The following is a 57,671-nucleotide window of genomic DNA, read 5'->3' as shown; positions in this document are numbered from 1 at the left end:
CGCATACGAACGTGCTCCATTCCTTCCAATGCCTGAATACTACTAGCTGTATATTGTTTCTGACTCATATTATTTTTTAGATTTGAGATTAAAAGATCTGGGATCTGAGACTTAATACTTGATTTTTAGTCTCTTATCACACACCTAAATGTCTCCTGTCTCATTTTTTGCAAAGACCTACAAATATCGTGATTTTTTTCGAAATATGAAAGTTAAAATATGTCAAAAAAAGACAGAGTTTTCAACAAAATGAAGCCTCTTTTTTTATTAAAAAAGAACAAAGTTATTATCTATTTCATGAATATGAACTGTTTTTAATCATGCGCTCTTCTATAATTAATGCTTAAATTTATTTACTCAAAAATTGATATTATGGACGATTTCATTGCCGCACGTGCACAGATGGCCATGTCCCTGGGCTTTCACATCATTTTCTCCTGTGTGGGAATGGTGATGCCTTTTTTAATGGCTTTTGCCCACTGGAAATACCTTAAAACAAAAAATGAGGTCTACAAAGGACTTACAAAGGCATGGAGCAAGGGAGTAGCCATTTTATTTGCTACGGGTGCCGTTTCAGGAACAATGCTTTCTTTTGAGCTTGGACTTCTCTGGCCACAGTTCATGAAACATGCAGGACCAATTTTTGGGATGCCATTTTCCCTTGAGGGAACGGCATTTTTTATAGAGGCTATTGCTATTGGTTTTTTCCTTTATGGATGGGATAAATTCAATAAATGGTTCCACTGGTTTTGTGGTTTCTTAGTTGGACTTAGCGGATTAGCTTCTGGAATTTTAGTGGTTGCGGCTAATGCATGGATGAATTCCCCGGCAGGCTTTGATTATATCAATGGACAATACGTAAATATAGACCCAATTAAAGCTATGTTTAATGAAGCATGGTTTCCACAGGCTTTACATATGACAGTAGCTGCTTTTTGTGCGACAGGATTTGCTGTAGCAGGTGTTCATGCTTTTTTAATTATGAGAAAGAGAAATGTAGAGTTCCATACCAAAGCTTTTAAAATTGCAGCTGGTTTTGCTCTGATTGGTGCATTTGGTGCTCCTTTAAGTGGTGATATTGCAGCTAAGTCTGTAGCCAAAAGACAGCCTATTAAATTAGCAGCAATGGAAGCACATTTTGAAACAGAAAAAGGCGCCTCTTTTGTCATCGGAGGAATTCCGGATGAAAAGAAAGGTGAAATAAAATATGCATTAAAAATTCCTAAAGTATTAAGCTTTTTAGTCAGTAATGACTTCAACGCAGAAGTAAAGGGACTAAAAGATTTTCCAAGAGATGAATGGCCACCTGTTGCTGTCGTTCATTATTCTTTCCAGATTATGATATTCTTCGGCGTGGTTATGATTTGTATTGGTATCTTGTATGTATACTCCTTTTTCTTCAGGAAAGAATGGCTTAGTAAAAACTGGTTATTAAAAACTTTCCTTATCGCTACTCCTTTCGGATATATTGCACTGGAAGCTGGCTGGACAGTTACTGAAGTTGGCAGACAACCCTGGATCATCTATGGAATCATGCGAACAGTCGATGCTGTTACACCAATGCCGGGAATCCAGTATTCCTTCTATTTCTTTACAGCTATTTTCGTTTCGTTATCATTGATTTTAATTTTCCTTTTAAAAAGGCAGATACAAATGGTTCCGAAACTTTATGACCCTACCGATATTCAGTTTAATTCTAAAAATACGAAATCATGATCTATGTTGTTATAGGTTTTCTATGGCTGTCAATTTGCCTGTATGTTATCTTAGGAGGAGCAGATTTCGGTGCCGGAATTGTTGAAATGTTCACCAATAAAAAATCCCGCCATAAAACAAAAGAAATCATGTATGAATCAATCGCTCCTGTTTGGGAGGCAAATCATATGTGGCTCATTATTGCAATTGTTATCTTATTTGTGGGGTTCCCTGAAATTTACACCACAATGTCCACCTATCTTCATATTCCTTTAGTATTGATGCTCGTAGGAATTATTGCAAGAGGTACAGCTTTTACATTCAGACATTACGATGCCGTAAAGGATGACTGGCAGTTTTTATATACTCATATTTTCTATTATGCAAGTCTTCTGACACCTTTTTTCTTAGGATTAATAGCTGCGGCCACGGTTTCCCAATCTATAAACCCTGATGCAACTACCTTTTTAGACCTGTATGTTTTTAGTTGGCTGAACTGGTTTGGAGTTGCTGTAGGATTATTTACGGTATCTCTTTGTGCCTATCTCGCTTCTATATTTTCATTAAGAGAAACAACGGATAGATTGGAATTAAATTTAATGATCAGAAAATCAAAGCAAACAATGCTCTTTGTGGTCATTACAGGTGCATTGGTTTTCCTTTCAGCTTATCTTTCGGGAATTCCTTTAGTAAAATGGGTGTTCTCAAAACCACTGGGGATTATGGCTATTGCTTTTGCTACCATTGCTTTATTATTAATTTTCCGTGCCATGAAACAGCGAAAATTATTACCTGTAAGGGCATTAGCTGGATTCCAGGTTATTATGATTTTAGTAGCGGCAACCTATCAGCATAATCCTAATATAATTTTATTAGGAAACGGTCAACATCTTTCATTATTGGAACATGTGGCTGCTCCGAAAACAATTTCGGCTTTAGGATGGGCACTGATGTTAGGGTCTTTGTTTATACTGCCGTTTTTATTTTATCTGATGGCCTCATTTAGTAAACTAAGAAAGTAAAAGATTATTTTTTAAGCAAAACAATTTCAACTCTCCTATTCTTGATCCGGTCCGCATCTGTTTGTTCGGGATAAGCAACCGGATTAAGATGTCCCTGCCCGCTTGCTTTTATACGGCTGGAGTCTATTCCTTGCATTTGGAGAAACTCCTTTATGGAATTAGCTCTCGTATGTGAAAGATTAAAAGTACCCAAATCAAGATCTTCACCATCAAAATTATCATAATCACAGCAGATATGTCCTTGCAACTCAACCTGCATGGTTGGATTATCTCTCAATATTTTAAGCAACTTAACGATAGTTTCATTACCTCCGGGAAGCCAGACATGACGACCACCAATAAAATTAACATTAGGAAGTGAATATGTATTTTGAATCTTCATCTCAGAAACACTCACATCTACAAAGCTTGGAGGAGTTTTTCCTGAAATTTTTTCACCTTTAGCCCATTCTCTATCGATAAAAATATCTACTCTCCTGTTTTTCCCCCGTAATTCTTCTGAGCTGTTATCATTGATTTGCTTTTCCTCACCCAAACCAACAACGTTTTCAAGAGTAATATTACTTTTAATTCTTGTCTGTAAATACCTGTTAACCACATTTGCTCTGTTTTCAGACAATACTTTATTATAATGCATACTTCCTATTGAGTCACAGTTTCCAAAAATCCTGAATCTTAAATTACCTTTTAATTGAGCTAAACTATCTAATTTCTTTTCGGATTGTTTATCAAGTTTGTACCTATCATGTGCAAAATAAACTGATTCAATCATTTGTGATTGAATAACAATGCATTGGAACAGAAAAAATAAAACGAAAATTTTCATCGAAATTGAGTTTTCTAAAGAACGGAAAATGTCAATTTATAGTTTGTAGCAAAAAAAATCCTGAAGATATTTCAGGATTTAATTTATGTGTTATTGTGAAATTTTTAAACCAATTTCATCAAAACGTTCTCATCAATTTTTTCAACTTTAACCAGATTATTTTTAGTTAAAGTCTTAGAAGCCTTATCCCATTTTTTTCCGGATAACTGACTTCTTTCTTTCACTTCAGCTAATGAGAATGGCTCTTCCTGAGAATTCAAAATCTCAAGAATTACTTTTTCATCTTCTCCTAACTCGATTTGAGGAACTGCTTTTTCAGGTCTCATCTGAGGGAAGAATAGTACTTCCTGGATAGATGCATTATCAGTTAAGAACATGATCAATCTGTCCATACCGATTCCTAGTCCTGAAGTTGGTGGCATACCATATTCCAAGGCTCTTAAGAAATCCTGATCGATAAACATTGCCTCATCATCTCCTCTTTCAGAAAGGGTCATTTGTGCTTCGAAGCGCTCTCTCTGATCAATTGGATCATTTAACTCAGAATAAGCATTAGCAATCTCTTTTCCACAAACCATTAGCTCAAAACGTTCTGTTAAACCTTCTTTGCTTCTGTGTTTTTTTGTCAGTGGAGACATTTCAATTGGATAATCGGTAATGAAAGTTGGCTGAATAAAGTTTCCTTCACATTTCTCACCAAATATTTCATCAATCAATTTTCCTTTACCCATCGTTTCATTAACATCAATTCCAATAGATTTAGCAAAATCAAACAATTCCTGTTCAGTTTTACCTGTAATATTGAAACCTGTATATTTTAGGATCGCTTCAGTCATAGAAACTCTTGGGTAAGGTGCTTTCCAGTTAATTTTATGCTCTCCAAAAGTAGATTCAGCATTTCCATTCACTTTCGTTGCACAGAATTCCAATAGTTTTTCTGTGAAATCCATCATCCAATTGTAGTCTTTGTAAGCTACATAGATCTCCATTGCCGTAAATTCAGGATTGTGCGTTCTGTCCATCCCTTCATTTCTGAAGTTTTTGGAAAACTCGTAAACTCCATCAAATCCACCAACGATCAATCTTTTAAGATAAAGCTCATTTGCAATTCTTAAATATAATGGAATATCTAAAGCATTATGATGCGTAATAAACGGCTTTGCAGCAGCTCCTCCAGGAATTGACTGAAGAATCGGGGTTTCTACTTCAAAATATCCGGCATCATTAAAGAATGTTCTCATGGCATTGAACAATTTTGTTCTCTTCACAAAAATTTCTTTAATATGTGGGTTTACCGTTAAATCGACATAACGCTGTCTGTATCTTAATTCAGGATCATTAAATCCGTCGTGTATCACTCCGTTCTCATCTGTTTTAGCCTGTGGAAGAGGGCGTAGCGCTTTGGTAAGAAGGGTAAAGTTTTTCACTAATACCGTTTTCTCCCCTACCTGTGTGGTAAATAACTCTCCTTCGATACCGATGATATCTCCGATATCTAAAAGATGTTTGTATACTTCGTTATATAACGTTTTATCTTCTCCGGTACAGATTTCGTCTCTGTTGAAATACACCTGAATTTTACCTGTAGAATCTTGCAATTCAGCAAAAGAAGCCTTCCCTTGAATTCTTCGGGACATTAATCTACCAGCAATCTTCACCTGTTTACTTTCAGAAAAATCCTGTTTTATAGATTCTGTTGTATCTGTAATTTTGTATTCATCTGCCGGGAACGCATTGATTCCCATTTCAACAAGCTTATTAAGCTTTTCTCTTCTAATGATTTCTTGTTCTGATAATTGCATTTCTTATTTTTCTAAAAGCGTACAAATTTAGGCATTTTTGAATTCATCATCAATGTGTTTTCTTAGAAATATAATTTATTTCACATCAAGTCGATTCTAAAACTTAATTCAAATAGAGCTTAGAAGAGAAGAATGTAAATATAGAGCACTTAGGCTGGGAGGGAAAGAAACTGGATGCTGGAAGTTATTAAATGACTGTTTTGACAGACTTATTTTTCTAAACTGTTAAGGGTTGATTAAGTTGTTAAGACAATTAAGAGATTTCTCACTACGTTCGAAATGACAAGGCAATATTATTGTAGTTAAAAGTAAAGAATCTAAAAAATTTTCAATAACAAGGTTAGAATGCAAGATATTTTTCTTCGAAAATGATACCGATTCAATGAATTTTCAGTTTTGCAAATTAACATTTTTTCAAATCAGCGATTTCGCCTTCATAAGTATAGGGCAAATTAAACAGATTCTCGTTTAAAATTTAAAACCAGGCTTTACGATCTTGCTGAGGAATAAATGTCCAGGCCAACATCCTGCTTATCTTTTGACCTTGAGCCATATCAATGATTTTTACGTCTATTGCTTTCACTTTTTGTAAAAGCGTGGTAAGCTTATGTAAATTATCTTTTTTGGAAACCAGGCATGTAAACCATAGAATTTGGGATGAATAGGATATACTTTCATTGATCATCTTTGTGATAAAAGCCAACTCTCCTCCCTCACACCATAATTCTGACTGTTGCCCACCAAAATTAAGTAAAGGCTTTTGAACCTTTGATTTATTGAGATTTTTCGTTTTCCTGATGTTTCCTTTTAACGCAGATTCTTCAGAATCATGAAAGGGCGGATTACACATAGAAAATGTAAATCTATCGCCATTATCAATGATATTTTTAAATATATGAGTGGAATCAGGTTGTTGCTTTAATTGAATAACGGTTGATAAATCCGGGTTCTGATCTAAAATCCGCTGTGCATTTTCTAAAGAAGCTTTATTGATATCGGTTCCCAACATCTTCCAGCCATAAGATCTATGAGCAATTAGAGGGTACACAAGATTCGCTCCTACTCCAATATCTACACCTTTTACAGCAATTCCTGTGGGAATATCATTTAGTTGGTCAGCTAATAAATCAGCAATATAATGTACGTAGTCAGCACGGCCAGGAATTGGAGGGCATAAATTCGTCTCTGGAATATCCCAATCCTTAATATTATAAAAATGTAATAACAGCGCTTTATTAAGTAGCTTGACCGCTTTAGGAATACTGAAATTAATGGTTACTGATTGATAAGCATTAACAAAGACATACTGTTTCAGTTCTGGCACACAGGAAATAAGCTGATCAAAATCATAAGGATTGCGATGCAGATTTCTTGTGTGCAGACTGGATTTTTCAGTAGACATATTTTATTTCTTCTGACTTAAGATATATTCTACCATTTTTTTTGCATCTTCTTTAGATACCTGAGGATGGGGCTGCATAGGAACACTTCCCCAAACCCCGCTTCCGCCTTCAATAATTTTGGAAGCCAGTATTTCAATATCTTTTTCTGAATATTTATTTGCTATTTCCTGATATGAAGGTCCTATCATTCTCTCATTAACCGTATGACACCCAGTACAATCTAGCGTTTCGATAATTTGATCTCCCGAAAGATTAGTTTTAGCAGGTTCAGAAACAACAGCGGTCTCTGAAGGTGTGGCATCAACAGGTGTATTTTCTTTTTTGGAACAGGAAAGAATTAAAAATCCTACACATCCTGTCAAAAATAATTTCTTCATTATTTTTTCGCCGTAGAGTCGGTTTTAGCAGCTGGTGCTGGTGTTGCAGCAACAGGTGCAGCAGCCGTAGCAGGTTTAGCTTTAGTAGAATCAACAACAGTAGTTGCTTCAGGCTCTTCAAGCATTGTGTTGCTATCTTGTAGTGAATGATCTGGTTTCTTTTTGCAGTTTACAACTAATAAACCTCCGATAAATGCAAGTGCTAATACTTTTTTCATTATTTTTTCTATAAAATTTAAGCAAAAGTATAAAAAATATATTTTTAAAGTGATGATAAATATCCCTTTTAATAATAATCTCTCTGGAATATTATCATTAAATCATCTTTCATTTAAATAAAAATTTTAATTTTAAAACATGATATCCATTTCTAAAATACTATTTTTCACGAGTCATCACGGTTTTTATACTGTGATACTTCTCCTTGTATTTTTCTGTTTGCTTTCATTTCTTACAAAAAAATGGTGGCTACTTCTTCCTATTATTCCTCTGGCAATTGCTAATGGAGTTACCGGACAATTTCTAAATGCATGGTTTCTCAATAGGTACGGCATTGAAAGTACAGCAATTATTACATCAGATGTTGAAACAAACTCTACTTTAAATGAACAATATATTCACGATTACGAAGCTATTGTAAAGAAGCAGGATGGCAAATATGTCTCAACTTATTTCTCAACAACCTCTGCAGCGATATACCCTATTGAAAATGCCATACGAATTCCTAATGTCAATCAATCTTTTCCGGTAAAATACATTCCAGGATATGAAAAGAATATCGTTATTCTTTACAATGAATCTGAAGAAGGTAAAAGGTTGCGACAATATGAAAAACAGGCTCCTGTAAATAGTGCAAAAATTAAATATGAAGCAGACCCAACCAATAAAGAGTTTATAAAAGAATACATCTCAGCATTAGAGGATTACGTACAGATATATGATGATAAAAACTATCAACTAAAAATAGAAGAACTGAAGAAAGAATTACAACAATTGAAATAGTTAATTTTATCTTAAGTTTTTTTAATTTTTATTTTTTATCGTTTTTATAATAAAAAATTTTCTACATTTGTCCCATGTTTAATACGAGCAATAATTTTTGGTGGTGGCTTTCAAACTCTTCGTCGGGTCTGAAGTTATTATCATGTTGCTAAATGTATAGCTACTCTTACAACAAAATAAGATAAAACAAAATATAAAGACTTTGACGGATTCCGTTGAAGTCTTTTTTTTATTATTTACTATCAAAACAAAATAAAACAGCAAATGTTTAACAAAAAAATAAAAGTAAAAACTGTTTCGAAAAAAACATTAGGAGATCTTCAAACTCCGATGAATATTTATCTGCAAATCCGTGATAAATTCAGAGATACAATCCTTTTGGAAAGTTCAGATTCTAAAAACATAGATAATAACTTCTCTTTTATTGCGGTGAATGCAATCGCAGGAATTGAGGTGAAAAACCTGAATGAATTTGAAATTAAGTTTCCCAATTCTGAACCGGTAAAGCAATTCATTATTGATCATAAAATAACGGATATTCTTCATGATTTCTCTTCAGTTTTCGATTGTGAAAAAACCAATGATCCTATTGAAGAAACTGCACAAAATCTATTTGGATATACCAGTTTTGAAGCTGTTCAGTTTTTTGAAAATGTCAATTTTAAAGCACAAAGTGAAGAAGTTGAAATTCCTTTGGTCAGATACAGATTATATCAATACGTAATCGCAATCAATCATTACAATGATGAGATGCACTTTATTGAAAATCAAATTGAGGGAGTTAAATCCGAACTTTATACGCTTGAGAATTTAATTAAAAATAAGAATTCGGTTGTTTATCCTTTTGAAAAAACAGGTGAGGAAACTTCTAATATTACAGATGAGGAATATTTAGGATTGGTAAAAACGGCGCAGAAACATTGTATGCGTGGAGATGTTTTCCAATTGGTATTAAGCAGAAGGTTCGAACAGAACTTTTTAGGGGATGAATTCAATGTGTACCGCGCTTTAAGAAATATCAACCCATCTCCTTATTTATTCTTCTTCGACTATGGAGATTACAAATTATTCGGTTCCAGCCCGGAGAGTCAGTTGATCATTAAAGATCATAAAGCGATCATCCACCCTATTGCCGGAACGTTTAAAAGAACGGGGAATTTTGATATCGACCTTCAATCTATAGAAGAGTTAAAAAACGATCCCAAAGAAAATGCAGAACATACCATGTTGGTGGATTTAGCAAGAAATGACTTGGGAAAAATGGGGAGAAATGTTACTGTTACAAAATTAAAAGAGATCCAACTCTTTTCTCACGTGATTCATATGGTAAGTGAAGTTACTGCAGAGTTACCGGAAAATACAAATCCTTTTGAAGTAGTTGCTACCACTTTTCCTCAGGGAACTTTAAGTGGAGCTCCAAAACACAAAGCCCTTCAATTGATCAATCAGTATGAAAAGGACTCTCGTGGCTATTATGGTGGTTGTATTGGTATGGTAGGCCTTAACGGAACATGCAATCAGGCTATTATGATCAGAACTTTTTTAAGTAAGAATAATACACTTTTTTATCAGGCAGGCGCAGGTCTGGTAGCCAAATCCAATCCTGAAAGTGAATTACAGGAAGTCAACAACAAGCTAAATGCTTTAAAAAAGGCAGTAGAAAAAGCAGATAAACTCACTTATTAGGTATTACGCTTATTATAAAGTAACAGAAAAAGGAATCAGCATACCCATAAAAAAATAAACAGATGAATAAAAATATAGAAGAACAATCAACAGCTAAAGTTTTGGTTTTTGATAATTACGATAGCTTTACTTATAATCTTGTACAGATCATTGAAAGGATTCTGGGGCAAAAAGTAGATGTTTTCCGAAACGATGAGATCACCCTGGAAGAAATCAATAAATATGATAAAATCATTTTATCACCGGGTCCGGGAATCCCTGAAGAGTCGGGTATCTTATTAGATGTGATTAAAGAATATGCACCAACAAAAAGCATTTTAGGTGTTTGTCTTGGACAGCAAGCCATAGCTGAGGCTTTTGGCGGAAAATTAATTAACCTATCTGAAATTTTCCATGGAGTAGCTACTACAACTGAATTGGTAAAAGATAAAACGAAGCTTTTTCAAAATCTATCTTCAGGATTGGAAGTGGGAAGATACCACAGCTGGGCTGTAGATCCGGATCATTTCCCTGAAGAACTGGAAGTCATTGCTGTAGATAAAGACGGAATGATCATGGCATTACAACATAAAACTTATGATGTACATGGCGTACAGTTCCATCCTGAAAGTATTTTAACTCCTGATGGAGAAGTAATCATTAAAAACTTCCTTTTACATTGAAAACATTAGAACCTTCATCAATTATAAAAACACCTCAAATGAAAGAAATTCTGCAATATTTATTTAATCATCATACCTTATCCAAATCTGAAGCTAAGGCGATCATGATTGAGATTGCCCAAAATAAGTTTAACACGACGGAGGTAACTGCTTTCATTAGTGTTTTTCTGATGCGTAATATTACGTTGAGAGAGCTGGAAGGCTTTAGAGAAGCTTTATTACAAATGGCTGTTCCGGTAAGTATAGATGCCAGTGATGCAATAGATATTGTAGGAACCGGAGGTGATGGAAAAAATACCATTAATATTTCAACATTGGCAAGTTTTGTTATTGCCGGTGCAGGACAGAGAGTAACTAAACATGGAAATTATGGGGCATCAGCGGTTACAGGTTCTTCAAATGTTCTGGAGGAACTGGGTTACCAGATGAATAATGATTCCGATCAATTAAACAAAGATCTGGAAAAAGCCAATATCTGCTTTTTACATGCACCCTACTTCCACCCGGCACTTCAATCTGTTGGAGCACTTCGAAAGTCATTAGGATTAAGAACTTTTTTCAATTTACTGGGGCCATTGGTAAATCCTGCAAAGCCAAAGTTTTCCGTGATTGGGGTATATAACCTGGAAATTGCAAGAATTTACCAATATCTTTTACAAAAAGAGCCACAAGAATTTATCCTTGTTCATGGTTTAGATGGGTATGACGAGATAAGCCTTACCCATGACAGTAAAATTATCACCAAAAAGGGTGAAAGCATTTATTCATCAGAAGACTTGGGATTTGATACAGTAAGTCCGGAAAGTATTCAGGCAGGTAAAACTATTAAGGAAACGGCTAAAATTTTCAGAAATATTCTGGAGGGTAAAGGAACAGAATCCCAAAATGCGGTAGTTTTAGCTAATGCTTCAGTTGCATTGTATCATACTGAAAAATTTGGTTCTTATGATGATTGTCTTCTATTAGCTCAGGAAAGTTTAGAAAGTGGGAAGGCTTTGAAGAGTCTGGAATTATTGTTGGAATAACTATACTTTGTTTTTCTGTCATTCAGAATGAAGCAAAGCGGAATGAAGAATCTAAAACCAGAAAAACAATATATCTAAGTATGTGAGTAACAAAGAGAGATTTCTCACTTCGTTCGAAATGACAAACAGCCGTAATTCGATGCATGGATTAGAGTCTTCGAATATAATTTAGAGGGAAATGAAAAGTTTTAAAATATCAATCTAGGGGTCAATTAAATGAAAACATTAGGAACACACAATTACTATGTTTACATTTTAACCAATGTAAATAAAACTGTCGTATATACAGGAGTTACTAATGATTTAAAGTCCAGATTATATTGGCATAAAAATCCAGAGGCTGGAAATACTCATTTTACAACTAAATATAAATGTTTTAATCTCATTTATTATGAACATTTTCAAGAGATAGAAGAAGCAATAGCAAGGGAAAAACAGATTAAAGGTTACTCAAGAATGAAAAAAGAAAATTTAATAAATAGTTTAAATCCCGAATGGAAATTTTTAAATGAGAGCATTGAGTAAAGATTTCTCACTTCATTACATTACATTCGAAATGACAGCACTTATACAGCTTTTAGTCATTCAGAATGAAACGAAGTGGAATGAAGAATCTAAATAAAAAAATATATCAAGTATATAAATAGAGATTTCTCACTGCGTTCGAAATGACAAAGAGAAACTTTAAGTTAAAATTAGAAATAAAAAACACACAATAAATGACCATATTAGATAAAATTATATCGAGAAAAAAAGAAGAAGTTCATTTTTCAAAAGCGAATATTTCTGTAGATCAATTGAAAAATTCTGCCTTTTTTGACAGAGAGACCCAATCTTTAAAGACTTCCATTCAAGAGAAAAGTGGAATTATAGCCGAATTTAAAAGACAATCCCCTTCAAAAGGTATTATCAATGATAATGTTTCTCCTTTAGAAGTTGTTTCTGCTTACGAAAATTTTGGAGCAAGTGGGATTTCTATTCTTACAGATGCTGATTTTTTTGGAGGAAGTCGTGAAGATATTCTAAATGTTCGGGATCAAATTACCACTCCCATTCTTAGAAAAGATTTTATGATCGATGAATATCAGTTCTATGAAGCAAAAAATATGGGTGCTGATGTTATTCTCCTGATTGCAGCCTGTCTTTCTCCCACTCAGGTTTTGGAATTTACTGACCTATCTCATGAACTTGGCTTGGAAGTTTTATTGGAAATTCATACAGAAGAAGAGCTTAAGCATTATCATTCTACAATTGATTTGGTAGGAATTAATAATAGAAATCTAAAAGATTTTAAGGTTGATCTTCAACACTCTGTTACTTTAAAAAATCAGCTTCCAAAAGAGACTCTTTCTATAGCTGAAAGTGGTATTTATAGCATCGAAGATTTCATTTATCTTAAAGAAAAAGGATTTGACGGATTTTTAATGGGTGAATATTTTATGAAAAATAAAAACCCTGCAAAAGCTTTTGAAGAATTCATTGAACATATAAACTCAAAGGCATGAACCAACGATTAAAATTAAAGGTTTGTGGTTTAACCCAACTGGATCAGATTCAAGAATTAATTTCTATGAATACAGACTTTTTAGGATTTATTTTCTACGAAAAATCTCTTCGATATGTGCTTAATCATTTAAGCATAGAAAAGATCTCAACAATTGATCATCAGGGAAAAACAGGTGTCTTTGTCAATGAAGCTCCAGACAGTATTTTAAAGATAGCTGAAAAGGCTGACCTTAATTTTATTCAGCTGCATGGCGATGAGGATATCCACTATATTTCAGATATCAGAAAAGGATTACATCCGAAAACTAAAATTATAAAAGTATTTCGAATTGGAGACACAACAAAAGAGCTGAAGACTGAAATTCAATTGTTTCAATCTTATGTTGACTTCATTCTTTTTGACACGGACAGTAAATCCTTTGGAGGAACCGGAAAGCAGTTTGATTGGTCGCTGCTTAATGGTTTGAAACTAGAAATTCCTTACTTTCTGAGTGGAGGCATTTCTCAAGAAAGTATTGAAGACATAAAAGCATTACAACAAAAACCTTTTGCTCTGGATATTAATTCAAAATTTGAAATCGAAGCTGGAGTTAAAGATTTGGAAAAAGTGAAATTATTTAAGTCTAATCTCTTAAGCCCAAACCTATGGATATAAAAACACTAAGAAAACAATTTTATAAGACATTATTTCCGCCGAGGTTTGACAATGCAAGAGTTAAAAGGTTATATAAATTTATCTCCGAAAATGATAGTACGACAGATTTTTGGGAAATGGGAGGATTATTATCCAAATTTATAGATATCATTAAAGATTTTAATGAGGACGATATCCAGTATTTTTTTACAACCATTCATTTATGGGATGGCTATCACTTGGTGATCATTGCAGATAAGTTGATGGAGAATACGGTAAGGGCCAACGTCAATTATGATTTAGGGAAAATATATTTTAAAATCTTTTTATCGTATGAAAAGCTGGATTCTTATTATTTATTGGATAACCTGGAGCTGATCTTCAAAATGTATCATTCAAAACTTGATATTGAAACCTGGATCAGCATTGCCAGTAAAATAAAATTCCTGTATCAGAATAAACAAATAACCCGACAGCAATTTGATCAAAGTTTGTCTTTTATCAATAATTTAAATCATGATTTATAGCATCAAAAAACCTGAAGAACTCACAGCGCAAGAAATTGAAACAATTATAGCACTTTGGGAAAATGAAGAATGGATGGGGATGGAAGTAAATGATTTCAAAATCTTATTCAAAGATTCTGAATTCCATCTATTATTGGATCTTGATGAAAAAATTGCATCTGTATTGCGTCTTAATTTTGATTTCAACTTAAAGATATCAGACCATGTATATTCTTTTGCTGAACTGGGTGGTTTTGCTTCTGTACAAAAGGGAAAAGGAAATGGCAGTCAATTATTGCAGCATTCTATGAATACGATTGTAACAAGAGACCTGCAAACAATAGGCTTCTGCTTATCAGATGTTCGTCCATTTTATGAAAAATGTAATGTTCCTATATTATATGATAAAGCCAAATATATTCAGGAAAAAGATGGCGGTGATTGGGTTCCTTCTGAAGATGATGACATCCTGATCATCCACCTATCTGAAGAAAACAACAATCTATTCCAGCAGCTCGATTTACAACAACCAGCCTATTTAATACAATAACAACGAAGAAATGAATTATAAAAACCCAGATAAAAATGGATACTATGGTGAATTTGGGGGTGCATTTATCCCTGAAATGCTGTATCCCAATGTAGAAGAACTCCAAAAGAATTATCTTGAAATCATAGAATCTGACGAATTTCAAAGAGAATATCAGGATTTGCTTAAAAACTATGTAGGACGGGCTACTCCACTTTATTTTGCAAAAAATCTAAGTAAAAAATACCGTACAAATATTTATTTAAAAAGAGAGGATCTTAATCACACCGGAGCTCATAAAATCAATAATGCACTTGGTCAGGTTTTATTAGCAAAACGTCTGGGAAAAACCAGAATTATTGCTGAAACCGGAGCTGGACAGCATGGTGTTGCAACAGCTACAGCCTGCGCTTTACTCGGTTTGGAATGTATTGTTTACATGGGCGAAGTGGACATCCAAAGACAGGCTCCCAATGTAGCAAGAATGAAAATGCTTGGTGCTGAAGTCGTTCCGGCTACTTCAGGATCAAAAACACTAAAAGATGCTGTAAATGAAGCTTTAAGAGATTGGATCAATAATCCGGTAACTACTCATTATGTGATAGGAAGCGTGGTAGGACCTCATCCTTTTCCAGATTTAGTGGCCAGATTTCAGAGTATTATATCCAAAGAAATAAGAGAGCAGCTTTACGAGCAAACCGGAACAGAAAATCCGGATTATGTGATTGCCTGTGTAGGTGGTGGAAGCAATGCTGCAGGCACTTTTTATCACTTTGTACAGGAAGAAAATGTAAAGATCATTGCTGCAGAAGCAGGAGGTCTTGGCGTGGAATCAGGAAAATCGGCTGCCACTACTTTCCTTGGAACATTAGGTGTTTTACATGGAAGTAAAAGTCTTGTTATGCAAACGAATGATGGACAGGTTATAGAACCCCATTCTATTTCTGCTGGCTTAGATTATCCGGGAATCGGACCTTTTCATGCTCATTTATTTAAAGAAAAACGTGCTGAGTTTTTTAGTATTAATGATGATGAAGCTTTAAAATGTGCTTTTGAACTCACTAAACTGGAAGGTATTATTCCGGCATTGGAAAGTTCTCATGCTCTGGCCGTTTTAGATAAAAAGAAATTTAATGAAAATGATATTGTTGTCATCTGCCTGAGTGGACGTGGTGATAAGGATATGGAAACGTATTTGAAAAATTTGTGAAATTTTTAATCTGTACAATGTAAAAAGTATTCATGTAAAATGATTTTGAAAGTTATCAAAGAAAACCATTTGTCCTTAATGAGATATCATAAATACATTTTACATAAATACATGAATACAATTCTTTTAAAAGATTTCTCACTACCCTTTGTTTCATTCGAAATGACAACAATGCCAAAGAAAAATACATGAATACATTTTACATAAATACATGAATACAATTTAAACCCTATGAAAAAACTTAATATATACTTTACAGCAGGGATTCCACAGTTGGAAGACACGGCTGATATTATAAAACTAATTCAGGATTCCGGAGCAGATATGATGGAGATTGGGATGCCTTATTCCGACCCTGTTGCAGATGGTCCTGTTATTCAACAAGCTCATGAAATAGCATTAAAAAATGGAATGACTATCGAAAAGCTTTTATCACAATTGAAATCTATCAAACATGAAATTAAAATTCCTGTTATTTTAATGGGATATATTAATCCGGTTTTAAGTTTTGGTTTTGAGAAATTCTGTAAGGAATGTTCTGAGAGTGGTGTTTCAGGTTTAATTATTCCTGACCTCCCTCCTATTGAATTTGAAAAGAATTATCAGCAAATTTTAAAGAAATATAATCTCAATTTTACATTTCTAATCACTCCTGAAACCTCGGATGAAAGGATTGTATATCTTGATTCTTTAAGCTCAGGCTTCTTGTATGCTGTAAGCTCGTCTTCGACAACAGGTAATAAAAATGCGGTATTAAAAAATGAAGACTACCTTTCCAGAATAGCATCTCTTCCTCTTACAAATCCGGTAATGATTGGTTTTGGAATCAAATCAAAAGAGGATTTTGAAAATGTAACCGAAAAAGCAGATGGTGGGATTATAGGAACTGCATTCGTCAATATTTTGTTGCAAAATAAAGATTGGAAGATCAATGCCATAGATTTTATTAATTCAATAAAGAATTAAAAATCACTAAATTTGTATGTCAAAAAAATGGCATGAAACTATAGCTTCATTTGTCCATTAAAAGAAATCGACCTCACACATGAATACAAATCAAAATAAAGTAGTAGAATTCGAAGATTTAGGTATTAAAGATTATCAATCCTCATGGGATTATCAGGAAAAACTGATGAAAGATATTATCGATACTAAAATTAAAAATCGTGATTTACCTACTGAACAGCATATTACTACTCCTAACCATTTACTTTTAGTAGAACATCCTCATGTCTACACTTTGGGGAAAAGCGGGCACGAAGAAAATATGTTGGCAGGAATTGATAAACTCAAAGAGATCGATGCCACTTTCGTAAAAGTAAATCGCGGCGGAGATATTACCTATCATGGATATGGTCAGGTCGTTGGTTATCCTATTTTAGATCTTGAAAACTTCTTTACAGATATTCATCTATATATGAGAAACCTTGAAGAAGTAATCATAAGAACCATTGCCGAATATGGACTTAAAGGAGAGCGTTCTCAGGGAGAAACGGGTGTTTGGCTCGATCCCGGGAAACCTTATGCCAGAAAGATCTGTGCAATGGGTGTGAAAGCTTCCCGTTGGGTGACATTACATGGTTTTGCCCTGAACGTGAATACGGACATGCGTTATTTTGAATATATTATTCCTTGTGGTATTAAAGATAAACAGGTGACTTCTTTGAAAAGAGAATTGGAAAGAGAACTTTCTGCACAAGAAATGGAAGATATAAAAACTAAGATTACTAAACACTTTGCAGATGTTTTTGGGGCAGAAGTGCTGAATAAATAATCCAATTTTTATGAATAAAATACTTATTCTCTTATTTACTCTTCTCTTAATTAGTTGTTCTGAAAAAGAAAAAAAATCGGATTCTAAAATTGTGGACAAAACAATAGGTTTTTCCATGATCGTTCCTGGTAGTTTTTCAAAATTAGATGAAGAGAGCAAAAAGGAGCAGATTCAAAAAGGTGTAAAAAGATTGGATAAATTACACGATTCAGCTTTTGCTTTAAGTGATATTAAAAATACGATCCTTTTCAAAAGTGATGATGAAAATCTATTTGTTTTAAATAATCAAGATTATGATGTCAAAACTCAAGGTGATTATAATGAAGCAATTAAAGGAATCAACGATCTTTCCTATCAAACCCAATCAATGAATTTTCCTAATGCCAATATTGACTCAGTTACATCAAAAGAAATGATAGATGGAGTTGAGTTTAGTAAATTTATTTTAAGTACTAAAATTTCTGAAACTAAAACCATGCATATGGTAAAATATAATAAGCTTTTTAAAGATAAAGATTTTACTGCTTCAGTCGTATTTACTAATGATGAATTGGGTAGAGAAGTAATAAAAGCTTTCAAAGATTCAAAATTTAAAAAATAATTTCATTTGTCTAATTTTAAGATTTATTTTTGAATATTGGTGCTACTATTTGGCAACCTATTTTAGATAAACTTTAATCTTAAAATTAAAATCCTGATGAAACCTGCTGCTCAACTCTTTTTTTACCTTCTATTATTCTTTTCGCATTCTAATATCTATGCACAGAAAGACGATTATACAAAAAAGATTGACAGTTTAATTGAGATTAAGAATCCCAGAACATTCAATGGGGTCATTTTAGTGACCCAAAATGGTAAGGTTAAGTATTCCAAAGCATATGGTGTTGCTAATATTAAAACGGGAGTTCCTCTAAAATTAGACGACCAGTTTGAAATCATGTCCAATTCAAAACAGGTTACTGCTGTTTTACTATTGAAAGAGGTAGAAAAAGGAAAGGTTAACTTACAGGATCCTATCAAAAAATACCTTCCCACTTTAACTCAGCCTTGGGCAGACTCTGTTACTGTCCATCAATTATTAAATCATACCCACGGAATTGTAGATGTTGAGAAACCTTTGGCTTTTAAGCCGGGTACAGATTTTAAATATGGTAATTTATCCAATATTCTTTTAGGAAAAATCATTGAAAATACAAGTCATAGAAAGTATTCCGAATTAGCCAATGATCTCTTCAGGGAACTCAAAATGAAAAATACATTTTGCTATACCCCAACCAACCTCCGAAATCTTGTTTCTGGTCATATGAGTAATGATAGCGGTTTCACAGTTGTAGAAAAATCTTTCATTGATGATGAGAACCTGCCTGCTGATGGGGTTATTTCAACAGTAAAAGATATGGCCATATGGAATAGTTCACTTCATAAAGGTAAAATTCTGAATCCGAAAACCTACGCATTGATGACAACAACCTCTGTAATGTCAGAGCATGATGTTTTTGGAAAAGGTAAAATGGGTTATGGATATGCCATCCGGATCGTCAAGGCTAATGGAATAAATTATTTCGGACATACTGGTTTAGGAGATGGTTTTGCTTCTTTAAATGTATATATTCCCCAATCTGATACAAGTATTATTATCCTGGAAAATCAAATGAGCGAGAAAAGTGATGCGTACTATTATTTTGAAACACTAATAAGAGATATTGTATTAAAAAGCAGTTTAGTTAAGAAATAAGAACAACAAATAATCTACAACTTCTCCCATTCTCCATTTTTGAATGAGCAATCTCAGTATGAAATATTTAAATTTCATATAGGCAATGAATGTATCAAAACTATTACTATCACATGATAAAATAACAGTTTTTAATATATAAAACAATGTAATAATTTCAAAAAATTCGTTTTTTTGTAAAAATAAGTTGTCTATATTGAATTTTTTGTTAATTTTATTTTCACCAAAATGTGAAGTAACTCACATAAAAAACAAATAACTTAAAAAAGACTTATTATTAAACCACAAATTACAATTACTATGAAAAACTTTTTTTTATCAATGATGGCCTTTGTGACCATCTTATCATTTAATGCCTGCTCGGATTCTAAAGACAGCCAGGAGGTAAACGGACAAGAAAAGACAACCTTAAAGAATGTTTCTTTAAAAGACTTTGGAAAGAGTGTTCCGGTAGGGATAGAGGAAGAAAACGGAATATTCAAAGTTTCATTTATCTTGAGTGCTCAGTTTTATGAAATAAAATCGGGTAAAGAAAATGCCGAATATATTGGTATGATCAGAGAGGCTGTAAAAAATGAAACGCCAATTCATATTTTCCTAAAAGGTAATACCAATGAGATTGGGAAAGTAGAATCTGTAAGCCTTGAAGATACAAGGTATTTCAAATCTATTTTAACAAAAGAAGTAAGAGGAGGACAAACTAATAAATTAGCAAGCGTAATTCCAGATGTTGCTACTTTAAATAGCTTATTTAACCAAATCAAGAATCAGTCTTGTGGAACTTCTACTGCTTCATCACCTTGTATCACGTTCAGATATCCGGTAGATGGATGCTATGCAAGAGCTCACAAAATGAGACAAATTCTGATGAATAATGGATACGATTGTGAAAAGCAGTTTGTATATGGTAACTTAAGAGCTACTACAGGTACTTGTTGTGTTTCATGGAATTACCATGTAGCTATATTAGTAAGCTATAAAAATGCGTCAGGAGTGACTGAAAAAAGAATTATCGACCCTTCATTATTCTCAAGTGGTCCGGTAACCGATACTGCATGGAGAAATGCATGTATCAATACTTCATGTGGAAGTGCATCAGTTTCTTCTTATACCAATACTGCAGGAAATGTGTATTATAGAAGTCCTAGTAATTCTTATCTATATGATAACAACTTAATCAACACCAATTGTGTACTGACTAAGTTCTCATCACTTTCTGGTTGCTCTCCTACCCCAGCACCAGATGTATCTAGCTGTGGATTCTAATTAAAAATTATAATTTCAAACAGCTCCTGTTATTATATAAATTGACAGGAGCTGTTTATTCAATCGTATACTTTTATGAAAGCATGGACCTTTATATTATTCCTTTTTATGATAACATCTTGCTCAGGTAGCTCAGGTACCCAAAATCTAACATGGTATAAAAATGCAACAATCAGTAATATTGCTGATGACCCCGACCACCCCAAAGACCTTCTGCGTGTATCCATTGGAATCAGTGCACAGGTTTTTTATGTATCAAAAAAAGACTCCGATTATAAATCCCTATTGGAAAAACTGAATCAAAGTTTTAAAAAAGGAAAAACATTTAACATCGGTATTGAGAACAATACCAATATGATTAAGCAGATTACAGATAGTAAATAATTCTTAGAATATCATTCACCTTGCTATTTATCTTATCACAGATATAGCTGCATCTACTTTTATTTCTGCTCCATGAATATAAGATGCTTCTTCTGATGCAAGGAAAAGTACCGTATTTGCTATTTCGGATGGCTCGCCTTGTCTTTTAAAAGGTATCGTTGGAATAATATTTTGGATAGCTTCCTCAATCTGTTCTTTGTTCAATCCAGTATTATTAAAAATATTGGTCTTGATATGTCCCGGACTCACCCCATTTACCCGAATTCCTCTTTCCAGTAATTCAGTTGCAAAGGTTTTAATAAAAGACTGCACCGCTGATTTTGCTGCTGAATAGATAGAAAAATTAGGCATTGTGATCTCAGTAGCCACTGAGGTGTTAAAAATAGCTGAACTCCCTTTTTTCATTAATGGTAAAATCTGCTGAACGGTAAAAAAGGGACCTCTTACCAATACATTGAAAAGTTCTTCAAAATCATTTTCGCCTACATTTTCAATAGGCATAAATTTCCCATACCCTGCATTGGCAAAAATCAGATCAATCGTATCTGTATATTTTCTCACTTGATTCTCCAGATTCATCAGATCCTTCATGCTTCCAGCATCAGAAACAATTCCAAAAGCCTTCTCACCTAAATTTTCTACCGCTCTATCTACGGTTTTCTTACTTCTTCCGGTAATAATTGCACTTCCACCTTCTTCAATAAACTGCTGAGCTACAGCATAACCCATTCCGTTAGTTCCGCCTGTGATCAAGGCGAATTTGTTTTTAAATCTTTGCATTATATTTTGTTTAAAATTCTAAAGCAAAGATTGAAATATCGTCTGTCTTTAGAAATCCGAAACTTGTGGAGTTTTGCTCATTTTATTTTTTTAAATTCATTAAAGAAGGAGTCATAAAGGAAACAATTCCTACCAGAAAAATAATCGATCCAAGAATAACAAAAGTCACATTTACACCTATCGAATCTGCAACAAATCCTGTACATATAAGGCCTACCACAGTCGGTAAAACTTCTATACTAAAATACATTGAAAATACACGCCCCAGAAGACTTGAATGCACCTCTTCCTGTACAATCGCTGTAAAACCGGCACTATAAAAAGAAGCAGCAATACCCCCTAGCCCTGTTAACAAAACAAAAAACACGAAACTTCCGGGGGATAGTAATCCAGACCAAAGAAATGCGATTCCAATTAAAATATGAGATAGATTAACAATAACTACTTTACGAATGGACGGTTTCCATATCCCCAGCATTCCACCACCCACTAATGCACCAATACCCCAGGTTGTTTCTACAATACTCATTTCGAATTTTCCTCCATGAAAGTGTTCAATTGTCATTAATGGAAATAAAACAGAAATAGGCATAATACAAAAACCGGCAATTATAGAATACAAAAAGAGATAAGTTAATCCCTTATTTTTGATTACTTCATGAAAACCTCCTTTCATGTCTTTCCATACCTGAAATACGTCCGATGTACGTGTATGCTCCTTTTGAGGAGAGGGAATTGATATGAAAAGTAATGAAGAAATAGCCAATGCAGCTCCTGCAATATCTAATAACAATACATTTCCGATAGATAGCAAACCTACAGCTAATGCTCCAAGTGCAGGACCAGCAATATTGGAAACTGATTTTATAATCTGGTTGATTCCGGCAATACGCAATAGCTCCGACCTTGGTGCCAAAAGAGGAATGGTAGCCTGCATTGCAGGCATATGAAATGCTGATCCAACAGAACGTAATCCAAGTATAATGTAAACCAATTGCAAGTTCTCATAGCCTAAGTAAAAACTAATGGACATAACCAATGTACAGAAGGCAACAAAACCATCAGCGAAAATCATCGTTTTCTTCCGATCCCACCTATCTACATAAACTCCTGCAAAAGGCCCGATTAAAGCCTGAGGAAGTAAACCAGCAATGGCCGCATAAGCCAATACCTCTGCTGATCCCGTTTGTAAACTTAGCCAAATGATGATTGCAAAGCCCACGGCAGAGCTGCTGATCAATGAAAAAAACTGTCCCGTCCATAAAAATATAAATCTTCTTTTCCAATGATTATCCATGGTTTTCTTTCTAAATGTAAGTGGTGCAAAGGTAAAGAAAAAAACAATAAAACAACTTTCTAGTTGTTTTATTGTTTATAGACACTCTCTATTAAATTATAAAATATAATCTTTTAAAATAATATTGTGCACAATTTAATTTACCCTATCTTTGTCAAGGTAAAAAGATGAAAAATTAATTATAGAAATTATTTCATTAAAAAAGTAGAACAATGTCATTAATAGAAAATTTAAACTGGAGACATGCGGTAAAAGCATATGATCCATCCAAAAAAGTATCTGAAAAAGATTTAAATACAATTTTAGAAGCAGCGAGATTAGCTCCCACTTCATCTGGTTTACAACCTTTCCGTATTATTGTTGTGGAGAATCAGGAACTGAAAGAAAAAATGGTTCAGGGAGCATTAAACCCTGAGGTAATGAGAGATTCTTCCCATGTTTTGGTATTTGCTGCATGGGATAGCTACTCCACCGAAAAAATAGATCAGGTTTATGATCTGCATACTGATGTAAGGGATCTGCCAAGAGGACGTTTCAATAGCTATACTGATCAATTGAAAACTATATACAATGCTCAAACTCCTGAAGAACATTTTCAACATACTGCACGTCAGACTTATATTTCTTTAGGATTGGCTCTGGCACAGGCTGCAGAATTAAAAATTGACAGTACTCCTGCAGAAGGATTTAGTAATGAAGTAGTAGATGAAATTCTTGGCTTGAAAGAATTAGGATTAAAAAGTGTTACTCTTTTGTATCTCGGATATCGGGATGAACAAAAAGACTGGTTATCTTCCATGAAAAAGGTACGTATCCCTATGGAAGAATTTATTATTAATAAATAAAAATTCCGAACTTCCCCATTTTAATTATCATGGAAAACTCAGAACCTTTAAAATTGGAAAATCAGATTTGCTTCCCACTGTATGCGATAGCAAAAGAGATTACAGGCCTATATCGCCCTTTTCTGGATGAACTGGATATTACCTATCCTCAATATCTTGTAATGATGGTGCTTTGGGAACAAGATGGTCTTCCCGTTACACATATAGGAGAAAGGCTTCTTCTCGATAGTGGTACGCTAACTCCTTTGCTGAAAAGGCTTGAAACTAAAGGATTTATTTCAAGAAACCGAAAAAAAGAGGATGAAAGAGTGGTACAGGTATTTCTGACAGAAAAAGGGAAAATGCTGAAGGAAAATGCATGTAGCGTTCCTGATAAAATTATGAAGAAAATAGATGTTCTACCAGAAGATCTATTGGAACTTAAAAACTCTATCAATAAAATTTTAAGTAAAATCGAAAAATAATATTGATAAATCAATAATAAAAATGGCTGTCTATAATAGGCAGCCATTTTTATTATTTTACTTTTTGAAAAGCATCTACTTTCAAATAAGAATTATTCTTTTCTTTTTCCTTTTTATCTGATATTAATATCCCAAATAAATGGTCAATTTCATGTTGGAAAATAACCGCTGTAAAACCCTCTACAATTTCTGAATACTTTTGACCTTTCAGATCTACATATTCTAATTGAATCACTTTACTTCTATAAAACTGATCCCGAAATTCAGGAATTGATAAATCGCCTTCAGGTCCGAGATTCTGTAATTCTGATCTCCATACAATCACCGGATTGATGAAATATTCCAAAGGATTATCTTTCTTATCAAAACGCTCCACCCAGATGATCTTCCTGTTAATTCCAACCTGTGGGGCGGCAATTCCTACTCCTCCATCTGTGGCCAGAAGTGACTCTTTCATTCTTTTAACCAATGTAATCGTATTGGGATCAACCGGATCAATTTCGGAAGAAAGGTTAAGTAATGTTTGATGTTGAGTTAAGTCTGTTGTCTGGTAAATGGGTAACGCAGAATCGATGTCCCCTTGATTGATTATAGCCAGCTCATTTGATGTCAGTTTTTGAGCATTTGTCCAAACAGCGAAACAAATTAACAGGAAAGATAGTTTTTTCATTTCTAAGTTATTAATGTATTCATGTATTAATGTAAAATGTATTCATGATTATCAAAGTTGTCTTTGTCATTACTGTCATTTCGAATGATACAAAGGGTGATGAGAAATCTTTTTAATAATTGTATTAATGTACAATGTATTCATGTATTTCTCTTTTGGTATTGTTGTCATTTCGAATGAAACAAAGTGTAGTGAGAAATCTTTTTACATAATTGTATTAATGTATAATATATAAAATTACAGATCCTTCATACATTTATTAAAAAAATAAAACTTCTCAGTTGACCTCCAAAATCATTGTACATGAATACTTTTTACATTGTACAACTCTTTTATCTTCAAAATTAAAAAGTTTTCGTCATATCTGCTGGAATAATCAGATTGAAATCAGTTGGAATGTATTCCTTTTCCGGAACCTTTAATGCCGGATCTTCGGATTCAAAAACAGAGATTACAGCCATTTTTAGTTTAGGGTTCTTTTGTTTGACATACCAATAGGTCCCACCAAATTCTTTACTGTGATAATTACCATTATAATGAATGAAAGTTTTTCCTGCCTGAATATTTTTCAGGATAGATTCCGCCATCGTTGCATCTTTGGTTGCCTGAGCGGAGATAAAGTTCATCACTTTTGTTCCTTCCGCATGATCACCCATCATTTTTTTCATTTCAGGATAACCTGGTGTATCCAGTGTTACTTTAATAGGCAGTTGAGCAATATAGGTTTTTTCCTTTGCTGTTAATTTATTTAAAGATTCCAGTCCTTCTTTTGCTGTTTGGGAAGCATATCGTCTTGGAATATTGGTCGCTATAAAATTCAACTTTTTAGCTTTGGCAAAATCCACTAATGGTTTGTAATCAGTTGCATAATTATTCCATAAGCGCGCTGAATCTTTCAGTGTCTTCGCATCAAAAGTTCCATTTAAATATTGATTTAATTGTGCCTGATTATCTCTTTCAAACATTTCAGCTCCTAAAATAATCTGTCCGTTTTTCTTTTCATATAAAGCTTCTGTCAGTTTTAACTGAAGCCAGTGATTGATCGAGCTATTATGATTTTCACCAAAGAAAACCACGTCATAATCAGCAAGTTCTTTTACTAATTTATCCGTCTCTATCTCATGTCCTTTTTTATCATAAAACTGATAAGCTTTTAAGTCTTGAGCGTTGGCTATACCAAAACTTATAAGCAGTATTGCAACTAGAATATTTCTCATTATAATTATTTTTTGTTAAGGCGAAAGGGCTGAAAGGCGAAATCGCAAAATCGCGGAATTGTTTAATCGCAAACGAGCCTTTTTGCTGTTCAGCTTTTTCGCATTTCAGCCCTTTTGCAATTTAGCCTTTTTGCGGATTTACAAATGAACAATTTTACCCCTAAAAAAAGACCGTTCTGATTTATAAAAAACAAAACGGCCTAAATCAAATCATCTAACTATTACTTTTCCAATTCTGCTACAAGGTCTTTCCACTCTTGTAATTCAGGAATTCCAGGTTTTCTTTTTCCGAAGAACTGAACAATGAAATCTCCTTCTTTATTAAAGATTTCAATAGCGGTCACTTCTCCATCTTCAGTTGGTTTTTTTACAATCCATGCTTCCTCAATTTTAGTTACATCTAAATGTAAATTGAAATCAGGATCCATTACATTGAACCACTGCTGATGCCAAAGCGTTTTCTTTACATTCCCTGTATGAATCTGAATAATTCCTCTGTTTCCTACGAAAACCATAATAGGAACATTTTTTTCAGAAGCATCTTCAAGAATGGTAACTACTTTAGCATTATCTATTTTCTTAGCATAACCTTCCGGAGCTAAACGCAAAGCCTGAGTTCTGCTCACTCCGAATTTTCTTGTCATCATGAAAAAATCATGAGTATCTTTTAATTCGATCCATGCTTTTTTGAAACCTTCAGCATCAATTTCAGAGTCTGGCTTTTCAGCTGGCTTCGGAGCAATAGCTTCAAAAGTGAACACTTCATTTTGATCTTCTGCTTTATATTTTCCAACAATTGCATCGAAAGCTTCTTCGTTGCTATCTTTCGTCAAATAGATCTTGTGAAGAGCCAATCCGTCCTTTCCAAAGAACTGTAAACTTTTCTTATCTCCTTCTACTACAGCAAAAGCAAACTTCCAGGAGTTAAGGAAAATCCTAAGATCAATATCTTCACCTACGAAAAGCTGTGCATGAGGGCTACTAAAGTCACCATTCAGGTAAGTTCCTTTTCTTTCGTGAACACATTCGTCATTACGCGTAAGAGCCATTACTTTACCTAATTGCTCAACTTCAGTTAAAATATTCTGAAATTCTGGTTTTAAAATGGTTACCCCTTCACCTATATTAGTCACTAATAAATCAGCTTCGCTTACACCTAATTGTAAAGCAGCATTTCTTATTCTTATATGTGGATTTTCTACTTTTAAAGCTTCCCACTTTTCTCTTAATTCGTTAACTAATGTGCTCATCTTATTTTTTTATTTTTTTATGGTTAAAACTGTATAAATTCTATGTATTGTTTCGTTTCCGGATTTACTTTGTATGTCTTCTTCCTTTTCAGAGATTTTCATTCTTTTAAAATGACTCTTGGAAATTACCTCTTCCATTTCTTCATTGCTGTATAACGTAAAATTGTATTGGGTGAATGGTAATTTTTCCATGAAATCCCTTTGTCCAAAGGTCAGAACAAATGTTCCGTTATCTTTTAAAACTCTATAAATTTCATTTAAAAATTCAACGGGCTGTTCCCAAAAATATACGGTATTGACCGTAAATATTTTATCAAATATTTTATCCTTAAATGGAAGTTTTTTCCCTTCATACAAGACAAATTCCGCTTCGTTTGCGAATTCTTTATTTAATCTTTTAGCTTCTTCATGCATGGTTTCGGAAATATCGATCCCTGTATACCTGATATTTTTAGCTTTATCAAAAATACTTTTCAGGTGACCTGCGTTTCCGTGTCCTATTTCAAGGATATATTCATCATCTTCTATCAGTAGTGTTTTAATACTTTCCGATGTCATGCTGATGTTGGTGGCATTCATCATTTCACCAATCTCAATTCCTTTTTCTCCCTGAGGATTAGCCAGGTTCTGAGCAAGAATTTTTAGTTCATCTTTTTCCATGGTTATCCAAAAATGATCATTGGGTTATTAGTAATCGGGTGATCACAAATGGTGCAAGGGAAATTGTAGGCTTTGCTAATATTTTCAGCGGTAAAAACTTCCTGTGGTGTACCATAAGATGAAACCCGTCCTGATTTCATTAATAATATTTTGTCGGCGTACTGAGCCGCTAAATTCAAATCGTGTAAAACCACAATAGCACTGTTTGCCTTTTTTGTAAAATTCTTTATTATTTCCAGTGCTTTATACTGATGTTTAATGTCGAGATTATTCAAAGGTTCATCCAGAAACAGTAGCTTATGAGCAATATCATTTTGTAATTGTGCCAAAACTCTTGAAAGATGTACCCGTTGTTTTTCACCACCCGATAAAGTGTTGTATTCTCTATCTTTTAAATGATAAACATCCGTTTCATACATCATATTATTCATCGCCTCCAGATCTTTTTTTCCCGGTTGCGCATCGAAATAGGGATATCTTCCCATCATAACGACATCTTTTACATCTAAAGGAATATCGTTGCTGTTGTGTTGAGAAAACTTGGCTTTGTGCTTAGAAAGTTCTAACACATTCCATTCTTCAATAGATTTATTTTTAAATAAAACTTTCTGTTTTCCAGACTTCACTTCATTGGCTAAAACACTCAGTAAACTAGATTTTCCCGCTCCATTTGGGCCTACAATAGCTAAAAACTCACCGTATTCCAATGAAACATCTACTCCATCCAGAATATGAAATTCTTTATGCTTATAGCTGATCTGATGTGCCTTTATCATTAGAGTGATTTTTTAAATTTAACTAAAATAGCGATGAAAATAGGTCCACCCATTAATGCTGTCAATATACCAATCGGCAATTCTGAAGGTTGTACAATACTTCTGCTGAAGGTATCGGCAGTTAGCAGCAATATACTTCCACACACTGCTGATAAGGGTAAAATAAAAGCATAATTGGACTTGAACAAAAGTCTTAAAATATAAGGTACAATAAGGCCTACAAAGCCTATCGTTCCTGAAAATCCAACTGAAGTTCCCACCATTAATGCTACAATAATGATAATCTGCTTCTTTAATCTTTCCACATTAATCCCTAAATGCTGGGCATCTTTCTCACCTAACATCATTGCATTCAATGCTTTTCCTTTGGGAATTAAAATTACATAAGAAATGATTAAAACAATTACCAAAACAATATTTTTCGTCCACGTAGCGGCAGCTAAACTTCCTAAATTCCAAAACGTTAAATCTCGCAGCTGCTCATCTTTTGAAATATAGATCAAAAAACCAGTGATTGAAAACCCAATCGCCGTGATTGCAACACCAGTCAATAACATCATCACCACATTTGTTTTTCCACCACTCGTAGAAATCCTATATACCAACATCATGGATAAAAAGGCTCCAATAAAAGCAGCAATACCTACCAATGAAAATTGTATTACCTCAGGAAGATATTGTTTGAAATGTCCTCCTAAAACAATTGCAATAGCCGCAAGTAATGTTGCTCCCGAAGTTAATCCTATCAAATCTCCTGTTGCCAGGGGATTTTTAAAAAGTCCTTGTAATCCTGTCCCTGAAACTGCGAGCATACTACCAATCAAGATAGCCATAATGATTCTTGCAGCACGTACATCCCATATCACATATTTATCGCTAAGCGATACATTTTCATTTCCTTTTATAACCTCCCACAAAACTTTATATGAAGAAACTCCATTAAAGTTATAAACCCCTGTATTAAGTGACCATACTGCTATAATAACAAGCAGTATGGTACTTATAGTTAAATAAAAGTATAGTTTACTTTGTGTTTTCAATTAATAGTTTGTTTAATCCTACTGCAGCCTCTCCTAATCTTGGTCCGAACCCTGAAATAAGGCCTCCATCCATAGCAATGATTTTCTTATTTTTACCCGCGTTGGTTTGAGAAACACCTGGCATTTTCAAAGCACCTTCATTTCCTCCTGCACCCTCTAGTCCTGATGAGAAGAAGAACAATACATCCGGATTAGCTTTTACAACAGCCTCAGGAGTCAATGGTTTGAAATCTTCAAATTCAGTAACTGCATTTTGTCCTCCTGCAAGACCGATCAAAGCATCCATTGGTGTTTTTGTCCCGGAAACCATCAGCATATTTCCTCTTGCGTAGATGAATAATACTTTAGGCTTTTTAGCAATAGGTTGAACTTGCTTCAGATCAGCGTCAATTTTATCATTTAATTTTTGATAGTCTGTATTACCAATTGCTTTTGCAACCTGCTCGATTAATTTTTTAGTTCCGTCAACTGAATATTCTTGTTTGAAAACCTCAGCTTTTATTCCTGAAGATTTGATTTTTCCCATTAATTCAGGATTGATATCTTTATCTGATGCCAATATTAATGTAGGATTTACAGCCATAATAGGCTCGATCGTTATTGATCTTACATGTCCTAAATTTTTAGCTGTTGTCTTCAATGTCTCAGGATAGGTACTGGTAACATCAGTTCCTACAATTTCTTTTTCGTGTCCTAAAGCACTTACAATTTCTGTGATCCCACCACTTAAGGTTACAATTTTATTGTTGCTTTTTGGTGTTTCAGATGAAGTTGCTTCTGTAGAATTTTCTTGTTTAGCCTCCTCTGCCTTTTTGCATGAATACACTGCTACAAGCACAGATGCCACTAAAATTATTTTTTTCATGATATACTATTATTTGATTTATTATAAGGGTTCAAATTCAAAACTGGCATGTCCACGATTTCCTTGAGGATCTTTCATTTTATTAAACCTAAGCTTAAAATAAAACCCTTCTGCATCTTTTAAAACAAAGAAACGGTCAGCATAAACAAAAGCACCGGGAACCTCATTAGTTCCTGTAGTTGTTCTCCATTTATCTCCAATTGCTCTTTGGTCATTAGATACAAGCTTGGTAGGATCTACGTTACTTAGCTTAAATGAGTTATAAGCCTGATCTAAACTACCTGTAGCTGTTACCTGATACGCACTTACGCCACTGGTTGTGTTTGTAATAATAAAATCCGCATAAAAATAGCTTCCTGCACTATTTCCAGGACTCGTAAAAACTTCATTTGTAAAAGTCGTAAAAGCTAAATCCCAACTTTTTTTCTTTGGCTGAATATTAGCAGGTGTTCCAGTTTTAAGATTGAAAAAATTAAAATTATACTCAGTATCTTTTGTTATAATATATTCTTGGTAATTCGTAGCATTTAGATCTGCATATCTGATTTTATATCCATTGGGAGCTCGTAAAATTTGAATTTTTTTCCACCCTCTTGGATCAGATGATAACGAAACTGAACCTGCAGCAATGTTTGAGTTTGGATCTGCCAAGTTTCTACCTAAATTAACCAGATAAATAGGGTTGTCTGCGTCATTCTCTTTTATGGTACCAATCCCTGAAGATTGAGTCAAAAAATTACCATTTGGATTATCAACATATTGCATATTAGCTGCATTAAATGTTCCCACCTGAACAGTTTCCTTAAGACTCGCCACATCGGATTCTTTTACACTATTGATATCAGTCGCATTAGGGATTTTTGCAACCGCCATTGCTATGGAACCATTTAAAATTACCCTATAATCATCTCCCGTATAAAACCCAAGATCCCAGTCTGTTCTTTTATTGGTAACAAGCTTTTTGGAATCACTTAAATCAATCCAGACCTGATTAGCTTCAGTTGGGCCACCAACATCAGCATTAATTACTGAACCTGTCATTGGTGGTACCTTAACCGGATCTTCATCTGCTGAAAGACATGATTGTACAGCAGTTATGATAAACAGAAATGAAAATATATTTAAAAACTTCATGATATATTTATTTTTAGAATTGATACATTAATCTTGCAAAATAGCTTCTTCCATAATATAGATTCAAACGATCAGAACCCGTGGTATGTGCATTTCCGCCATTAGCAGTACTATTAATTGATGTTACATCAAAGATATTTTTAACTCCCACAGAAAGTTCAAGCTGATTTTTCCAAAATGGTTGGCTTACAATAAAATCCATCATATGAAACCCATCATTTCGACCTAAACGGAAAGCATTATCTTCCAGTACATACAATCTTGAAGGACCCGTATATTTATAATAAAGGTTAAATCCAGTTCCTATATCTTTCAATTTATAAGAAACATTGGCTCCGGCCTGGAAATTATATTGAAAATCAGTAGGTGAAGTGATATCCATATCCTGTTTTGAAACGGAAATACCATTTAATGAAGTCCTAACTCCCAAAGTGAACTGATCTTTAACAATATTGGCATTGGCTGCAAATAAAAGACTACGATAAGTATCAATATTCATGTACTTATAAGTAGAAGGTCTTTTTATCATTACCATTTCAATTTTATCCTTAAGATCAACATACAAAGCTTCGAGATTGTAATTGAATTTCCATCCATCTCCTATAGTGAAACCTTGGTCCCAAAATGCTCCAATGGAATACCCTTTTTCAGGGGCAAGATCAGGATTTCCCTGGATGTCGTGATTTACATTGACAAAATAAGTGAATAGTTCGTCATAGGTAGGATAACGATTAGCAGTTCCAAAAACACCTCTAAGATTAGAGTTTTCAGATGTTTTAAGCCTTGCTGATAGAGAATAGTTAAACTGATTATCAAATTTGTTGCTTAATGATAACCTAGCCCCTGGTCGTAGTGAAAATTTATCTGATATATTCCACTCACCTGAAATGAAATTACCATAAGTGAAAATTTTTCTTCGGATATTCTCCCCGTTAAATTCACCTGCTATGAGCGCTGCAGAACCATTAGTATGATCTAACTCATAACCTAATTGGAAATCAAATTTCTTGCTATCTAAAAAATTACTGAACATCCCTCTTGAATAGATCACGTCAGTTTTGTAATAGGATCTTTCATCATAATTAGTGTCCTTCGCTCTATTTGGTATATCATAAACATAATCAAAATACTTTCTATCTTGATTTTGATATGAGAAATCACCAGTATAACGAATTCTACCTAAAGTAGTCTGAACATTTAACTGATGTAACCAACGTTCTGTGTTGTATTCTCTGTCGGTACTAGTATAGGTTACTCCACCCTGCCCATCGTTAAGTGATATTCTATCAACTTTAGGATTATAGAAATTAAATTTCTCACTTAGATAAGATACCTTATAAAAAATTGAAGTCTTATTCTTGGTATATTTGATTAAGCCTGTTGCCTCATATTGATCTTTAGGATTCCATTCCAGACCTCTTTTATTATCTTGTCCAAAATATTTATAGCCTTCACTATTTCCCTGATATCCCATAAACTGATTATGGTTAAAACTGATATTCGTGAACCAATGATCATTAAAATTATAACCCACGTTTACGTTCTGAATATGTCTTCCTTTTCCTCTTTTTCTTAAGTCATAACCATCTCTTACTGTTTCTTCTTGTAAAGCTGCTCTTATGCTTAATTTTTTACTACTACTTTTCTTGGTTATAATATTAATAACACCTGCTAATGCGCCGTTACCATATTCAACACCCATACTTCCCTTTACAACTTCAATTCGCTCAATATTGCTTAAACTGATCTTTGTAAGATCTATATTACTTCCCAGTCCAGTATCTCCTACTACGGGAATATTATCGATCAAAATTTTGACATAATTTCCTCCTAATCCCATAATATTGGCAGTGGAGTTTCCTGAATTGGTATCAGGTGTAATTTGTATGTTGAGGGTTTGATTAAGAACATCAGCAGCATTGGTTGCAGCCATATTTTTAATTTGTTCTGCATCAATTACCTCAACTTTATAAATGGATTTATTAATAGATTGCTGCATATATTGTCCTGTAATGACAACTTCTTCTATTTTTTTTTGATTAAGAGAATCTTTTTCCTGTGCATTCATCCAAAAGATAGAGGACAATGATAGTATAGAAAGCACTTTCTTCTTCATAGACGCAAATTTTCGACAAATATAACGCTTTATTTAGAATCATTAAAAATAAATTACTATTTTTGTGGAATAATTCTAAATAAAGATAATGTTATGAACTTAAAACTACTTTTTGGAGCTTTAGTGTTTTCTACTATTACAGCTAATGCTCAGCTAGCAACAATAAATGAAAATTTTAATGCTTTTGCAGAAGGTCAGGGACAGACTGTTTTTCCACAAAATCAGTGGAATAATGTTTTTCCAGCAGCAGTGGGTAATCCTCCTCCAATGATGAACGTGGTAGCTAGTGGTAGTAATAAATTTGTTCAGTCATATTCTGGTGCTAATCAGAATAGCCCTCAATATTTAATTTCACCGCAGATTGTTACTCCAACGGGAGATAAAACGTTAAGTTTTAAAGCAAGAAGAAATACAGGCTCTGCGCCTGGAACAATACAGGTTGGCCTAGTTTCCAGCCCAAGCGATATGACCACATTTGTAGCGTTAGGAAATCCTACAATGTTAACAAGTGATGTATTTCAAACTTATAGTTTTCCTGTCCCTGCCTCTACTTCATCATATATTGCCTTCAAGTTTGTGGGTGCTATTGCTCCCCACACTGTATTAGAACTCGATGATGTAACCTATGTAGGTGCTTTAAGTACTTCAAATGTGGCTGTAGCATCTAAAGAAAATATCAAATTCGCTGTCAACACAGAGAACACAGCATTACAATTTATAGCTAAAAAAGATCCTAAAAATATTCAGGTTTATTCTGCAGCTGGACAAAAAGTAGCTGAGGGAAAACTAAACAATCAGAGATTTGATATCAGCAAACTTCAGACTGGTATTTACTATATTGCTATTGAAACAGCTGAAGGTTCAGTGACACAATCAAAATTTATTAAAAAGTAAGATTTATTAGATATTAACTTACGTTTTATTTAAGGTTGGCTTTTATTAAGTCAACCTTTTTTATTTTAAAAATCCTTTGAAATATGGATTAAATCTCAGAAAGTGACAAAAAATTAATACACAAACACGATAAAAATCATGTTTTTATTTAGACTCATTAAAAATAAAAACATACTTTTGTAGAATAATTCTAAATAACAACAATAAGGAGATGAGAACAAAACTACTTTTGGCTTCAATGTTTGCGTTGACCGTTCAACAAACAGTATTGGCACAAACAGATGTGAATGGGTATACTACAGTGAATTTAACAACTGGTGCAAATTACCAAAATCGAGTATTTTTTGATTTTAGTACAAATAACGTTGTATCTCAACCTGCTGATACATGGGACATCGCTTTCTTTAGAAATTCTAGTATGAGTTTTGGAACAAGGGTTAATGATGCACAAAATATAGAAGTATATCAAGCTTCAGCAGTTCCAACAGCATGGGATAACATCAATATTGCCAACATTGGTTCATGGGGATCTCCACTATACAACCCTGATCAGACCACTTCTCTTCAGGAGGGGGCTTTTGAACAAGGATCCGCAATGTACGGATGGGGTGATTACAATGGGGGAACTCACCACATAGATGGAAAAGTAATTTTTGTTTTAAAGTATCTGAACACTAATACTTATGTAAAGTTTATGATTACTGACTATTTTGGTGGATATACTTTCAAATATTCAAAATGGAATGGATCATCTTGGGATGCTACACAAACTAAGACTATAGCTAATGGGACAGATGATGCTTACTTCAATTATTTCTCATTTACAACAGGAGATAAAGTAGCTAATCTTGAACCACCCAAAGCAAATTGGGATTTAATGTTTACAAGATACTGGACATTCTATATGAATATTATGATGTACAGAATGTCAGGAGTTATTCAAAGTCCAACAACAACTGTCGCAAAAATACAACCTGAAACTCAGGAAATTGCAACATCGAATCTTCCTGCATCTACCGCTTTTTCTGGTAAAATTACATCAATTGGTCATTCTTGGAAGCCTACTTCAGGGATTTATAATGATGTTGTGTATTATGTAAAACAAGGCTCAGAATACTACAGAATGTACTTTACATCTAACGGCGGCGCTTCTACAGGGAATATGTATTTCAAGTACAAAAATATCACTGCAACTTTAGGTGTTAAGGAAATTGGCACAAAAGCATCTTTTGGAATTTATCCAAACCCTACAGGAGCTGATAAAAAAGTAACAGTTCTATTTGATGTAAAAGAAAAAGCAAACAACAAAGGAAATATTGAAGTATATGACCTTTCAGGTAAGCAAGTTTATAAAACTGAATTGACAAACCAAACCGGATTCTATAAACAAGATCTGAATTTATCTACATTAACTTCCGGAACTTATCTTGTAAAAATAACTTATGGTGGAAATACTGAGACCAAAAAGTTAATTGTAAAATAATTTCAATTTTAAATTTTAATACTTTCTATTTTTTCTAAAAAAGGCTGTTTACAATAGTAAGCAGCCTTTTATTATGTTTCTTTTAGTAGATTTTAAATCCTTTGTATACTTCTGTAGAACTTTCCATCATTCTTGAAGTGTCTCTACGGAAATTAAGAAGATGATCCTGTCCCATGTGATTATTATGATGCTCTACTGTTTCCCATAATTCAATCATAAAGAAGGTTCCCTTATTATCTTTATCCTCAATAAGGTCATATTGCAGACAACCTTCTTCTTTTCTGGTTTCTCTTACCAAATTCTGAAATAATTCTACCGCTTCCATTAAATAGTTTTCATTAAACTTGAAAAGCGCAATGATATGTAAATTCATTTTCTGTTTATTATCATGTAAAAGTAAAATATTTTCAAAACCGACTGCATCTTTACGACTTTTATTTTTCCACAATAATCATTTGCCTACTTGAAAACAGATTTATAAATCGTAATCAAACTCATGATAATAACTAATGATCCAATGAATAGAAACATCCTTTTCACAGGTAACCTTGCTGTAAGCATCGCAGAGAACGGTGCAGTAACAATTCCACCCATTAGAAGTCCAACGATAATATTCCAGTGTTGAATCCCCAACGTAAAGAAGAAAGTAATCGCTGCCGTTATGGTTAGGATAAACTTAGCAACCGTTGAACTTCCTACTGCAAATCTGGGTGTAAAGGCATTCTTTATCAATGTTCCTGTTACCAGTGGGCCCCATCCTCCCCCTGCAAAGGAATCTATAAATCCTCCGATTACCCCTAACCTTGTCAGGTTGGTTTTTCTTTTTAATGCTTTATTCTGCTTGGGTTTAAAAGCATTGGACAAGATTTGAATACCGAGGTATAATGTATAAAATGCAATAATAGTTTTGGTAATTTTCGAATAATATTCTCCAAGGTAGGTAAGAGATAGAGCACCGATGATGGCCCCAATCACTGCCGGAATAGCTAATTTCTTAACTAATGTTTTGCTTACATTCTTCAGCTTAATATGACTGATACTTCCTGCTGCAGTGGTAAAACTTTCTGCTGAATGTATACTCGCACTTACAATATGAGGAGGAATATTCAGGAATAGTAATGTGGTTGTGCAGATCACCCCATACCCCATTCCCATTGATCCGGCCACAATTTCTGCAAAAACCCCTACTAAAATCATCCAGTAAAAAATGTAATTATCTTTAGCCAGAATATTGAAAAGCTCATCAAGATACCCTAAACTGTACATCGAAAAGACTGTAATCAACAATACTGCAATTGTAACCAGCAGCACATTTAATCTAATTTGTATTTTTCTTGAAATCACCATCCTACATCATCATTTATTGGAAAACTACTATTAATGATTGATTTAGAAAAATTGTCTTGGTACCTTCATCGTCTTTTAAAATCATAGTTTGTCATTTGGAATCCTGCAAATATCAAACAAAATAATTATCCTACCAAAAAAGTAGACTATTAATTCAAAAAAAAGGATCAGATCAGTCGATCAAATCCATTAATGTTTTTTCTTCCAGAATCCTAAGAGAGGCATCCCGAACTTCAATTAATACATCGTGCAAGCCACAGTGATCTTCGTTGCAATCGTCACATTTTTCATAAAAATTAAGACTGACACAAGGAAGCATCGCAATGGGACCATTTACTAAACGAATGATCTTCGCCAGTTTTACATCAGCAGGATTTTCTTTAAAGAAATATCCTCCACCCTTCCCCTTCTTACTATCGAGGATGTTTGATTTTTTCAGTTCAAGAAGAATATTCTCCAAAAACTTGAGCGGAATTTTCTTGTGTTCTGCAATTTCGGAAATGAGCGTAGGTCCTTCATTTCTTTTTTCTACAAGATATGAAAGTGCCTTAAAAGCATATTGAGATTTTTTTGACAGCATTACAGCAAATTTAAGAAAATAGTTTCATATGTAGCGAAAGGCTGATTTGCTGATTTGCTGAAAGGCGAAATCGCCTAATTGTAAAGTAGTTAGAATGGAAAATAGCGAAATGGCTGATTCGCAAAATTGCTTTTAAATAGCTCTTAATTACTTTCTCAAACTCCAGGATTTCAATCTTTGGCAAATTCTTCTCTAGCATTTTAACGATTTCGCGATTTTGCAATTTTGCAATTTTACAAGTCGCCTTTTCGCTCTCCCCCCTTCCCCTTTCCTCATAATTCATTAAATTTGCAGTATGTTCAGTAAACAAGAAGCACAGCAATTAAAGAAAGAGTTTTGGACCGCTTTTGGGAAGTCATTTCCAAGAAAGTGGATGTTATATGATACTAAAGTAAAAGACTTTTCTTTTAAGTTTCACGCTGACAACAAAAAGGCCGAGGTCTCTCTGGATATTGAAATGAAGGATGAAATTTTCAGAAATGCTTATTATGAAAAAATCTGGTCATTAGAAGATATTTTAAAGGATTACATCGGTGATTTTAATAAAGATGAATACTTTACGTTGGATAATGGAAAGGTAATCAGCAAGATTTGGATCGAAAAACATCATGTCTCCATATTTAATAAAAATACATGGAGTGAAATTTTTGAATTTTTTGTTGAGAAAATGGATGGTTTCGAAAGGTTCTATTATGAGTATGAGGACTTTATAAAAGACGTTTAAATAATGCCTTTCCTACTTGAACTATTGGTCAGATTAATGCTGGGAATATTTTATATTCTCTCAGAACTATTCTTCGAAGCAATAGTTTCAAATGGCTTTACATATCTTTATAAAAAGATTAAAAAAACGGTGAGAATCTTCTTTTTGAAACCTAGCTAAACACACAACAATCATATTATTTTGAAATTTCCACCAAGGATAATTTAGTTTTCGACTTCTGTTTGTAAGCTTCTCTTTTTGCTTTTCTCCATTCCCAGGGTGAAACGGTTTGAGATCCTGACCAAAGTCCAAGTTTACGTGATCTTGCTTTTGATTCTAAAATTCCCAGATTTTGGTTATTGGAATATTGATAGTACCACCATCCAAAACCTTTTTTGATAATTTCCTCAGACAAATATTGATCATTATCAAAATATACTTTGGCAATTATTCTTCGATATCTATCAGAGCTTGTTTTGTAGTATGTAATTTGTTTACCATAGACAAGATCACTTGTAAATTGTTTTGCATTTTTACCAAATGGCTGCCCCTTTTCAGGACAATCTACTTCTGCAAGGCGTAGTGTAGTCTGGTTATTATTTTCATCAAGAACCAAAATGGTGTCACCATCTTTGATACCAATTACTTTCGCATTTGTTTGCGACAGTATTAAATTTGAAACACCTACCAACATGATTAAAAGTATCTTCCTCAACCTTCTCATTTATTACCTTTTCTTTAATTTTAAAAATTCCAAAACTTCAGGATGCAATTTTACTTATTTTTCTGGTTATGTTCGATAATCTTTCCCTCTTTTTATCAATAAAATCCCTAATAATTATCTGTCAATAATCTTTATAACCTCCATTCACGATTTGATTACATCATTCATTGATTGAGATACATTTTCTCCTGAGCATCTTTCCATCTTTGTATCATCATTTAAACAAATAAAAAATGGAAACAAAAAAAGTATGGTTCATTACAGGGGCCTCAAAAGGATTAGGATTAGCGTTAGCTAAAAAATTATTAGAAAAGAATTATTACGTGGTTGCTACCAGTAGAAATGCACAATCATTAATTTCCGAAATAGGAGAAACATCTGAGAAATTTCTACCCCTAGAAGTCAATTTAACTGATAATGAAGATGTAAAAGCAGCAATTTCAAAAAGTATTGATCACTTCGGACAACTTGATGTTATTGTCAACAATGCAGGATATGGACAGATCGGTACTTTAGAAGAGCTTTCAGATAAGGAAGCTAGAGCCAATTTTGACATTAATGTTTTTGGGACTTTAAATGTCATCAGAAATGCAATGCCTCATCTTCGCCAACAGAGATCAGGACATATTTTCAATATCTCTTCGATTGGTGGTTATGCCGGAAATTTTCCTGGTTGGGGAATTTATTGTTCTACAAAATTTGCAGTAGCAGGGCTTACAGAGTCTCTTGCAGAAGAAATTAAAGATTTTGGTGTAAAAGCTACAGTGGTTTATCCCGGATATTTCCGAACAGATTTCTTAAGTAAAGATTCTATAAAAACACCGGAAAATGTTATTCAGGAGTATGAAACGGCAAGAAATTCTGAACAATCTCACCTTGATGAAATTAACGGAAATCAACCCAACGATCCTGAAAAAGGAGCAGAAGCATTGATCTCTATAAGTGAAGAGCAAAATCCACCTGTTCATTTTCTATTAGGAAGCGGTGCAGATGAGTTTTTAGATAATAAAATTAATACGATCAAAGGTGATGCAGAAAAATGGGAAAGTCTAACTTTATCAACTGTAATTTAATTTTTCAAGAGCAATAAAGATCTTTTCGACAGGCTTATGATGGCATTAGTAATACTATAGTTAATATGCGAAATTTTACAGTGTCATTCTGAGTGAAATCGAAAGGTTTTAAGCAAAATCAATTTTAAAATAATTAAATAACTTAGCATTATGAAAAAGACATTTCGTTTTAATTCAATTTCCGAATTTCATTCTTTTTGTAATCTTCCGAATCCTGAGCATCCGTTGATCAGCCTCATAGATTACAGTAAAGTCAATTATCCTACAGACGACACTGAGCTCAAATGGATACAAAATTTTTATTCTATTGGCTTAAAACGAAATATCAATGCTAAGTTCAATTATGGTCAACAAGAATATGATTTTGATTCGGGGGTTTTATGTTTTGTTTCTCCGCTTCAGTTTCTGAAACTGGAAATCAATCCGGATGTTGAAGTGGAACCTACGGGTTGGTTATTGGTGATCCATCCTGACTTCTTATGGAACACTTCACTAGTAAGCAAATTAAAATCCTATGATTTTTTTAGCTACCAGACTAAGGAAGCTCTTTTTCTTTCCGATAAAGAAGAGCAGGTTATTATAGATATTTTCAAAAATATAGAAAAGGAATATCAGTCGAATATCGATAAATTCACCCAGGAGTTGATTGTTGCGCAAGTTGAATTACTACTTATTTATTCTGAACGGTTTTATGAGCGTCAATTTTTTACCCGAAAAAAATCCAGTCACGAACTTCTTGAAAGATTTGAGCAGGTACTTTCGCAATATTTTGAAAATGGAAATCTTCTGGAAAATGGGATTCCTTCAGTAAAAAGCATTGCTGAAAAAATGAATATTTCTCCTAATTATCTGGGAACACTATTGCGTATCCACACCCAGCAAAATACCCAGCAACACATTCAAAATAAATTAATTGATTCTGCAAAAGAGCGTTTAAGCACCACATCTTTGTCCGTAAGTGAAATTGCTTATGAATTAGGATTTGAACATCCACAGTCCTTCAGTAAGTTATTCAAGCAAAAGACCAATCAATCGCCGTTGGAATTCAGGAAATTATTTAATTGAAACAAATCGTTTTTGTTAAGCTCAATTAAAACTATCCCTTATGTATCTTTAATTTTTAACCACAGATAGCGCAGATTTACACAGATGCTTGCTGTTTTTTGTCAAATGGCAAATACTTAACCATTATCTTTGATTAAATTTCGGGCATGAAAGAATTATTTGATTTTATTTTAAGATTTGGAAACCTTAACCAACAGCAAATTGATTTTATCACAAGTAAAGCAACAGAGCTTCACCTTCCGAAAGATGCCTATTTTTCGGAGGCCGGGAAAATTGCTCGTCAGGTAGGATTCGTTGTAGATGGGATTTTAAGGGTTTGCTATTACGACAATAAAGGAGAAGAGATCACCAAATATTTTATTGAAGAAAACAATATGGTGGTGGATCTGGAAAGTTTTGATAACGAAATCTGTTCAAGTACCTATGTTCAGGCAGTGACGGATTGTACAATGATCGTATTCTCAAGAAAAGACTGGCTCGAACTTTTACAGACTATTGTTGGATGGGAAGCCATCGTCCATAAAATTATTTCAAGAGCACTGATCCAAAAAGTAGAAAGAAGAAGTCCTTTGGTTTCAGAAGATGCTACCACCCGTTATGTAAAATTTCTGGAAATTTATCCTAGTGTGGTTAATCGCATTCCGCTTTCTTATATTGCATCCTATCTCGGTATTACACAGTCGTCACTGAGCAGGATAAGAAAAAATATACGTTAAGATCGCTTTTTGCCAAATGGCAAAAGATTTCATTTTTAAATGTTTGACCTTTACATCATTAAATAAAACAAGAAAATGAAATCAGTATTAATAACAGGAGCCAACAGAAGCATTGGCCTGGAAATAACAAAACAACTTTCAGCAAAAGGATTATTCGTTTATTTAGGAAGTCGCGATCTCGAAAAAGGGGAAGCCGTAGTACGGGAACTTAATCAAAATGGATATCAGAATATTAAAGCAATCGAAATAGATGTTACCAACCCAGATTCGATTGCAGAAGCAAGGAATATTGTTGAAAAAGAACAGGAAAAACTGGATATCTTGGTCAACAATGCTGGTATTCTGGGAATCAATCCCCAACCTGCATCAGACACTTCAATTAAAGACATTCAACATGTATTTGATACCAATTTCTTCGGGGTGATCAGCGTTACACAGGCCTTTTTAGATTTACTTAAGAAATCTGACAGTCCAAGAATCAGCAACATCACTTCAGGGCTTGGTTCTTTGACATTGCACAGTGACCCAACCTGGAAATATTATAACTTTAAAACAGCAGGATACGGAACTTCTAAAGCGGCTTTAAATGCATACACTATTGCATTAGCTTATGAATTGAAAGATCTCCCTTTTAAAGTCAATGTCATCGATCCTGGTTATACCGCAACAGACTTCAATGCTCACAACGGTCCCGGGACGGTAGAAAGTGCTGCATCGTTCATTATTAAACACACTTTGACTGATGATAGTGCACCTACAGGACAGTTTTATAGTAATGACATTGAGGATGAGATTGGAATTAGTCCGTGGTAGGTTTAATCTTTTTTGTACAAATGTAAAAAGTAAAATGTATTAATGATTTGAGAGAAACCTTAAGGTTTCTCTTTTTTGTTGTAAACAACTGTTTCTTAATTGTTATATATTTGGAAATTCCCTATAAACTAAAACTATGAAATGTAAATCTTTACTTATTGGCTTGTTCTTGATCAGCTTCTTTTCATTCGGTCAGGTCAAAGAACTGGAAAACTTTAGAAAAGAAATAGAGTTTTTCATCAATTATGACCACTCCAAAACTGCTTCAACGCCAGAATCAGAGGCTAATACTCTAAAATTTAAACAAAATCTAGAAAAGGCTTTTATTGAGTTCGTAATGAATAAAGACAGCAAAAATTTAGATCAATTAAAAAATAACAGTATTAATAATAAAACAAGTTATGTTATTGGCAATCACAATTATTTTTTCGATACACCGAGAATAGATCCTTATAAGAAATCCTTAGAAAACAATTCTTATTATAAAATAGTACTCTATCCAATATACGACTATGAATTGTCTCAATTTGTTTCATTTTATATGCAGCCCTTTAACCTCAATGAAAAACAATATGTCATCTATTATTATAAATTGAATGGAGAAGGTACTTATTATATAAAGGACATTGCAAAGAACATTATCGTTTTTAAAGGCCAAGCTTTGACATCCAATGCAGCTATATCAAAATTTGATCAGATAGATGATAGCCACTTTTTAGTGGTAGAGGATATGGGATATGATGGACAAAGGGCATTCGTAATAAAAAATGAAAACAATCTGTGGCAACCGATCAATGCATTTAAAGGGAAATCATTCAAGCCAAATTCTGTAAAATATGATATTAAAAATGAGGGAAATTCAAGAAAATACCTAAGATTTGCCAACAGTAAAAATATTAAAAATACTTACCCTATCTTTTATTTTAAGAATTATGAAATTAACTTCGATCCAAAGTCTAAAATGATTTCCTATAAAAAAGCTGATAGACAATCAGAGAACGGAAAAAAAATTGAATCAAAATGGGAGAATAACTCCTTCACTATTGATGATTATTATTTAGGTGAAGATCTTAATGATCAGCCTGTACCAATGCCTTAACAGTTATTACTTTTGTAAAGACTTATTTTGTCACTTCGAGTACGAAACAAAGTGGAGTGTATCGAGAAGTGGTTTATCCTGCTTTATTTGTAATGGTTCTCGATACAAAATTATTCTCCATTTCATTTCGTATAATTTTACTCGAACTGACGGTGTATACAACTATTGAAGCCTCGTCGTATCGAGAAGCTTTTGAATACATTTACAAATATTTTTAAACACTTTAGCTATATTTAGCAAATTTCTTAATGTATAATTAGAACACTTAAGCCTTCTGAAAATCTTTGATTTTCAATTCTTACGTGAACTTCTAAGACAGCATCATTTAAACTTATATAAGCTAAAGTGTCTAAAACTTTTATGACTTTTATGGTTAATTTTAAACGCAAAGTTTTAGCAACAAACCGCTATATAATAAGTTGCCAAAGAGTTGTGACTTCGTCACTAATTAAGCTTGCTTCTGATAAATCAATTTCATTGATTTAAAGCCTTAACTAGTCTTATTCGCAAAAAATATATCTTTGCTTTACATTAAAAAAAGTTACTTTTTCATTCATAAAAAAACTAAATACTCTATGACCACAGAAGAACAAATCACCCATTATATTTCCACTCAAGCAGAGTCTAAACGTCGTGATATGGAAGCGCTGCATCAGTACATTCTGCAAGTAATGCCTAAATGTCAATTATGGTTTCTGGATGGGAAAAATGATGAGGGAAAAACCGTTTCCAATCCTAATATTGGATATGGTTTTCGAACCATGAAGTATGCTGACGGAAGTACCAGGGATTTTTATCAAGTAGGTCTCAGCGCTAATACAACAGGGATTTCTGTTTATATCCTTGGTATTGATGATAAAACTTATTTGCCTCAAACCTATGGAGAAAAAATAGGAAAAGCAAGTGTGACTGGATATTGTATTAAGTTCAAAACCTTAAAGGATATTAATATTGAAGTGCTTGGAGAAGCGATACGGGATAGAGGGCAAATAAAGTAAAAAGATAATTTTAAAAAGCCGAGGTTTAAATAAAAGACGACCTTACATCAGAATAGTTTCAACACAAATTTAAGTCTGGAACAAAACTGAAATAAAAACCAACTAATTTTAGCATATGAAAATAACAATTGCTAAAGAAATAATTAAAGATAACACACAAATAGTTGATTCATTAATAAATCTTAGTACCGAACAGTATGAAGAACTTATTTCAAATATAAATTCGATTTATCGATTTGAGTTAATTGACAACTATTTTCAAATTTTATATGGCAACTATAATGATTTTATAGAAACTATTAATAAAAATTCTCTAGAACTACTAGATAATTCAAAATCTCCATTAATATTAAACAGATCATACCTAAATAGATTTAAAATTGAATCTAACAGAAAGTTTATAAATTATTTAAGTTCGTTTAGAACTCTTGTTGATCATGTCCCTAGAATGTTAAATATAAAAGAGAAAGAAGACTTTAAAGGATACCTAAATTTCCTTTATGATAAAGAATTTTCTTATAGATTTATATATAAACTGCGAAATTACACCCAACATTGTGGATTACCAATAACTCAATATGAATCTAATTTTAATAGTTCTCTAGTCAAAATATTTTTAATGATGAATGTCGATTTTCTTTTAAATAATTATGATTCATGGGGAGAAGTGGTTAAAAATGATTTAAAAAAATATAGATGCATCGATTCTAAGACTATCATTGATGAGCATTTTAGCTTAGTAAGAAAAATTTACGATAAAACCTTAATCTTATTAAAAGATGAGACTTTGACAAAAATTGATTTAATTGAAAAAACTATTGAAGGATATAAGGGTAATCATAAATTACTTGTTTTGTTAGAAGAAGATAATGGAGATTTGAATTCAATAACTTATATACCACTTGATGAAATTAAAAAGTTAAAAAGAATATATTTAGGTTAATTAAAAAATATAGCAAAAGTTGAAAAGTTATAACTTTTCTTTTTGTTTGTTATTTATATATTTGTTCAAACTATAAATAATAATCAAAAATGAAAGCTCAATTTAGGGGCTATTATCCATTAACTGAAGATGAAATAAAAGTAATATGGAAAGATGGCTTTATTACATTAGATACTAATGTACTTTTCAATTTATATAGATATTCTGATGAAACCAGAAAAGAATTATTGAAAATAATAAGAAAGTATTCTAAACAAATCTTTTTAACACATCAGTCAGCGTTTGAATTTCACAAAAATAGAATAACTGTAATTTCAGAACAAATAACAATATACGATGAAACTATTAAGTCTTTTCTCAAATTAGAAAATGATATTGTTAAAAATTTAAAAACTCCGCATCTAAGTAAAAAAGTATTAGAAAATTTTAAAAAATCATTATCCGAAACAATCAAAGATTTAGAATTCAAGAAATTATTCTTTTTAGAATTGTTAAAAAAAGATACAATTCTTGACTCCATATCAAACATATTTATAGATAAAAAAATTGGGGTTCCGTTCAACAAAAAAGAAATTGGGGAAATAGAAAAAGAAGGAAATGAACGTTACTTAAATAAAATACCTCCTGGCTATAAAGACAATGATAAAAAAACGAATAAATTTGGTGATTTGATAATTTGGAAGGAATTATTAAAAGAATCTAAAAATAAATCCAAACCATTTATATTCATTATAGATGATGTTAAAGAAGATTGGTGGCTAAGAACTAATGGACAAACTTTATCTCCAAGACCTGAACTTCTACAAGAATCCTATCAAGAAAGTAATCAATTATTCCACTTATATACAACTGATCGGTTTCTAGAATTTGCTAGCCAATCTGAAGAAATTCAACAAGAAACTATAGATGAAGTTAAAGAAATTAACCATTGGCAAAATAGCAATATTAATTACTTGTCTGCAATTAATTTTAATGAATCATTAAATAAGAATTTACACCACATAAAACTATTTGAAAGCCTCAAAAACCTAAACGAATTCAATGAAAACCTTTCGTTTTTTTCTAAAAATAGCTATGATCTTGATATCTTAAAAAAATACATAAAGATAAGGAATTTTGATAAAGATAATGATGACAGTAAGGTTAATGGCGATGGCGATGAGATAAAAGATAAAGAATAAATATAAAAAGAGAAACCTCACGGTTTCTCTTTTTATATATCATTTAATTAAATTTTCTTTTTCTCAACCAGAAGAACAACCCTCCCAGCAATCCAATGATCGCTAATGGAAGCAATAAATTAAGCCACTGCCAATTCGTTTTTTCTTCGGTGATTCTCTGTCTATCCAATAACCTCTCTTCGATATTTCTGTTTCTCAACTCCATCAGGTTACTGTCATCCAAAAGAAAATCTAAAGCATTTTTCAAAAACTGTTCATTTCCAAATTGCTCATTGGTCATCAAATCTACTCCTAGTGGAAGAGGCTGTCCTTTAATTACTTTGTTTCTTCCCACGTCACCATCTGCAATGACAATCATTTTATTATTTGGGCTTTCACTCTTGAAACCTGGATATGATTTTCTTTCAATTCTTGATGCATATGCGGAAGTAAATTTCCCTTCCAGTGCAACAGCAAAGATTTTCGGAGTACTAGGTTTTTCCATTTGTCCAAGACTGTCAACACTTGAGATTTCTTTCAGGTCAACATAATTAGGAACCTGCTTTAATAAAGTTCTTTCACTGGACTCAAAGAGAACTTTGGTTTTAATATTCTTTCTGCCTAATGTATCAATCGATGTCGGAAATTCAAATTTTACCGGATTGATATTTTTAGTGATCGGATCATTCTTTTCAGCAATTCCCAATGGGAAATAGGGCCAAGGAAGGCTTGTATATTGCGGGTTACCACTCACCTCTCCTGTTACTAATCTTAACAAGGCAAATTTCTTTACATCTTTTACCAAGGCAGGATTGATTCTGATTCCGTAATTGAAGAAGAAATCTGTCATATTGATGTCAACAGGGAAAGGCATTACTTTTTTAGATCGGGTTAACGTATCCATTTCAGCATTCACAGCATCGATCATCCACAATGTCTTTCCGCCATTCATGATGTACTGATCGAGAATCACTTTTTCCCCATCTGTAAATGCTTTTCTTGGTTTTGCAATCACCAAAGCGCTCATCTGTTTTAATAATGGAACATCTGCAACGCTGAGTTCAACCTGATTTTTAGGAATGACAGGCCCTGCATCGTAGTTTTCTAAAGCCAAATGCATGAAACCCTGGAACTCATCCGGACTTAATTCATCCTGATTCACTAACACTCCTATCTTCTTTCTCTTATCAGTTGCAATATTCTTGATATTGGAAACAAGATTATATTCTAAGTTTTCAATAGATTTTGTCAGCTGTTCATCCGCATTGATATTTGCCTGCTGTACCACCAATGGAATAGAAACTCCCCCTTTGTTGTATTTCAGCACAGCATATGGAAACAATACGATCTGTGAAACCTTACCATCTTTCACATCAGGTAGGATTGAAGGCTGCATTCCCATAGCCATCAAAGTGTCCTGAGACATTTTGGTTTTGATAGGATCGATGAATTTAAAATCTATTTTTGGATTGATCTTTCTGAACTCTTCCAGCATAAACTTTGTTTCACTCTGTAATTGCTTGAAACTTGCCGGAAAATCGCCTTCTAAATAAACCTCAACAGTTAAAGGCTTTTTTACAGATTCCAACACTTTAATGGTGTTATCGGAAAGGGTATATCTTTTTTCTTTCGTTAAATCCAATCTGATTCCTGAAATGGCCAAAATAATAACCAATGGCAGGATCACAAACAGTAAAATTCCTAATGGAGATTTAAAGGATATCTTCTTCATAATTCTACTTCTTTTTATTGATAAAATGATTGGACAATACTAATGAAACTCCTATGATCAGAACAAAATAGGCCACATCTTTAAAATCGATCAATCCTCTTGTAAATCCAAGAAAATGCTGATAAAAGCCTATATTCTGTAGAATAAAATCTGCTCCACCTAATAATTTATAACTCGCTAGCTGCTCGATTCCAAAATACATGATGAAACACATAAAAACGCCTAACAGATAAGCCATGATCTGGTTCTGAGAAAGTGAAGATGCTAAAATTCCAACTCCCGAAAATGCTGCAATAAGCATGATCAATCCAATATAGCTCCCCAAAGTCATTCCCAAATCAATATTTCCTGTAGGAACTCCTAAAACATAAACCGTATATAAATAGATCAGTGAAGGGATCAGGCATAAAATTCCAACCACCCAAACGGAAAGGAATTTCCCTAATACCAAGTCAGAAACTTTTAAAGGCTGGGAAAACAACCAGTTTAAGGTTCCGGTCTGTTGTTCTTCTGCAAATGTTTTCATGGAAAGTGCAGGAATGATAAACATCAATAACCACGGGACCAAAACAAAATAGCTCTGTAAAGAGGCCATTCCGATCTCAAAGATATTAGAATCATTATCGAAAAAAAACAAAAAAAGAGTCGCTATCAGACTGAAGGCTGCGATGATGATCCATGCACTCCAGTTTCCGAAGTAACTCCAAAGTTCTTTTTTAAAAATTGCAATCATAGTTTTTTTGTAAAATGTAAAATGTAAAATGTATTCATGTAAATACAGTTCCTTTTACTATTGTTTCTTTTTTTTGTTTTTATTGACAAGTTTTACGGTCATCATGATTAAAAATACAAGAACGAAAAATCCTGCAATTAATTGCCACCAGTATTCAATAACCATAGATTTTAAAATAACAGTAAAGACCACCAGAAATAAAATGAATGTGGCAATTTCATTGGCCTGTCTTAATTTTATATTCGCTGTTTCCAGTGTATTCCCATTCAAAGCCTTTAATTGAAGAACTTTTTTCCAACACCAATAGTGGTAGATCGCCAGACCTACAAGGAATGTCAGCTTTAAATGAAACCAGGGCATTTTCATCAATCCGGTATTCAGGAAGATCATTACCAAGCCACAAACAGCCATAATAACTCCCGCCGGAACGGTAATAATATTCCATAGCCTTCTGGCCATGAAAGTATATTGCTCTCTTAGGATACTCTTCTTTTCTTCAGAGAATTCATCGGTATCTTTATAGTAAACAAATATTCTTACGAGATAAAAGATCCCCGCAAAATAACTGACCATAAAAATAATGTGCAGTGCTTTGATTATTGTGTAAAGCATTTTAAAAACTTTCTATTTTTTATAAAATGATATGATAGCCGTACTTACATCTGTCACTCCAGTCTTTGAAATAACTTTGGGATCATCAGCTATAGAAATAGCTGAACAATCCCAAAGCTTCAGTTCTAATTTTTTAAATATTTTTAAGAAATTACATTCAGTTCTTTCCCCACTTTTTCAAAAGCAGCAATTGCTTTATCCAAATGTGCTCTTGTGTGAGCTGCAGAAAGCTGAACTCTTATCCTTGCTTTTCCTTTCGGAACTACCGGATAGAAGAAACCAATTACATAAATTCCTTCGTCCATTAGTTTTTCTGCCATCTTCTGAGCTAATGGTGCATCATAAAGCATTACCGGAACGATTGCAGCATCTCCATCAGGAATATCAAAACCTTTCGCTTTCATTTCTGTTCTGAAATATTCTGCATTTTCCATTACCTGATCACGAAGTGAAGTATCATCAGAGATCATATCTAAAACTTTCAAAGCAGCACCTACAATTCCGGGAGCTAATGAATTGGAAAATAAGTATGGACGCGAACGTTGTCTCAACATATCGATGATCTCTTTTTTACCGGAAGTAAATCCTCCTAATGCACCTCCCAATGCTTTTCCTAAAGTAGAAGTAATAATATCTACTCTACCCATAACCTCATTGGCTTCATGCGTCCCGCGGCCTGTTTTTCCAATGAAACCAGTAGCATGAGAATCATCCACCATTACCAAAGCACCATATTTATCGGCAAGGTCACAAACACCTTTCAGATCCGCAACAATACCATCCATTGAGAAAACCCCATCAGTAACGATGATCGTGAAACGGTGATTCTTTTCAGAAGCTGCCTTTAACTGAGCTTCCAGATCCTCCATATTGTTATTTTTATAACGGTATCTCGCTGCTTTACAAAGACGAACACCATCAATGATAGAAGCATGATTCAATTCATCAGAAATAATAGCATCTTCTTCTGTAAATAATGGTTCGAAAACACCTCCATTAGCATCAAAACAAGCTGCATATAAGATTGTGTCTTCCAATCCTAAAAACTGAGCAATCTTTTCTTCTAATTGTTTATGGATATCCTGAGTTCCGCAGATAAAACGAACAGATGACATTCCATATCCGTGAGAGGCAATCATATCCTGAGAAGCTTTCATTACTTCAGGATTATTCGATAATCCCAGATAATTGTTTGCACAGAAGTTTAACAGCTTTTTACCGTTAGCTTCTATTTCAGCACTTTGTTGAGAAGTGATAATTCTTTCTCTTTTATAAAGTCCGTCGTTTTCGATATTTTTAAGCTCGTTTTGTAAATTTTGAAGGTATTTTTCAGAGATCATTTTTAGTAATTTTTTAGATGCGCTAATTTAGTAAAAAGGCGGTAAAGTATAGTCTTTTATGATTGGTATTCTAAAAAATTGAGTTAAAACGTTCATTTTAACAATTAGTCTACTAATTTAGTAGGATAATAATTTTATATTTGTCCTTTAAATTCTAAAAATGAAGTTATCAACCGTACAAAAAGTTAGAAAAATATCATCCAGGACCTTTCTGAATCAATATATGAAACCTCGCCTCCCTATTATATTAGAAGATTTCGTTGATTCTGAAAGCCCTGCCTTTACAAAATGGAGTTATGACTATTTTAAAGAGATTGCAGGTAATCATCTGGTGAATATTTATGGAAGTGATTTAGAATCTTTAGACAGAGTCGCCAGCAAACCAATCTCTCAAACTCATTTTTCCGAATATCTGGACCTCATCAGCTCTCAGCCTACAGAGCAAAGGCTTTTCCTTTTCAATCTGCTCACGATAAAACCGGAAATGAAAAGTGATATTCATTACAATGATGTCACCAATGGAAAAATTTTAAAATGGCTTCCTTTCATGTTCTTTGGAGGCGAGGGATCTATCACAAGAAATCACATTGATATTGATATGTCCCATGTTTTTATCACTCAATTTCAAGGCATCAAGAAAATATGGTTATTCCCGTGGGAACAATCTAGCCTCATGTACAAATTACCGTATAACTTTCATAGTTTAGCCAACATCAAAGAACCTGATTATGATCAGTTTCCAGCTTTGAAATATATAAAAGGTTATGAAGCAATTATTCATCCTGGAGAAACATTATATATTCCATCAGGATGGTGGCATTATATCCAATATGAAACTGAAGGATACTCTGTTTCGATCAGAGCCTTGCCTTCCAGTTGGCTTGAAAAATGGCGTGGATTTAAGAATCTTGTCATGATCAGACATTTCGATAATGCCATGCGGAATTTGTTTAAGGAAAGGTGGTTTAATTTTAAAATTGGAAAAGCACACAGAAAAGCAAAAAGAGCCATTTCAAGAATTTCTAAATAAAAAAAGAGGCTGTCTTAAAAGTGTCATTCTGAACGAAATGAAATGTAGTGAAGAATCTCATTTATTTCGTTATAAAAGAGATTCTTCCTTCGTCAGAATGACAAAAGCCAAATTATTTGACTTTTGAGACAGCCTCTTTTAAGTTAGTATTCAAAGTCATTGAATTTGCATAATAGTTATCAACTTTCTCTAACCGGCAAGTATTTATTCAGTACTTTTCCACTTTTAAAGGGTGTAGAGCTTTCTAATTTTAAAACCTTTCTGCCATTAAAAATAGGAAGCCCTTTTCCAATCGCAACAGGATTCACGATGATATAATATTCATCAATGAGATCCTGATCGATCAAAGAGCTCACAAAATCAGCGCCTCCGTAAGCAAGAATATCTTTACCTGATTCTTTTTTTAATCCTTCTACGATAGTAGTCAAATCCCTGTTTTCAACTTCTAGATTTCTTCCGGCAATACTTGTTTCCGTATGACTAAACGTAATCTTTCGCATATCTACGATTAGTTTTGCCAAAGTATTCGTAGGGTTATCTGGTAGATTATCGGCTACATTTTCCCAATGATCAATAAATTGACGTGTCATTTTTCGTCCCAATAAAAGTGTGTCACTGGTCTCAGCCAGTTCAACTATTTTTTGAAAGCCTACTTCATCCGGTGGACTCAGCCATACCCAATCCTGTTCGCCATTAGGCCCTGATACAAAACCATCAATGGTCATTTGCATCTGTAATTTTAATTTTCTCATAGAAATTGTTTTTAGTGATTGTGTAAGTTGTTGTTATTTGTTGCATTACAAATTTAGGATTTTAAGTCACATCTTAGCAGATGTTCTGTTTATTTTATCTGTATGTATTCTTTTTCATATCAAACCGATAGTTGTCAGATATTGAAATGAAAAATCCAGGAATTGGTTTTCCTGGATTGGTTTTTAGTTCAAGTCTTAAATGCCACACGAAAGGATTCATGCGGCAGCGCGGGGGGAAATTATTTAACTTTATCAATAATATGTTTCTCAAATTCTCTTTTGATTTCCGTATTTTCCCTGTCTGATAGATCTTTATTAACTAAATGGGCTGAACCATCTAAACCTTTGCTTACGCTAAATAAACCTATTTTCGTTTCGTTTGGTCTATTACCTGCTCTTGTCCAAAACTCTACAATATCATTTGTATCTTTAAAATAAAAATAAAAATAATACCAATGAGAATCTCTTCCATCTAATAATTCTGTTTCTTTGCCAGCCCATTGTAATTTGGGGACTTTATAATCTAAATTGTCTTCTTTTAATTTAATAATTGTATTAATTACTTCTTTTTCTGATTTGTGAATTACATATGTTTCTGCATATGGATAGCTGCCTGCAGAAAATTTATTAATGTCTTTACAAGATAAGACTATAAATAAACAAACTAAATTAATAATAAATGTTTTTTTCATAATTATCTTTTAGGTATGTTAGTAACACCCACACTAGATTCTTTATAATCATTTCCTATTTGTATAGGCCCAAATTGAGGTTGTGTGACAATCTTAAAAATTGTTTTTGGAGCTGCTGCAATACCCAATCCAACCCCAAGTACTCCTGCTGCAGCTCTATCTAAAATTCCAACAAATGGATTAAGGGCAATTTGAAGTTCCTCTTTAACAAAATTATAATCTGCTCCAATTGCTCTTGTATCTGTTAACAAACCGGAAGCTCCCGCAGTCCCTAAATTATCATATCTTCTATCGTGACCAATTGCAGGATATTCCGACAGAAAATTAGGCACATATTCGTAACTAGCTTTTGCACCTTTCCCATTGATTCCGTATGTCGTTGGGTTATCCCCACCAGGATAAGTTAGCCACAATAAATTTTTACCAAGAGTACCAGGATTTAAACATTCTGAACAATTACTAAATATTGTATTACCTCCTTCTGTATCAATATTTTGAGTATTATCAATCGTATTTCCGCTCATGTCTGAAACAGTCCCATTATCATGAAATGTATATTGTGAAGCTACTTCTCCATTTACACTTGTTGTAATTTTACTTCCCTCACCTAGATGTAATGTATTCTTTCCATATGCTGCCTCTGCATCCGCTTGAGATTTTATAGCAGCGTCATAAAACACCTGATTTCCCCTTTTTACCCAATCTTCATTTTGCATTCCGTCAGGATCAATAAACCTAATAGGATTATTGTAAGCATAGTTGTAAGGACTCCATCTCCTTGATCTTTCAGCTAGCGGATCTATCACACCCCATCTTCCTAAGTCAGGCATATAAAACCTCGCCCCATAATCATACATACCCAAAAAGCTTTGGTATTCTTTACCATTATATTTATATTGGTATGAAGGATTTCCTGCTAAAACATTATAACCTTCATGCTTCAATCCAAAAGGATAATAATTATTTTCTTCAGTAATCTCTATTCCTGAGGTTCCTTTTTGATAACTCAATCTAACATTTCCTAAATGATCCGTATAATTATAAACATACTTTCCATTTTGATAATTATAATATCCTTCTGAGGTAGGAACAAATTTTAATAAACCATTTTCGTATTGAAATCCATCTAAATAATCTGTTTCCGTTGTAATCTGAACTAACGTGAAAATATCTTTTCTTTTTATTTTCAGTCCATCAGCCCTATACGTATATGTACTCGAGCCATAACCTGTAGTATCAAAAAAGTTAGGTAAATTTAAAAAATTATAATTGATTTTAGAAATTCCCTTATCTTCCATTTTAGTAATATTTCCGTTTAAATCATAGCCAATAGCATTGGGAGTAGCGAAATAAGGATAGCCACTAGAGTTCTGTTGTTGTTCGGTTACTTTTGTAAGTCTATTACCTATATAATCATACTTTAGGTTGTCTATTAACTTTGAAGTTGGATCTCCCGAAAGTAGGTCTGCTGATCTCTTTAGATTGGTAATGTTTCCATTCAAATCATAATCCATCTTTTCAAAATACTCCTTTCCTGATGGATTGGTATCTTTTTGGTAAAATCCAGCTAATAACCTGTTCAGATTATCATATACATATCCATACCTTCTGATATTATCATTAGGAATGGTAGAGGTTTTCCAATCTACTTCTGCTATATTACCATTATATCTGGGTTTTACTTTTAGGGTAGAATAATCCATATTAGGAGTTTCTAATCCTTCAACCTGGTTATACTTGATCTTATACCCAAACAAATCTGTTCCTAAAGTAGATGGATCATTGATCTGGGTCATCCAGCCTCTAATGTTGTATTTATAGTCAATTTGTTGAAGAAACGCGGCTCCTACTAATGGGTTAGAAGGCTCTGTTCTTCCTACTTGTTTGCTCTTTAGTTGAGAAAGTTCATTGTACTCATTTTGAGTTAAAGTTTCAACAGGATTATTATCTACCTTATGAGTATGGGTCAATAGTCTATTTTGCTGATCATAAATGAAATTCTCTTCAATAACTCTTTCAGTATCTGTAGCTAACCTTTTATGTCTTGTTATAGCCTGTTTTACTGTTCCTGTAAAATCCAGCTGCGATTCTGTCCTGGTATATCCTCCTAAGTGATTAATCGAATGAGATCCTATTGCTCTTCCTTTGCTATCATAGTACGTATAATTACTTGTCCAGTTATTATCTTCTATATTTTTAACCAGAGTCATCACAGGAAGGCTTTTTGTACTCACCGTATTTGCTGTAGAGTTATCGGTAATGACAGGCGTTCCCAAAATATTTGTAGGGAAAGTAGGATTGAAGCTGTACACCGGATAGGTATCATAATAATTAATACTCAAAAGTGAAGTAATTGTATTGGGATAACTGGAAGTATTATTGCTGTAATAAGCACCCCGACCACCCACAATAAATCCTACAGAAGTAGTTCTTGCTACATTATTACTTCCCGCTGCATCTGCCAATGCTTGTTCTGTAGCTCTTCCCACTGTTCCAGATACTTGTGCTGATGTATAAATTCCTGTATAGGCTACTCTTCCAAACTGATCATATTTGGTAAAAAGCCACTGCTTGGAGGCTCCCATCACTGCATCCTGGGTCATAATTAATCGATCCTGCTTATCATAGACCATGAACTCATAATCCTTACCGGGTAATTTCTTTAGAATAAGTCTGTTTCTTCCATCATATCTGTAAATATAACATAAACTGCCTAGTACCGTATTAACATCAGAAACTATGGCTGCTTTGGGAGGAATAACAAAAGCCAATTGGTTGTACTCATTATACACATAATAGGTGTCTGCGTTATCGGTAGCATTGATGACCTTTCTCACCATTACAACCTGTCCTTTTCCATTCTTGAACTCAATCGTTTTGTTTCCATCTTCATCTGTAACTGTATTTTTATACAATTGACCTGCTGCATAATTGACTGACTGGCTGATAGCAGAAGCAGTGGTTCCACTGGCCCAACTGGTCACTGTTACATATTTTTTTACATCTGCTGCTGTATTGACATCA

At 33.5% G+C, this 57,671-nt stretch carries 60 protein-coding genes (1 of these 60 running past the window's edge); 32 read left to right on the top strand and 28 right to left on the bottom strand.

The window, feature by feature from the left end; translation table 11 throughout:
* A protein-coding gene (gene gyrB / locus JHL15_RS08800) for a DNA topoisomerase (ATP-hydrolyzing) subunit B (RefSeq protein WP_200245142.1) crosses the window boundary here: on the bottom strand, positions 1 to 68 show its start. It extends 1,867 nt beyond the left edge of the window; the window shows 68 of its 1,935 coding nt (coding positions 1–68); it begins with the start codon at positions 66 to 68; its stop codon lies beyond the left edge, outside the window.
* A gap of 304 nt (positions 69 to 372) precedes the next feature.
* On the opposite strand from gyrB, the gene JHL15_RS08795 reads away from it, so the two are divergent.
* Complete coding sequence (locus JHL15_RS08795) at positions 373 to 1,716, top strand: cytochrome ubiquinol oxidase subunit I (protein WP_200245141.1); 1,344 nt, start codon at positions 373 to 375, stop codon at positions 1,714 to 1,716.
* Positions 1,713 to 2,717 (top strand): cytochrome d ubiquinol oxidase subunit II, encoded by a 1,005-nt coding sequence (locus JHL15_RS08790; RefSeq protein ID WP_200245140.1) that lies wholly within the window; start codon positions 1,713 to 1,715, stop codon positions 2,715 to 2,717. Before JHL15_RS08795 ends, JHL15_RS08790 begins: the two co-directional genes overlap by 4 nt.
* Positions 2,718 to 2,721: 4 nt before the next feature.
* Here the strand turns inward: JHL15_RS08790 and JHL15_RS08785 are convergent, their stop codons facing one another.
* From JHL15_RS08785 to JHL15_RS08765, 5 genes are all read right to left on the bottom strand, one after another.
* Positions 2,722 to 3,489 carry an OmpA family protein gene (locus tag JHL15_RS08785; protein WP_200245139.1) on the bottom strand — a complete coding sequence of 256 codons (768 nt, stop codon included), beginning with the start codon at positions 3,487 to 3,489 and terminating at the stop codon, positions 2,722 to 2,724.
* 158 nt (positions 3,490 to 3,647) lie between these two features.
* Entirely contained in the window at positions 3,648 to 5,345 is a 1,698-nt protein-coding gene (lysS, locus tag JHL15_RS08780; RefSeq protein WP_200245136.1) for a lysine--tRNA ligase, read from the bottom strand.
* Positions 5,346 to 5,820: 475 nt separating this feature from the next.
* Positions 5,821 to 6,747 carry a 23S rRNA (adenine(1618)-N(6))-methyltransferase RlmF gene (rlmF, locus tag JHL15_RS08775; RefSeq protein WP_200245135.1) on the bottom strand — a complete coding sequence of 309 codons (927 nt, stop codon included), beginning with the start codon at positions 6,745 to 6,747 and terminating at the stop codon, positions 5,821 to 5,823.
* A 3-nt stretch (positions 6,748 to 6,750) separates the two neighbouring features.
* Complete coding sequence (locus JHL15_RS08770) at positions 6,751 to 7,125, bottom strand: c-type cytochrome (protein ID WP_200245133.1); 375 nt, start codon at positions 7,123 to 7,125, stop codon at positions 6,751 to 6,753.
* A complete protein-coding gene (locus JHL15_RS08765) occupies positions 7,125 to 7,343 on the bottom strand; it encodes a hypothetical protein (protein WP_200245131.1) in 219 nt (72 codons plus the stop codon). The genes JHL15_RS08770 and JHL15_RS08765 overlap by 1 nt, the downstream gene beginning before the upstream one ends.
* A 139-nt stretch (positions 7,344 to 7,482) precedes the next feature.
* Here JHL15_RS08765 and JHL15_RS08760 point away from each other — a divergent pair, with 139 nt between their 5' ends.
* From JHL15_RS08760 to JHL15_RS08685, 16 genes are all read left to right on the top strand, one after another.
* Entirely contained in the window at positions 7,483 to 8,127 is a 645-nt protein-coding gene (locus tag JHL15_RS08760) for a hypothetical protein (RefSeq protein ID WP_200245129.1), read from the top strand.
* Positions 8,128 to 8,391: 264 nt separating this feature from the next.
* The gene (locus tag JHL15_RS08755; protein WP_200245127.1) at positions 8,392 to 9,813 is read left to right on the top strand and encodes an anthranilate synthase component I family protein; all 1,422 of its coding nucleotides are present in this window, start codon (positions 8,392 to 8,394) and stop codon (positions 9,811 to 9,813) included.
* A gap of 62 nt (positions 9,814 to 9,875) precedes the next feature.
* The gene (locus JHL15_RS08750) at positions 9,876 to 10,475 is read left to right on the top strand and encodes an anthranilate synthase component II (protein ID WP_200245125.1); all 600 of its coding nucleotides are present in this window, start codon (positions 9,876 to 9,878) and stop codon (positions 10,473 to 10,475) included.
* Positions 10,476 to 10,513: 38 nt separating this feature from the next.
* Complete coding sequence (trpD, locus tag JHL15_RS08745) at positions 10,514 to 11,500, top strand: anthranilate phosphoribosyltransferase (RefSeq protein WP_200245123.1); 987 nt, start codon at positions 10,514 to 10,516, stop codon at positions 11,498 to 11,500.
* A gap of 216 nt (positions 11,501 to 11,716) precedes the next feature.
* Positions 11,717 to 12,025 (top strand): GIY-YIG nuclease family protein, encoded by a 309-nt coding sequence (locus JHL15_RS08740; RefSeq protein ID WP_200245121.1) that lies wholly within the window; start codon positions 11,717 to 11,719, stop codon positions 12,023 to 12,025.
* A 194-nt stretch (positions 12,026 to 12,219) separates the two neighbouring features.
* A complete protein-coding gene (gene trpC / locus JHL15_RS08735) occupies positions 12,220 to 13,005 on the top strand; it encodes an indole-3-glycerol phosphate synthase TrpC (protein ID WP_200245119.1) in 786 nt (261 codons plus the stop codon).
* Complete coding sequence (locus JHL15_RS08730) at positions 13,002 to 13,661, top strand: phosphoribosylanthranilate isomerase (protein ID WP_200245117.1); 660 nt, start codon at positions 13,002 to 13,004, stop codon at positions 13,659 to 13,661. Before trpC ends, JHL15_RS08730 begins: the two co-directional genes overlap by 4 nt.
* Entirely contained in the window at positions 13,652 to 14,167 is a 516-nt protein-coding gene (locus JHL15_RS08725) for a hypothetical protein (protein ID WP_200245116.1), read from the top strand. Before JHL15_RS08730 ends, JHL15_RS08725 begins: the two co-directional genes overlap by 10 nt.
* A complete protein-coding gene (locus JHL15_RS08720; protein WP_200245115.1) occupies positions 14,157 to 14,696 on the top strand; it encodes a GNAT family N-acetyltransferase in 540 nt (179 codons plus the stop codon). Before JHL15_RS08725 ends, JHL15_RS08720 begins: the two co-directional genes overlap by 11 nt.
* Positions 14,697 to 14,706: 10 nt before the next feature.
* A complete protein-coding gene (trpB, locus tag JHL15_RS08715; protein ID WP_200245113.1) occupies positions 14,707 to 15,885 on the top strand; it encodes a tryptophan synthase subunit beta in 1,179 nt (392 codons plus the stop codon).
* A 231-nt stretch (positions 15,886 to 16,116) separates the two neighbouring features.
* Positions 16,117 to 16,851: a tryptophan synthase subunit alpha gene (gene trpA / locus JHL15_RS08710; protein WP_200245112.1), complete on the top strand. Its 735-nt coding sequence runs from the start codon at positions 16,117 to 16,119 to the stop codon at positions 16,849 to 16,851.
* A gap of 79 nt (positions 16,852 to 16,930) precedes the next feature.
* Positions 16,931 to 17,659, top strand: coding sequence for a lipoyl(octanoyl) transferase LipB (gene lipB, locus JHL15_RS08705; RefSeq protein WP_200245111.1), 729 nt, complete (start codon positions 16,931 to 16,933; stop codon positions 17,657 to 17,659).
* A 10-nt stretch (positions 17,660 to 17,669) separates the two neighbouring features.
* Positions 17,670 to 18,260, top strand: coding sequence for a hypothetical protein (locus JHL15_RS08700; RefSeq protein WP_200245110.1), 591 nt, complete (start codon positions 17,670 to 17,672; stop codon positions 18,258 to 18,260).
* 96 nt (positions 18,261 to 18,356) lie between these two features.
* Positions 18,357 to 19,394 carry a serine hydrolase domain-containing protein gene (locus tag JHL15_RS08695; protein WP_200245109.1) on the top strand — a complete coding sequence of 346 codons (1,038 nt, stop codon included), beginning with the start codon at positions 18,357 to 18,359 and terminating at the stop codon, positions 19,392 to 19,394.
* 300 nt (positions 19,395 to 19,694) lie between these two features.
* Positions 19,695 to 20,660: a protein-glutamine glutaminase gene (locus tag JHL15_RS08690; RefSeq protein ID WP_200245108.1), complete on the top strand. Its 966-nt coding sequence runs from the start codon at positions 19,695 to 19,697 to the stop codon at positions 20,658 to 20,660.
* A gap of 108 nt (positions 20,661 to 20,768) precedes the next feature.
* Positions 20,769 to 21,044 (top strand): hypothetical protein, encoded by a 276-nt coding sequence (locus tag JHL15_RS08685; protein ID WP_200245107.1) that lies wholly within the window; start codon positions 20,769 to 20,771, stop codon positions 21,042 to 21,044.
* A gap of 27 nt (positions 21,045 to 21,071) precedes the next feature.
* Here the strand turns inward: JHL15_RS08685 and JHL15_RS08680 are convergent, their stop codons facing one another.
* Both JHL15_RS08680 and JHL15_RS08675 read right to left on the bottom strand, forming a co-directional pair.
* On the bottom strand, positions 21,072 to 21,824 hold the full coding sequence (locus tag JHL15_RS08680) for an SDR family oxidoreductase (RefSeq protein WP_200245105.1): 753 nt from the start codon (positions 21,822 to 21,824) through the stop codon (positions 21,072 to 21,074).
* A gap of 82 nt (positions 21,825 to 21,906) precedes the next feature.
* Entirely contained in the window at positions 21,907 to 23,121 is a 1,215-nt protein-coding gene (locus JHL15_RS08675; RefSeq protein WP_200245104.1) for an MFS transporter, read from the bottom strand.
* A 212-nt stretch (positions 23,122 to 23,333) separates the two neighbouring features.
* Between JHL15_RS08675 and JHL15_RS08670 the strand changes: the two genes are divergently transcribed.
* Both JHL15_RS08670 and JHL15_RS08665 read left to right on the top strand, forming a co-directional pair.
* The gene (locus JHL15_RS08670; RefSeq protein WP_200245102.1) at positions 23,334 to 23,966 is read left to right on the top strand and encodes an NAD(P)H-dependent oxidoreductase; all 633 of its coding nucleotides are present in this window, start codon (positions 23,334 to 23,336) and stop codon (positions 23,964 to 23,966) included.
* A 29-nt stretch (positions 23,967 to 23,995) separates the two neighbouring features.
* Positions 23,996 to 24,430 (top strand): MarR family winged helix-turn-helix transcriptional regulator, encoded by a 435-nt coding sequence (locus JHL15_RS08665; protein ID WP_200245101.1) that lies wholly within the window; start codon positions 23,996 to 23,998, stop codon positions 24,428 to 24,430.
* Positions 24,431 to 24,482: 52 nt separating this feature from the next.
* Here the strand turns inward: JHL15_RS08665 and def are convergent, their stop codons facing one another.
* From def to JHL15_RS08620, 9 genes are all read right to left on the bottom strand, one after another.
* Complete coding sequence (gene def / locus JHL15_RS08660) at positions 24,483 to 25,100, bottom strand: peptide deformylase (protein WP_200245099.1); 618 nt, start codon at positions 25,098 to 25,100, stop codon at positions 24,483 to 24,485.
* Positions 25,101 to 25,444: 344 nt separating this feature from the next.
* Entirely contained in the window at positions 25,445 to 26,317 is an 873-nt protein-coding gene (locus JHL15_RS08655; protein ID WP_200245098.1) for a ChaN family lipoprotein, read from the bottom strand.
* 221 nt (positions 26,318 to 26,538) lie between these two features.
* Complete coding sequence (locus JHL15_RS08650) at positions 26,539 to 27,567, bottom strand: hemin-degrading factor (RefSeq protein WP_200245096.1); 1,029 nt, start codon at positions 27,565 to 27,567, stop codon at positions 26,539 to 26,541.
* Positions 27,568 to 27,576: 9 nt separating this feature from the next.
* Positions 27,577 to 28,227, bottom strand: coding sequence for a class I SAM-dependent methyltransferase (locus JHL15_RS08645; RefSeq protein ID WP_200245095.1), 651 nt, complete (start codon positions 28,225 to 28,227; stop codon positions 27,577 to 27,579).
* A gap of 2 nt (positions 28,228 to 28,229) precedes the next feature.
* On the bottom strand, positions 28,230 to 29,003 hold the full coding sequence (locus JHL15_RS08640) for a heme ABC transporter ATP-binding protein (RefSeq protein ID WP_200245094.1): 774 nt from the start codon (positions 29,001 to 29,003) through the stop codon (positions 28,230 to 28,232).
* Positions 29,003 to 30,043 (bottom strand): FecCD family ABC transporter permease, encoded by a 1,041-nt coding sequence (locus JHL15_RS08635; protein ID WP_200245093.1) that lies wholly within the window; start codon positions 30,041 to 30,043, stop codon positions 29,003 to 29,005. The genes JHL15_RS08640 and JHL15_RS08635 overlap by 1 nt, the downstream gene beginning before the upstream one ends.
* Complete coding sequence (locus JHL15_RS08630; protein ID WP_200245092.1) at positions 30,027 to 30,908, bottom strand: heme/hemin ABC transporter substrate-binding protein; 882 nt, start codon at positions 30,906 to 30,908, stop codon at positions 30,027 to 30,029. Before JHL15_RS08630 ends, JHL15_RS08635 begins: the two co-directional genes overlap by 17 nt.
* Positions 30,909 to 30,929: 21 nt before the next feature.
* Positions 30,930 to 32,042 (bottom strand): HmuY family protein, encoded by a 1,113-nt coding sequence (locus tag JHL15_RS08625; RefSeq protein ID WP_200245091.1) that lies wholly within the window; start codon positions 32,040 to 32,042, stop codon positions 30,930 to 30,932.
* 13 nt (positions 32,043 to 32,055) lie between these two features.
* Positions 32,056 to 34,158, bottom strand: coding sequence for a TonB-dependent receptor plug domain-containing protein (locus tag JHL15_RS08620; protein WP_200245089.1), 2,103 nt, complete (start codon positions 34,156 to 34,158; stop codon positions 32,056 to 32,058).
* 93 nt (positions 34,159 to 34,251) lie between these two features.
* Between JHL15_RS08620 and JHL15_RS08615 the strand changes: the two genes are divergently transcribed.
* Positions 34,252 to 35,052, top strand: a complete 801-nt coding sequence (locus JHL15_RS08615; RefSeq protein WP_200245087.1) for a T9SS-dependent choice-of-anchor J family protein — start codon at positions 34,252 to 34,254, stop codon at positions 35,050 to 35,052.
* Positions 35,053 to 35,263: 211 nt separating this feature from the next.
* Positions 35,264 to 36,535, top strand: a complete 1,272-nt coding sequence (locus tag JHL15_RS08610) for a T9SS type A sorting domain-containing protein (protein WP_200245086.1) — start codon at positions 35,264 to 35,266, stop codon at positions 36,533 to 36,535.
* Positions 36,536 to 36,617: 82 nt separating this feature from the next.
* On the opposite strand, the gene JHL15_RS08605 is transcribed toward JHL15_RS08610, so the two are convergent.
* The 3 genes from JHL15_RS08605 to JHL15_RS08595 form a co-directional block, all read right to left on the bottom strand.
* A complete protein-coding gene (locus JHL15_RS08605) occupies positions 36,618 to 36,908 on the bottom strand; it encodes a putative quinol monooxygenase (protein ID WP_089029969.1) in 291 nt (96 codons plus the stop codon).
* Positions 36,909 to 36,994: 86 nt separating this feature from the next.
* Positions 36,995 to 37,882: a sulfite exporter TauE/SafE family protein gene (locus JHL15_RS08600; protein ID WP_200245085.1), complete on the bottom strand. Its 888-nt coding sequence runs from the start codon at positions 37,880 to 37,882 to the stop codon at positions 36,995 to 36,997.
* A 172-nt stretch (positions 37,883 to 38,054) separates the two neighbouring features.
* Complete coding sequence (locus tag JHL15_RS08595; protein ID WP_200245084.1) at positions 38,055 to 38,462, bottom strand: RrF2 family transcriptional regulator; 408 nt, start codon at positions 38,460 to 38,462, stop codon at positions 38,055 to 38,057.
* Between the two features lie 295 nt (positions 38,463 to 38,757).
* Here JHL15_RS08595 and JHL15_RS08590 point away from each other — a divergent pair, with 295 nt between their 5' ends.
* Positions 38,758 to 39,186 (top strand): DUF4268 domain-containing protein, encoded by a 429-nt coding sequence (locus JHL15_RS08590; RefSeq protein WP_200245083.1) that lies wholly within the window; start codon positions 38,758 to 38,760, stop codon positions 39,184 to 39,186.
* A gap of 175 nt (positions 39,187 to 39,361) precedes the next feature.
* Here JHL15_RS08590 and JHL15_RS08585 read toward each other — a convergent pair whose 3' ends face one another.
* Positions 39,362 to 39,880 (bottom strand): thermonuclease family protein, encoded by a 519-nt coding sequence (locus tag JHL15_RS08585; RefSeq protein WP_234047724.1) that lies wholly within the window; start codon positions 39,878 to 39,880, stop codon positions 39,362 to 39,364.
* Between the two features lie 242 nt (positions 39,881 to 40,122).
* Here JHL15_RS08585 and JHL15_RS08580 point away from each other — a divergent pair, with 242 nt between their 5' ends.
* The 8 genes from JHL15_RS08580 to JHL15_RS08545 all read left to right on the top strand — a co-directional run bounded on the left by JHL15_RS08580 (position 40,123) and on the right by JHL15_RS08545 (position 47,777).
* Positions 40,123 to 40,962: an SDR family NAD(P)-dependent oxidoreductase gene (locus JHL15_RS08580; RefSeq protein WP_200245079.1), complete on the top strand. Its 840-nt coding sequence runs from the start codon at positions 40,123 to 40,125 to the stop codon at positions 40,960 to 40,962.
* 150 nt (positions 40,963 to 41,112) lie between these two features.
* Positions 41,113 to 42,027 (top strand): helix-turn-helix domain-containing protein, encoded by a 915-nt coding sequence (locus JHL15_RS08575; RefSeq protein WP_200245077.1) that lies wholly within the window; start codon positions 41,113 to 41,115, stop codon positions 42,025 to 42,027.
* A gap of 146 nt (positions 42,028 to 42,173) precedes the next feature.
* Entirely contained in the window at positions 42,174 to 42,743 is a 570-nt protein-coding gene (locus JHL15_RS08570) for a Crp/Fnr family transcriptional regulator (RefSeq protein WP_200245074.1), read from the top strand.
* A 75-nt stretch (positions 42,744 to 42,818) separates the two neighbouring features.
* Positions 42,819 to 43,556 (top strand): SDR family oxidoreductase, encoded by a 738-nt coding sequence (locus JHL15_RS08565; RefSeq protein WP_200245073.1) that lies wholly within the window; start codon positions 42,819 to 42,821, stop codon positions 43,554 to 43,556.
* Between the two features lie 136 nt (positions 43,557 to 43,692).
* The gene (locus JHL15_RS08560; RefSeq protein WP_200245072.1) at positions 43,693 to 44,655 is read left to right on the top strand and encodes a hypothetical protein; all 963 of its coding nucleotides are present in this window, start codon (positions 43,693 to 43,695) and stop codon (positions 44,653 to 44,655) included.
* A gap of 575 nt (positions 44,656 to 45,230) precedes the next feature.
* Positions 45,231 to 45,653 carry a DUF1801 domain-containing protein gene (locus tag JHL15_RS08555; protein ID WP_200245071.1) on the top strand — a complete coding sequence of 141 codons (423 nt, stop codon included), beginning with the start codon at positions 45,231 to 45,233 and terminating at the stop codon, positions 45,651 to 45,653.
* Positions 45,654 to 45,768: 115 nt separating this feature from the next.
* Complete coding sequence (locus JHL15_RS08550) at positions 45,769 to 46,596, top strand: hypothetical protein (protein WP_200245070.1); 828 nt, start codon at positions 45,769 to 45,771, stop codon at positions 46,594 to 46,596.
* 89 nt (positions 46,597 to 46,685) lie between these two features.
* Complete coding sequence (locus JHL15_RS08545; protein ID WP_200245069.1) at positions 46,686 to 47,777, top strand: PIN-like domain-containing protein; 1,092 nt, start codon at positions 46,686 to 46,688, stop codon at positions 47,775 to 47,777.
* A gap of 43 nt (positions 47,778 to 47,820) precedes the next feature.
* Here JHL15_RS08545 and gldG read toward each other — a convergent pair whose 3' ends face one another.
* The 4 genes from gldG to kbl form a co-directional block, all read right to left on the bottom strand.
* Entirely contained in the window at positions 47,821 to 49,488 is a 1,668-nt protein-coding gene (gene gldG, locus JHL15_RS08540; protein ID WP_200245068.1) for a gliding motility-associated ABC transporter substrate-binding protein GldG, read from the bottom strand.
* Between the two features lie 4 nt (positions 49,489 to 49,492).
* Complete coding sequence (locus tag JHL15_RS08535) at positions 49,493 to 50,221, bottom strand: ABC transporter permease (protein WP_200245066.1); 729 nt, start codon at positions 50,219 to 50,221, stop codon at positions 49,493 to 49,495.
* A 57-nt stretch (positions 50,222 to 50,278) separates the two neighbouring features.
* Positions 50,279 to 50,833, bottom strand: a complete 555-nt coding sequence (locus JHL15_RS08530) for a CopD family protein (RefSeq protein ID WP_200245065.1) — start codon at positions 50,831 to 50,833, stop codon at positions 50,279 to 50,281.
* A gap of 143 nt (positions 50,834 to 50,976) precedes the next feature.
* Positions 50,977 to 52,173, bottom strand: a complete 1,197-nt coding sequence (gene kbl / locus JHL15_RS08525; RefSeq protein ID WP_200245064.1) for a glycine C-acetyltransferase — start codon at positions 52,171 to 52,173, stop codon at positions 50,977 to 50,979.
* 160 nt (positions 52,174 to 52,333) lie between these two features.
* Here kbl and JHL15_RS08520 point away from each other — a divergent pair, with 160 nt between their 5' ends.
* Complete coding sequence (locus JHL15_RS08520) at positions 52,334 to 53,203, top strand: cupin-like domain-containing protein (protein WP_200245063.1); 870 nt, start codon at positions 52,334 to 52,336, stop codon at positions 53,201 to 53,203.
* A gap of 179 nt (positions 53,204 to 53,382) precedes the next feature.
* Here the strand turns inward: JHL15_RS08520 and JHL15_RS08515 are convergent, their stop codons facing one another.
* The 3 genes from JHL15_RS08515 to JHL15_RS08505 all read right to left on the bottom strand — a co-directional run.
* Entirely contained in the window at positions 53,383 to 53,955 is a 573-nt protein-coding gene (locus tag JHL15_RS08515; protein WP_200245062.1) for a dihydrofolate reductase family protein, read from the bottom strand.
* Positions 53,956 to 54,194: 239 nt separating this feature from the next.
* Entirely contained in the window at positions 54,195 to 54,647 is a 453-nt protein-coding gene (locus JHL15_RS08510; protein WP_200245061.1) for a hypothetical protein, read from the bottom strand.
* A 2-nt stretch (positions 54,648 to 54,649) separates the two neighbouring features.
* A partial coding sequence (locus JHL15_RS08505; RefSeq protein WP_200245060.1) for an RHS repeat domain-containing protein occupies positions 54,650 to 57,671 on the bottom strand: 3,022 nt, incomplete at its 5' end.

Source organism: Chryseobacterium paridis, from assembly GCF_016595215.1.
Classification (GTDB): domain Bacteria; phylum Bacteroidota; class Bacteroidia; order Flavobacteriales; family Weeksellaceae; genus Chryseobacterium; species Chryseobacterium paridis.
Note: the sequence above shows the minus strand (reverse complement) of the source record. Positions and strands in the feature narration are given on the sequence as shown.

Coding starts and splice junctions, on each gene's coding strand:
- JHL15_RS08795 (WP_200245141.1), top strand. CDS start 373: ATGGACGATTTCATTGCCGCACGTGCACAGATGGCCATGTCCCTGGGC.
- JHL15_RS08790 (WP_200245140.1), top strand. CDS start 1,713: ATGATCTATGTTGTTATAGGTTTTCTATGGCTGTCAATTTGCCTGTAT.
- JHL15_RS08785 (WP_200245139.1), bottom strand. CDS start 3,489: ATGATTGAATCAGTTTATTTTGCACATGATAGGTACAAACTTGATAAA.
- lysS (WP_200245136.1), bottom strand. CDS start 5,345: ATGCAATTATCAGAACAAGAAATCATTAGAAGAGAAAAGCTTAATAAG.
- rlmF (WP_200245135.1), bottom strand. CDS start 6,747: ATGTCTACTGAAAAATCCAGTCTGCACACAAGAAATCTGCATCGCAAT.
- JHL15_RS08770 (WP_200245133.1), bottom strand. CDS start 7,125: ATGAAGAAATTATTTTTGACAGGATGTGTAGGATTTTTAATTCTTTCC.
- JHL15_RS08765 (WP_200245131.1), bottom strand. CDS start 7,343: ATGAAAAAAGTATTAGCACTTGCATTTATCGGAGGTTTATTAGTTGTA.
- JHL15_RS08760 (WP_200245129.1), top strand. CDS start 7,483: ATGATATCCATTTCTAAAATACTATTTTTCACGAGTCATCACGGTTTT.
- JHL15_RS08755 (WP_200245127.1), top strand. CDS start 8,392: ATGTTTAACAAAAAAATAAAAGTAAAAACTGTTTCGAAAAAAACATTA.
- JHL15_RS08750 (WP_200245125.1), top strand. CDS start 9,876: ATGAATAAAAATATAGAAGAACAATCAACAGCTAAAGTTTTGGTTTTT.
- trpD (WP_200245123.1), top strand. CDS start 10,514: ATGAAAGAAATTCTGCAATATTTATTTAATCATCATACCTTATCCAAA.
- JHL15_RS08740 (WP_200245121.1), top strand. CDS start 11,717: ATGAAAACATTAGGAACACACAATTACTATGTTTACATTTTAACCAAT.
- trpC (WP_200245119.1), top strand. CDS start 12,220: ATGACCATATTAGATAAAATTATATCGAGAAAAAAAGAAGAAGTTCAT.
- JHL15_RS08730 (WP_200245117.1), top strand. CDS start 13,002: ATGAACCAACGATTAAAATTAAAGGTTTGTGGTTTAACCCAACTGGAT.
- JHL15_RS08725 (WP_200245116.1), top strand. CDS start 13,652: ATGGATATAAAAACACTAAGAAAACAATTTTATAAGACATTATTTCCG.
- JHL15_RS08720 (WP_200245115.1), top strand. CDS start 14,157: ATGATTTATAGCATCAAAAAACCTGAAGAACTCACAGCGCAAGAAATT.
- trpB (WP_200245113.1), top strand. CDS start 14,707: ATGAATTATAAAAACCCAGATAAAAATGGATACTATGGTGAATTTGGG.
- trpA (WP_200245112.1), top strand. CDS start 16,117: ATGAAAAAACTTAATATATACTTTACAGCAGGGATTCCACAGTTGGAA.
- lipB (WP_200245111.1), top strand. CDS start 16,931: ATGAATACAAATCAAAATAAAGTAGTAGAATTCGAAGATTTAGGTATT.
- JHL15_RS08700 (WP_200245110.1), top strand. CDS start 17,670: ATGAATAAAATACTTATTCTCTTATTTACTCTTCTCTTAATTAGTTGT.
- JHL15_RS08695 (WP_200245109.1), top strand. CDS start 18,357: ATGAAACCTGCTGCTCAACTCTTTTTTTACCTTCTATTATTCTTTTCG.
- JHL15_RS08690 (WP_200245108.1), top strand. CDS start 19,695: ATGAAAAACTTTTTTTTATCAATGATGGCCTTTGTGACCATCTTATCA.
- JHL15_RS08685 (WP_200245107.1), top strand. CDS start 20,769: ATGATAACATCTTGCTCAGGTAGCTCAGGTACCCAAAATCTAACATGG.
- JHL15_RS08680 (WP_200245105.1), bottom strand. CDS start 21,824: ATGCAAAGATTTAAAAACAAATTCGCCTTGATCACAGGCGGAACTAAC.
- JHL15_RS08675 (WP_200245104.1), bottom strand. CDS start 23,121: ATGGATAATCATTGGAAAAGAAGATTTATATTTTTATGGACGGGACAG.
- JHL15_RS08670 (WP_200245102.1), top strand. CDS start 23,334: ATGTCATTAATAGAAAATTTAAACTGGAGACATGCGGTAAAAGCATAT.
- JHL15_RS08665 (WP_200245101.1), top strand. CDS start 23,996: ATGGAAAACTCAGAACCTTTAAAATTGGAAAATCAGATTTGCTTCCCA.
- def (WP_200245099.1), bottom strand. CDS start 25,100: ATGAAAAAACTATCTTTCCTGTTAATTTGTTTCGCTGTTTGGACAAAT.
- JHL15_RS08655 (WP_200245098.1), bottom strand. CDS start 26,317: ATGAGAAATATTCTAGTTGCAATACTGCTTATAAGTTTTGGTATAGCC.
- JHL15_RS08650 (WP_200245096.1), bottom strand. CDS start 27,567: ATGAGCACATTAGTTAACGAATTAAGAGAAAAGTGGGAAGCTTTAAAA.
- JHL15_RS08645 (WP_200245095.1), bottom strand. CDS start 28,227: ATGGAAAAAGATGAACTAAAAATTCTTGCTCAGAACCTGGCTAATCCT.
- JHL15_RS08640 (WP_200245094.1), bottom strand. CDS start 29,003: ATGATAAAGGCACATCAGATCAGCTATAAGCATAAAGAATTTCATATT.
- JHL15_RS08630 (WP_200245092.1), bottom strand. CDS start 30,908: ATGAAAAAAATAATTTTAGTGGCATCTGTGCTTGTAGCAGTGTATTCA.
- JHL15_RS08625 (WP_200245091.1), bottom strand. CDS start 32,042: ATGAAGTTTTTAAATATATTTTCATTTCTGTTTATCATAACTGCTGTA.
- JHL15_RS08620 (WP_200245089.1), bottom strand. CDS start 34,158: ATGAAGAAGAAAGTGCTTTCTATACTATCATTGTCCTCTATCTTTTGG.
- JHL15_RS08615 (WP_200245087.1), top strand. CDS start 34,252: ATGAACTTAAAACTACTTTTTGGAGCTTTAGTGTTTTCTACTATTACA.
- JHL15_RS08610 (WP_200245086.1), top strand. CDS start 35,264: ATGAGAACAAAACTACTTTTGGCTTCAATGTTTGCGTTGACCGTTCAA.
- JHL15_RS08605 (WP_089029969.1), bottom strand. CDS start 36,908: ATGAATTTACATATCATTGCGCTTTTCAAGTTTAATGAAAACTATTTA.
- JHL15_RS08600 (WP_200245085.1), bottom strand. CDS start 37,882: ATGGTGATTTCAAGAAAAATACAAATTAGATTAAATGTGCTGCTGGTT.
- JHL15_RS08595 (WP_200245084.1), bottom strand. CDS start 38,462: ATGCTGTCAAAAAAATCTCAATATGCTTTTAAGGCACTTTCATATCTT.
- JHL15_RS08590 (WP_200245083.1), top strand. CDS start 38,758: ATGTTCAGTAAACAAGAAGCACAGCAATTAAAGAAAGAGTTTTGGACC.
- JHL15_RS08580 (WP_200245079.1), top strand. CDS start 40,123: ATGGAAACAAAAAAAGTATGGTTCATTACAGGGGCCTCAAAAGGATTA.
- JHL15_RS08575 (WP_200245077.1), top strand. CDS start 41,113: ATGAAAAAGACATTTCGTTTTAATTCAATTTCCGAATTTCATTCTTTT.
- JHL15_RS08570 (WP_200245074.1), top strand. CDS start 42,174: ATGAAAGAATTATTTGATTTTATTTTAAGATTTGGAAACCTTAACCAA.
- JHL15_RS08565 (WP_200245073.1), top strand. CDS start 42,819: ATGAAATCAGTATTAATAACAGGAGCCAACAGAAGCATTGGCCTGGAA.
- JHL15_RS08560 (WP_200245072.1), top strand. CDS start 43,693: ATGAAATGTAAATCTTTACTTATTGGCTTGTTCTTGATCAGCTTCTTT.
- JHL15_RS08555 (WP_200245071.1), top strand. CDS start 45,231: ATGACCACAGAAGAACAAATCACCCATTATATTTCCACTCAAGCAGAG.
- JHL15_RS08550 (WP_200245070.1), top strand. CDS start 45,769: ATGAAAATAACAATTGCTAAAGAAATAATTAAAGATAACACACAAATA.
- JHL15_RS08545 (WP_200245069.1), top strand. CDS start 46,686: ATGAAAGCTCAATTTAGGGGCTATTATCCATTAACTGAAGATGAAATA.
- gldG (WP_200245068.1), bottom strand. CDS start 49,488: ATGAAGAAGATATCCTTTAAATCTCCATTAGGAATTTTACTGTTTGTG.
- JHL15_RS08535 (WP_200245066.1), bottom strand. CDS start 50,221: ATGATTGCAATTTTTAAAAAAGAACTTTGGAGTTACTTCGGAAACTGG.
- JHL15_RS08530 (WP_200245065.1), bottom strand. CDS start 50,833: ATGCTTTACACAATAATCAAAGCACTGCACATTATTTTTATGGTCAGT.
- kbl (WP_200245064.1), bottom strand. CDS start 52,173: ATGATCTCTGAAAAATACCTTCAAAATTTACAAAACGAGCTTAAAAAT.
- JHL15_RS08520 (WP_200245063.1), top strand. CDS start 52,334: ATGAAGTTATCAACCGTACAAAAAGTTAGAAAAATATCATCCAGGACC.
- JHL15_RS08515 (WP_200245062.1), bottom strand. CDS start 53,955: ATGAGAAAATTAAAATTACAGATGCAAATGACCATTGATGGTTTTGTA.
- JHL15_RS08510 (WP_200245061.1), bottom strand. CDS start 54,647: ATGAAAAAAACATTTATTATTAATTTAGTTTGTTTATTTATAGTCTTA.